This is a genomic window from Streptomyces sp. (assembly GCF_035563135.1).
Lineage (GTDB): Bacteria > Actinomycetota > Actinomycetes > Streptomycetales > Streptomycetaceae > Streptomyces.
Genome location: NZ_DATMVN010000193.1, coordinates 1 through 45346 on the forward strand (window position 1 = coordinate 1; position 45346 = coordinate 45346).

37 protein-coding genes, 1 tRNA gene and 1 pseudogene are annotated in these 45346 nt (G+C 69.1%); 22 read left to right on the forward strand and 17 right to left on the reverse strand.

The window, feature by feature from the left end; all coding sequences use genetic code 11:
- Positions 1-434: 434 nt before the first annotated feature.
- The 4 genes from fomD to VN520_RS08345 all read right to left on the reverse strand — a co-directional run bounded on the left by fomD (position 435) and on the right by VN520_RS08345 (position 5311).
- Entirely contained in the window at positions 435-1154 is a 720-nt protein-coding gene (fomD, locus tag VN520_RS08330; RefSeq protein ID WP_325746208.1) for a cytidylyl-2-hydroxypropylphosphonate hydrolase, read from the reverse strand.
- 44 nt (positions 1155-1198) lie between these two features.
- Positions 1199-2602: a class II fumarate hydratase gene (locus VN520_RS08335; protein WP_325746209.1), complete on the reverse strand. Its 1404-nt coding sequence runs from the start codon at positions 2600-2602 to the stop codon at positions 1199-1201.
- Positions 2603-2803: 201 nt separating this feature from the next.
- On the reverse strand, positions 2804-3319 hold the full coding sequence (locus tag VN520_RS08340; protein WP_325746210.1) for a hypothetical protein: 516 nt from the start codon (positions 3317-3319) through the stop codon (positions 2804-2806).
- 315 nt (positions 3320-3634) lie between these two features.
- Entirely contained in the window at positions 3635-5311 is a 1677-nt protein-coding gene (locus VN520_RS08345; protein ID WP_325746211.1) for a fumarate hydratase, read from the reverse strand.
- A 276-nt stretch (positions 5312-5587) separates the two neighbouring features.
- Here VN520_RS08345 and VN520_RS08350 point away from each other — a divergent pair, with 276 nt between their 5' ends.
- A complete protein-coding gene (locus tag VN520_RS08350) occupies positions 5588-6259 on the forward strand; it encodes a DUF1707 SHOCT-like domain-containing protein (RefSeq protein ID WP_325746212.1) in 672 nt (223 codons plus the stop codon).
- Between the two features lie 166 nt (positions 6260-6425).
- The gene (locus VN520_RS08355) at positions 6426-6797 is read left to right on the forward strand and encodes a WhiB family transcriptional regulator (protein WP_325746213.1); all 372 of its coding nucleotides are present in this window, start codon (positions 6426-6428) and stop codon (positions 6795-6797) included.
- Between the two features lie 64 nt (positions 6798-6861).
- Here VN520_RS08355 and glpX read toward each other — a convergent pair whose 3' ends face one another.
- The gene (gene glpX, locus VN520_RS08360) at positions 6862-7893 is read right to left on the reverse strand and encodes a class II fructose-bisphosphatase (protein WP_325746214.1); all 1032 of its coding nucleotides are present in this window, start codon (positions 7891-7893) and stop codon (positions 6862-6864) included.
- A 144-nt stretch (positions 7894-8037) separates the two neighbouring features.
- Between glpX and VN520_RS08365 the strand changes: the two genes are divergently transcribed.
- On the forward strand, positions 8038-8592 hold the full coding sequence (locus VN520_RS08365; RefSeq protein ID WP_414719794.1) for a DUF4245 domain-containing protein: 555 nt from the start codon (positions 8038-8040) through the stop codon (positions 8590-8592).
- Positions 8593-8777: 185 nt separating this feature from the next.
- Here the strand turns inward: VN520_RS08365 and VN520_RS08370 are convergent, their stop codons facing one another.
- The 4 genes from VN520_RS08370 to VN520_RS08385 all read right to left on the reverse strand — a co-directional run bounded on the left by VN520_RS08370 (position 8778) and on the right by VN520_RS08385 (position 12546).
- Positions 8778-9368 (reverse strand): malonic semialdehyde reductase, encoded by a 591-nt coding sequence (locus VN520_RS08370; protein WP_325746216.1) that lies wholly within the window; start codon positions 9366-9368, stop codon positions 8778-8780.
- Positions 9369-9560: 192 nt separating this feature from the next.
- On the reverse strand, positions 9561-9815 hold the full coding sequence (locus VN520_RS08375; RefSeq protein WP_325746217.1) for an exodeoxyribonuclease VII small subunit: 255 nt from the start codon (positions 9813-9815) through the stop codon (positions 9561-9563).
- Positions 9816-9855: 40 nt separating this feature from the next.
- Positions 9856-11067 carry an exodeoxyribonuclease VII large subunit gene (gene xseA / locus VN520_RS08380; protein ID WP_325746218.1) on the reverse strand — a complete coding sequence of 404 codons (1212 nt, stop codon included), beginning with the start codon at positions 11065-11067 and terminating at the stop codon, positions 9856-9858.
- 129 nt (positions 11068-11196) lie between these two features.
- Entirely contained in the window at positions 11197-12546 is a 1350-nt protein-coding gene (locus VN520_RS08385; RefSeq protein ID WP_325746219.1) for an APC family permease, read from the reverse strand.
- Positions 12547-12624: 78 nt separating this feature from the next.
- Here VN520_RS08385 and VN520_RS08390 point away from each other — a divergent pair, with 78 nt between their 5' ends.
- Together VN520_RS08390 and ppgK are read left to right on the forward strand one after the other, a co-directional pair.
- Positions 12625-13614 carry a 4-hydroxy-3-methylbut-2-enyl diphosphate reductase gene (locus VN520_RS08390; protein WP_325746220.1) on the forward strand — a complete coding sequence of 330 codons (990 nt, stop codon included), beginning with the start codon at positions 12625-12627 and terminating at the stop codon, positions 13612-13614.
- A 101-nt stretch (positions 13615-13715) separates the two neighbouring features.
- On the forward strand, positions 13716-14453 hold the full coding sequence (ppgK, locus tag VN520_RS08395; protein ID WP_325746221.1) for a polyphosphate--glucose phosphotransferase: 738 nt from the start codon (positions 13716-13718) through the stop codon (positions 14451-14453).
- A gap of 3 nt (positions 14454-14456) precedes the next feature.
- Here ppgK and VN520_RS08400 read toward each other — a convergent pair whose 3' ends face one another.
- Positions 14457-14963 carry a DUF6542 domain-containing protein gene (locus VN520_RS08400; protein ID WP_414719797.1) on the reverse strand — a complete coding sequence of 169 codons (507 nt, stop codon included), beginning with the start codon at positions 14961-14963 and terminating at the stop codon, positions 14457-14459.
- Positions 14964-15371: 408 nt separating this feature from the next.
- Between VN520_RS08400 and ychF the strand changes: the two genes are divergently transcribed.
- From ychF to VN520_RS08415, 3 genes are all read left to right on the forward strand, one after another.
- Positions 15372-16460 (forward strand): redox-regulated ATPase YchF, encoded by a 1089-nt coding sequence (gene ychF, locus VN520_RS08405; protein WP_325746223.1) that lies wholly within the window; start codon positions 15372-15374, stop codon positions 16458-16460.
- 281 nt (positions 16461-16741) lie between these two features.
- The gene (locus VN520_RS08410; protein ID WP_028438980.1) at positions 16742-17026 is read left to right on the forward strand and encodes a hypothetical protein; all 285 of its coding nucleotides are present in this window, start codon (positions 16742-16744) and stop codon (positions 17024-17026) included.
- Positions 17008-17421: a PIN domain-containing protein gene (locus VN520_RS08415; RefSeq protein ID WP_325746224.1), complete on the forward strand. Its 414-nt coding sequence runs from the start codon at positions 17008-17010 to the stop codon at positions 17419-17421. The genes VN520_RS08410 and VN520_RS08415 overlap by 19 nt, the downstream gene beginning before the upstream one ends.
- 16 nt (positions 17422-17437) lie before the next feature.
- Here VN520_RS08415 and VN520_RS08420 read toward each other — a convergent pair whose 3' ends face one another.
- A complete protein-coding gene (locus VN520_RS08420; RefSeq protein ID WP_325746225.1) occupies positions 17438-18829 on the reverse strand; it encodes a hypothetical protein in 1392 nt (463 codons plus the stop codon).
- Between the two features lie 139 nt (positions 18830-18968).
- Positions 18969-20717 (reverse strand): DUF6119 family protein, encoded by a 1749-nt coding sequence (locus VN520_RS08425; protein WP_325746226.1) that lies wholly within the window; start codon positions 20715-20717, stop codon positions 18969-18971.
- Positions 20718-21069: 352 nt separating this feature from the next.
- Between VN520_RS08425 and VN520_RS08430 the strand changes: the two genes are divergently transcribed.
- From VN520_RS08430 to VN520_RS08460, 7 genes are all read left to right on the forward strand, one after another.
- Positions 21070-23217 carry a hypothetical protein gene (locus VN520_RS08430; protein WP_325746227.1) on the forward strand — a complete coding sequence of 716 codons (2148 nt, stop codon included), beginning with the start codon at positions 21070-21072 and terminating at the stop codon, positions 23215-23217.
- Between the two features lie 36 nt (positions 23218-23253).
- Positions 23254-24888 carry a class I SAM-dependent DNA methyltransferase gene (locus tag VN520_RS08435; protein WP_325746228.1) on the forward strand — a complete coding sequence of 545 codons (1635 nt, stop codon included), beginning with the start codon at positions 23254-23256 and terminating at the stop codon, positions 24886-24888.
- Positions 24881-26074, forward strand: a complete 1194-nt coding sequence (locus tag VN520_RS08440) for a restriction endonuclease subunit S (RefSeq protein ID WP_325746229.1) — start codon at positions 24881-24883, stop codon at positions 26072-26074. Before VN520_RS08435 ends, VN520_RS08440 begins: the two co-directional genes overlap by 8 nt.
- Entirely contained in the window at positions 26071-29394 is a 3324-nt protein-coding gene (locus VN520_RS08445; RefSeq protein ID WP_325746230.1) for a type I restriction endonuclease subunit R, read from the forward strand. Before VN520_RS08440 ends, VN520_RS08445 begins: the two co-directional genes overlap by 4 nt.
- 227 nt (positions 29395-29621) lie before the next feature.
- Positions 29622-29807, forward strand: coding sequence for a hypothetical protein (locus VN520_RS08450; RefSeq protein ID WP_098019748.1), 186 nt, complete (start codon positions 29622-29624; stop codon positions 29805-29807).
- Complete coding sequence (locus tag VN520_RS08455; RefSeq protein WP_325746231.1) at positions 29804-31210, forward strand: N-6 DNA methylase; 1407 nt, start codon at positions 29804-29806, stop codon at positions 31208-31210. The genes VN520_RS08450 and VN520_RS08455 overlap by 4 nt, the downstream gene beginning before the upstream one ends.
- Entirely contained in the window at positions 31191-32369 is a 1179-nt protein-coding gene (locus VN520_RS08460; protein WP_325746232.1) for a hypothetical protein, read from the forward strand. The genes VN520_RS08455 and VN520_RS08460 overlap by 20 nt, the downstream gene beginning before the upstream one ends.
- Positions 32370-32506: 137 nt before the next feature.
- Here the strand turns inward: VN520_RS08460 and VN520_RS08465 are convergent.
- The 3 genes and pseudogenes from VN520_RS08465 to VN520_RS08475 all read right to left on the reverse strand — a co-directional run bounded on the left by VN520_RS08465 (position 32507) and on the right by VN520_RS08475 (position 34227).
- Positions 32507-32578: transfer RNA gene (locus tag VN520_RS08465), tRNA-Arg, on the reverse strand.
- Between the two features lie 524 nt (positions 32579-33102).
- Positions 33103-33310, reverse strand: a pseudogene (locus VN520_RS08470) (type II toxin-antitoxin system RelE family toxin).
- A 242-nt stretch (positions 33311-33552) separates the two neighbouring features.
- Positions 33553-34227: a lytic polysaccharide monooxygenase gene (locus VN520_RS08475; protein WP_325746233.1), complete on the reverse strand. Its 675-nt coding sequence runs from the start codon at positions 34225-34227 to the stop codon at positions 33553-33555.
- 867 nt (positions 34228-35094) lie between these two features.
- Between VN520_RS08475 and VN520_RS08480 the strand changes: the two genes are divergently transcribed.
- Complete coding sequence (locus VN520_RS08480; RefSeq protein WP_325746234.1) at positions 35095-35865, forward strand: calcium-binding protein; 771 nt, start codon at positions 35095-35097, stop codon at positions 35863-35865.
- Positions 35866-36344: 479 nt separating this feature from the next.
- Here the strand turns inward: VN520_RS08480 and VN520_RS08485 are convergent, their stop codons facing one another.
- Both VN520_RS08485 and VN520_RS08490 read right to left on the reverse strand, forming a co-directional pair.
- The gene (locus VN520_RS08485; RefSeq protein ID WP_325746235.1) at positions 36345-37088 is read right to left on the reverse strand and encodes a 3-keto-5-aminohexanoate cleavage protein; all 744 of its coding nucleotides are present in this window, start codon (positions 37086-37088) and stop codon (positions 36345-36347) included.
- A 92-nt stretch (positions 37089-37180) separates the two neighbouring features.
- Positions 37181-38230 carry a glucose 1-dehydrogenase gene (locus VN520_RS08490; protein WP_325746236.1) on the reverse strand — a complete coding sequence of 350 codons (1050 nt, stop codon included), beginning with the start codon at positions 38228-38230 and terminating at the stop codon, positions 37181-37183.
- Between VN520_RS08490 and VN520_RS08495 the strand changes: the two genes are divergently transcribed.
- From VN520_RS08495 to VN520_RS08520, 6 genes are all read left to right on the forward strand, one after another.
- The gene (locus VN520_RS08495) at positions 38217-38381 is read left to right on the forward strand and encodes a hypothetical protein (RefSeq protein WP_325746242.1); all 165 of its coding nucleotides are present in this window, start codon (positions 38217-38219) and stop codon (positions 38379-38381) included. The two genes, VN520_RS08490 and VN520_RS08495, sit on opposite strands and share 14 nt — an antisense overlap.
- Before the next feature lie 452 nt (positions 38382-38833).
- Positions 38834-39460 (forward strand): hypothetical protein, encoded by a 627-nt coding sequence (locus VN520_RS08500; RefSeq protein ID WP_325746237.1) that lies wholly within the window; start codon positions 38834-38836, stop codon positions 39458-39460.
- Positions 39461-39491: 31 nt separating this feature from the next.
- The gene (locus VN520_RS08505) at positions 39492-40697 is read left to right on the forward strand and encodes a sensor histidine kinase (RefSeq protein WP_325746238.1); all 1206 of its coding nucleotides are present in this window, start codon (positions 39492-39494) and stop codon (positions 40695-40697) included.
- Complete coding sequence (locus VN520_RS08510) at positions 40694-41476, forward strand: response regulator transcription factor (protein WP_325746239.1); 783 nt, start codon at positions 40694-40696, stop codon at positions 41474-41476. The genes VN520_RS08505 and VN520_RS08510 overlap by 4 nt, the downstream gene beginning before the upstream one ends.
- A 180-nt stretch (positions 41477-41656) precedes the next feature.
- Entirely contained in the window at positions 41657-42469 is an 813-nt protein-coding gene (locus VN520_RS08515; RefSeq protein WP_325746240.1) for a GTP pyrophosphokinase family protein, read from the forward strand.
- Positions 42470-42856: 387 nt separating this feature from the next.
- Positions 42857-45046, forward strand: a complete 2190-nt coding sequence (locus VN520_RS08520; RefSeq protein ID WP_325746241.1) for a DEAD/DEAH box helicase — start codon at positions 42857-42859, stop codon at positions 45044-45046.
- Positions 45047-45346: the final 300 nt, after the last annotated feature.

The window sequence follows — 45346 nt, forward strand, 5'->3', positions numbered from 1 at the left end:
GGCGAGCGGCTGCCGGCCTTCGTGTGAGGTGGAGTGCTCCGTCACGCGTGGGATTCCGTCCGTCCGGGCCGGTTGTATGAGGCAATCACAGTCACCTCGGGGCTTCGCGCCACTCTGCCCCGGCAGGAGCGGTGAGAACAACGGCTGTCACCGGATGCCCCGGGAAAGAGGGCCGAAACCGTACGGCCGTCGGAGGGACCGGTACGGAGTCCCCCGGCGGCCGGGCAGCGGACAGCGAGCACGTCTCCACCCCCTCGTAGTGGTTCTGTGACCGCACGGTCCACCCGGCTCCGTAAACCGGGTGACTCATGCGGTGCGCGCGGTGACTGGTGGTCAGGCCCCTGTCCGGTCTCGCCGGTTGTGGCCCATCGGTCCGGCGGAGCGGTTCATGGAGGGTGATCCTACGTTCGCCCCCCAGGGGTGCATCAAGGGTCTCACGGCGGTGTGGGAGCAGGGGGGCGGTCCCAGTCATCCGGCAGCGGGGGGATCGGCCACCGCGGGTCGGGCCTCCAGTGCTCCCAGCCGTCGCTGAACGGAGCGCCCCAGCGCTCGATCACCTCGACGGCCGCCAGGCCCGCCTCGCGCACCCGCCGCGCCGTGGCCCCGTCCATCAGCCCGACCTGCTGCGCCTGCGCGAACTCGTCCTCGTCGAGCCACTGCCAGCTGTGGTCGGGGCGCACCGAGATGTCGAGGAAGTGGTCCTGCGAATCGATCCCGCCGGTCCAGCGTGAGCGCGGCTCCTCAAGGTTGACGTACCAGTTGCGGAAGAGCCAGCCGCGGTCCCAGAACAGCCAGACCGACCAGGGATCGCCGGGGCGGGCGAGCTTCAGCACGCCCGAGCCGAACCAGCGGGAGCGCACGGTCGTGCGCGGGCGTGTGTAGCGGGTGGCGAGCGGCTCGGCGTGCACCTGGGTGCCGTCGGCGATCACCGGCCGCACGCACTCGGTGCCGGAGGCCATCCACACCGCCAGCAGGTCGTCGGTGTCCTGGACGACGGTGACCGGCCGGCAGATGTGAACCGCGTGGCCGTCACCGTCGCCGGGCCTCCCGTTGGCCCGGTAACGCCAGAGAATCCGGTCCCCCGGAGACCAGCGCACACCACCACCCGCACCCGTCCCGGTGCCTGCTCCCGTACCCGCTTCCGTCGCTGTCATGGAGAGATTTTAGGGACGCGCCCGCCGTCCCGGCGTGTTCCGTGTCACGGCCGGGTCATACGCAACACGTCCAGGGCCTCGTCGAGCTGTTCCGTTGTCAGGTCACCCCGCTCGACGTACCCTCCGGCCAGCACCGTCTCCCGGATCGTCGTGCCGTCGGCCAGGGACTTCTTGGCGACCTTCGCCGCCTCCTCGTAACCGATGTACTTGTTCAGCGGGGTCACGACCGACGGCGAGGACTCCGCGTAGCGCCGCGCCCGCTCCGCGTCGGCCGTGATGCCGTCGACCGTGCGGTCGGCGAGCAGCCGCGAGGCGTTGGTGAGCAGCCGCACCGACTCCAGCAGGTTCTTCGCGATCACCGGGAGCATCACGTTGAGCTCGAAGTTGCCGGCGGCTCCGGCGGCGGCGACCGTGGCGTCGTTGCCCGTCACCTGGGCCGCGACCATCAGCACGGCCTCCGGGATGACCGGATTGACCTTGCCCGGCATGATCGACGACCCGGGCTGCAGGTCGGGAAGGGTGATCTCGGCGAGCCCGGTGCGAGGGCCGGAGGCCATCCAGCGCAGGTCGTTCGAGATCTTGGTGAGCGACACGGCGACGGTCCGGAGCTGGCCCGACGCCTCGACGAGCCCGTCCCTGGCGCCCTGTGCCTCGAAGTGGTTCCGGGCCTCCGTGAGCGGCAGACCGGTCGTGCGGGCGACCTCCGCGATCACGGCGGCGGAGAAGCCGGGCGGGGTGTTGATCCCGGTGCCCACAGCCGTGCCGCCCAGGGGGAGTTCGGCGAGGCGGGGGAGCGAGGCGTGCAGCCGCTCGACGCCGTGGCGGATCTGCGCCGCGTAACCGCCGAACTCCTGGCCCAGGGTGACGGGGGTGGCGTCCATCAGGTGCGTACGGCCCGACTTCACGACCTCCGCGAATTCGGCCGATTTCCGCTCCAGGGCCGCAGCCAGGTGTTCGAGCGCCGGGATCAGGTCGGCGGTGACGGCCGCGGTCGCCGCGATGTGGATGGACGAGGGGAACACGTCGTTCGACGACTGGGAGGCGTTGACGTGGTCGTTGGGGTGCACCTCGCGCCCGAGGCGCTCGGTGGCGAGCGTGGCCACGACCTCGTTGGTGTTCATGTTGGACGACGTGCCGGAACCCGTCTGGAACACGTCCACGGGGAAGTGCTCGTCCCAGCACCCCGCCACCACCTCGGCGGCGGCCTCCTGGATCGCGTCCGCGATCTCCGGATCCAGCACCTTCAGCTCGGCGTTGACCTTGGCCGCCGCGGCCTTGATCCGGGCCAGGGCCTCGATGTGGGCCCGCTCCAGCCGTTGCCCCGAGACGGGGAAGTTCTCCACCGCGCGCTGGGTCTGGGCACGCCACTTGGCGTGCGCGGGCACCTTCACCTCTCCCATCGAGTCGTGCTCGATGCGGTACGCCGTTTCCTCTGCCGATCCGTCCATGGTCTGGAACCTCCTGATGCAGGTGAGCACGCGGAACGTTCCGCGTATTCCCCGGGGGCCGCCACCCGGAACTGTCCGGAGCCGCCCGGAACCGTCAGGAGAGGAACCGTCCGCCGGGCGCACACGGCGGAGCGGGCGTACACGGCGGAGCGGGCGCACCGTGAGGTACGCCCGCTCCCTTGCCGTCGCAGTGCCGGCCGGTCAGTTGCAGGCGAACAGATAGGAGGACGAGTAGTCGATGTAGAGACTGCTGGACGAGGTGCCCATCCTGGCCGTGACCTTGGCGCAGGCGATGCTCGACACGTAGACCGGGCCCGCGTACTGGGAGAAGTTGCCGGTGTCGGTGCCGCAGCCGGTTCCGTCGACCTTGCAGAGCTTCAGGTACATGTAACGCGAGGCACCCACGTTGTTGTCCATGATCGCGCACCCCTTGCCCCCGTTGGTGTAGGAGAAGAGGGTCGCCAGGCGCATGTCGGGGTCGGTCCCCACCGGCAGGGGGATCGCCTTGCTCAGGGCGTACCCGGTGCCGCACACCGTCGCGGCGGCTGCCGCCGTCTGCGGGTCCTCCTGGGCCAGGGCCCGTGTCATGGCGTCGGCCTCACTCGTGACGGACACCTCGGGCCGGTCCGCGGCGACGGCCTGGGGTGCGGTCAGGACGGCGGCGGCGAGGGCGGCCGCGGCGAGGCCGGCGCGCATGACGACTGCGAAACGAGACATGGCTGAGTCCATTTTCTGCCTGAGGCGGGGAGCTGCCCGGTGGCGGGCGCAACGGTCGGTACGCGCAGGGATGCCCACGAAGGCGCCCGGTGCTCGCCCAACTTAGATGTGGCCTGCAACCGAGGTCATGATCTGAACAGTTTCTGGCGTGAATATGCCAGGAGCGCCATGCCAGGACGGGCATCCGGGGGCAAAAGCTCTGGAGCACCGGGGCCGGGTGGCCGGTATATGCCGCCCCGGCCACCGCACGGACCGGAGCGGAACGCCCCAGGGGGTGCCCGGCCGACGGCCGGGCACCCCCTGGAAGCGGGAAGATCAGCCGAGGCCGGGGCCGCGGACCGGAATGCTCGTGAACGTCGGTGCCGGGGCGGGCTCGGTGAAGAAGTCGTTGCCCTTGTCGTCGACCACGATGAACGCGGGGAAGTCCTCGACCTCGATCCGCCAGACCGCCTCCATGCCGAGCTCCTCGTACTCGACGACCTCGACCTTCTTGATGCAGTCCTGCGCGAGACGTGCGGCGGGGCCGCCGATCGAGCCGAGGTAGAAGCCGCCGTGCGCGTCGCACGCGTCCGTGACCTGCCTGGACCGGTTGCCCTTGGCGAGCATCACCTTGGAGCCGCCCGCCGCCTGGAACTGTGCGACGTAGCTGTCCATGCGGCCGGCCGTCGTCGGGCCGAAGGAGCCGGACGCGTAGCCCTCGGGCGTCTTCGCCGGGCCTGCGTAGTACACCGGGTGGTCCTTGAGGTACTGCGGCATCTCCTCGCCCGCGTCGAGCCGCTCCTTGATCTTGGCGTGCGCGATGTCACGCGCCACGACCAGCGGGCCCGTCAGCGAGAGCCGGGTCTTGACCGGGTACTTGGTCAGCTCGGCGAGGATCTCGTCCATCGGCCGGTTGAGGTCGATCCGCACCACGTCACCGGACTCGTCCAGGTGCTCGTCCGTGGTGTCCGGGAGGAAGCGCGCCGGGTCCTTCTCCAGCTGCTCCAGGAACACACCCTCGGCGGTGATCTTCGCGGTCGCCTGGCGGTCGGCCGAGCAGGACACCGCGATCGCCACGGGCAGCGAGGCGCCGTGCCGGGGGAGGCGGACGACCCGGACGTCGTGGCAGAAGTACTTGCCGCCGAACTGGGCGCCGATGCCGATCTTCTGCGTCAGCTCGAAGACCTTCTCCTCCAGCTCCTTGTCCCGGAAGCCGTGACCGGTCGGGGAACCCTCGGCGGGCAGCTCGTCCAGGTAGTGGGCGGAGGCGTACTTCGCGGTCTTCAGCGCGAACTCGGCCGACGTACCGCCGACGACGATCGCCAGGTGGTAGGGCGGGCAGGCCGCCGTGCCCAGCGAACGGATCTTCTCCTCCAGGAACTTCATCATGGAGGCCTCGTTGAGGACGGCCTTGGTCTCCTGGAAGAGGAAGGACTTGTTGGCCGAGCCACCGCCCTTCGCCATGAAGAGGAACTTGTAGGCGCCGCCGTCCGTCGCGTACAGCTCGATCTGGGCCGGGAGGTTCGAGCCGGTGTTCTTCTCGTCCCACATGGTCAGCGGGGCCATCTGCGAGTACCGCAGGTTGAGCTTCGTGTACGCGTCGAAGATGCCGTGCGACAGGGCCTCCTCGTCACCGCCCTCGGTGAGCACGTTCTGGCCGCGCTTGCCCATCACGATGGCCGTACCGGTGTCCTGGCACATCGGCAGGACACCCGCGGCGGCGATGTTCGCGTTCTTCAGGAGGTCCAGCGCGACGAACTTGTCGTTGGACGAGGCCTCGGGGTCGTCCACGATCCGGCGCAGCTGTGCCAGGTGGGCCGGGCGCAGATAGTGCGAGATGTCGTGCATGGCCTCGGCCGCGAGGGTGCGCAGAGCCTCCGGAGCCACCTTGAGGAACGTACGGCCGTCGGCCTCGAAGGTCGAGACGCCCTCGGCGGTCACCAGCCGGTACGGCGTGGTGTCCTCTCCCAGCGGGAGCAGATCGGAGTACGCAAACTCTGGCATTACGGCCATTCCTCACTCGGCGACAGCGGCTGGCCACCCTTGGACAGCGCATCCACCAGGGTAGGACCCCCGGGGCGCGCCGGTCCTGTGAGGTAGGGCTCACCCGGATCGCACGCTCCGGCGGGGCGGGGCGGGTGCGGGGGTACGGCCGGGGTGGGAGGGAGCGCGGCCGGAGCCGGGGCGCGGTGGGAGCCGGGGTGCGGGAGGAGCCGGGGCGCGGCCGGATTTCGGGCAAGGCCGGTGAGGCACTGGTCGCGATCTATCGCGTCTGGGTAGGCTGGTTCGGTGGACCTCGAAAAGCAGCCCCAGCAGCCCGTCGCTCCGGCCGCTCCCGCGCCCGCCGGAATCCGCGCCTCCGACGCGGACCGCGACCGGATCGCGGACATCCTGCGGGAGGCCATGGCCGAGGGCCGGCTGACCGCCGACGAGCACGCCGAGCGGGTCGACCTGGTCTACCGGGCCAAGACCCTCGGCGAGCTCGAACCCCTGGTCCAGGACCTGCCGGCACCGAGCGGCACCGCCCGGCAGCCCGCCTCGTCCTACGGGTACGGACCCGAGGGGACGGCCGGGCCCGCCGAGAATCTGGTGGCGGTCTTCAGCAGCTCCACCCGCAAGGGCCGTTGGCGCGTCGGCGGCCGTACGAACGCCTTCTCGCTCTTCGGCAGCGTCGAGATCGACCTGACCGAGGCGCTGTTCGGCCAGCGGCTCACGGTCATCAACGCGACCTCCATCTTCGGCAGCGTCGAGATCAAGGTTCCCGAGAACATCTCGCTGCGCGGCAGCGGAACTGGTGTTTTCGGCAATTTCGAAGTCGACACGCTGGAATCCGCCGACCCGGAAGCGCCGGTGGTCGTCGTGAACGGCTACTCCGTGTTCGGGAACGTCGAGGCGAAACCCAAGCGCGGCAAGCTCATCGCCAACCTCCACAAGCACCTGCGCAAACACCTCGGCCACTGAGGCCGGGCGGCCGGACCACCGCGCATTTCAGGCCGGTCCGCGACGCGGCGGCACCGCGGGGAAGGGCGAAGACGACGCCACTCAGTGCATAGGCGTGCGCACAGCGGGTAGGGAGAGCTGCATCGCCTCTCGCTCGCGAAGCCCAAGCCGTCGTCAGGAGTGGACCGTGCTGGACATGCCGCATCAGCCCCTGCAGGTCGCCGCCGTGCCGTCCCAGCGCACATCCGCGCGGGAGGACCAGGCGGGGCCCTGGCATTCGGAGGCGGTGTGCCGCCGGGACGAAGCCGGGCTGTTCTTCGCCCCGTCGAAGGAGCCGACTGCTGCCCGGCTGGCCCGCGAGGAAGCCGCGAAACAGGTCTGTGCGAGGTGCCCGGTGATGGTGGAGTGCCGGGAGCACGCGCTCATCCAGCCCGAGCCCTACGGGGTGTGGGGCGGCCTCACCGCCGCCGAACGCCGCGTGGTGCTCACCCGGCGCCGGAGACGCGACATGGAGCTCAAGGCGGCGGCCCCGACAGGACGCATAGCCGCAGCGGGCTGAACCCCGCGCACGCGGAGGCGGACGGCGCTCTGCCCGGTCGCCGTCCGCCTCCGCGTGGCCAGGGCTACTTGGCGCGGTCGAAGTCGATCGCGCTGTAGGCACGCAGCTTCGAGAGCCGGTGCGTCGAGTCGATCCTGCGGATCGTGCCCGACTTGGACCGCATCACCAGGGACTCCGTGGTCGCGGTCTCCGCGCGGTACCGCACACCGCGCAGCAGTTCGCCGTCGGTGATCCCGGTGGCGACGAAGAACACGTTGTCCCCGCTGACGAGGTCGTCCGTCGACAGGACCCGGTCCAGGTCGTGACCGGCGTCCAGCGCACGCTGCCGCTCGGCCTCGTCCTTGGGCCAGAGCTTGCCCTGGATGACACCGCCGAGGCACTTTATGGCGCAGGCCGAGATGATGCCCTCGGGAGTGCCGCCGATACCCATGAGCAGGTCGACGCCGGTTCCCTCGCGGGCCGCCATGATCGACCCGGCGACATCGCCGTCGGAGATGAATTTGATCCGGGCGCCGGTCTCCCGGATCTCCCTGACGATGTCCTCGTGCCGGGGCCGGTCCAGGATGACGACCGTGACGTCCTCGGGCGCCGAGCTCTTGGCCTTCGCGACGCGCCGGATGTTCACGGACACGGGCGCGTTGATGTCGACGAAGTCGGCGGCTTCCGGGCCGGTGACCAGCTTGTCCATGTAGAAGACGGCGGACGGGTCGAACATCGCGCCCCGGTCCGCGGCGGCCAGTACGGCGATCGCGTTCGGCATGCCCTTCGCGTTGAGCGTGGTGCCGTCGATCGGGTCGACGGCGATGTCGACCTCGGCCCCGGTGCCGTCGCCGACGCGTTCGCCGTTGAACAGCATGGGGGCTTCGTCCTTCTCGCCCTCACCGATGACGACGATGCCGTTCATCGACACGGTGGAGACGAGCGTACGCATGGCTTTCACAGCGGCACCGTCGGCGCCGATCTTGTCGCCGCGGCCGACCCAGCGCCCGGCGGCCATGGCGGCGGCCTCGGTGACCCGCACCAGTTCCAGGGCCAGGTTGCGGTCGGGGGCCTCCGGGGAGACCTCGAGCGGGGACGGCAGATGATGCTCGGACATCGGAGCGCACCTTTCTGTACGACGACGACCGGAAAAGAGGGTGCTGTGACTCTATCGGTAGGTCGATAAAATGAGCAGATCGGGTCACTTATGAGCGGGTGCCCGATGGCTGTGCGCCCGGGGGCCCATGCCACCATGGGGACCGTGGCAAGCAAGCGAGGCAAGCAGACCGTCCGGGACATGATCCTGTCGATGCTCGTGATCACCGCGGTGGCGGGCGTCGTCTACATCTTCATTCCGCACGACGACAAGGCCGACCCGATCAAGGCGGTCGACTACCGGGTCGAGCTCGCGACGGCCCGGCGCGCCGCCCCGTACCCGGTGGCGGCCCCGGCGGGACTGGCGAAGGACTGGAAGCCGACCTCCGTCTCGTACGAGGGCCACAAGGGTGCGGGCTGGCACCTCGGTTACCTCGACCCGGACGACCGGTACGTGGCCGTCGAGCAGTCGACGACCCCGGCGAAGAAGTACGTGCCCCAGGTCAGCCAGAACGCCGAGAACACCGGGCGTACGCGTGAGGTCTCGGGCCGGGCCTGGCAGGTCTGGGAGGGCCCGAAGTACGACGCGCTGGTGCTGCAGGCCGAGGGTGTGACGACGGTGGTCACCGGCTCGGCCCCGGCGGAGCGGCTGGCGGAGATGGCTGCCGCTCTGAAGACGGCCTCCGTCGGCACCGCGTCCGGTACGCCTGCCGCTTCCTGACGGCGACCGGCCACCGGCTCCCTGTCTGCGGCCACCGGCCTCCGCCGGGACAGGGTGAAGCCGGGCGGGAACCGCGAGAGCCCCGCGACGCTCGGCGTTGCGGGGCTCTTCTGCCGGGCCGGATTCCAGGAGGGGAATCAGGCCCGGGACCAGGTCCCGGAGGGGGGCACAGGTCCCGGAGGGGGTCAGACGGTCGTGATGACCTCGTCGTAGGACAGGCGCGGCAGACGCGGGAGCCAGGCGTCCTCGCCGGGCTTGCCGATGTTGACGGCCATGAGCAGCTTGTGGTCGCCGTCCAGGAACTCCTTCTCGATGCCCTCGGCGTCGAAGCCGGTCATCGGGCCGGCGGCCAGGCCGGCGGCGCGGACGCCGATGATGAAGTAGGCCGCCTGCAGTGCGGCGTTCAGCGCGGCGGACTGCTCGCGGACCGGGCGCTCGGAGAAGAACGCGTCCTTGGCCTGCGGGAAGTGCGGAAGGAGCGCCGGGAGTTCCTCGTGGAACTCGTGGTCCGCGACGAGCAGCGCGACCAGCGGGGCGGCGGAGGTCTTCGGCCGGTTGCCCTCGGCCATGTGCTTCACGAGGCGCTCACGGCCCTCCGGCGTGCGGACCAGGACGACGCGCAGCGGCGACTGGTTGAAGGCGGTGGGGCCGTACTTGACCAGGTCGTAGATCGCCTGGACCTGCTCGTCGGTCACCGGCTCGTCGGTGAACGTGTTGGCAGTGCGGGCCTCACGGAAGAGGAGGTCCTGGGCGGCGGGGTCAAGAACGAGAGACATCTGGGGCGTTACCTTCCGGACGGATGCAGGGTCGAGCTGTGGGAGCATCGTAGCCGAAAAATAGATTAAAGTTCAACTAAATGGCTCCCGGGGTGATCCACCGCACAACCGTCTGATCCGGCGTGGCGTCTGAACCGGGCAGTTGTGCGTGATTCACGGCACGCGCCCGTCCGAAGCGCCTCCGCGTACCCCTCAGTCCGTGGCGCCGTCCGCATCCGAGGGCCCCTCGGGGCGCGCCAGTGCCGCGTCCAGCCGGGCCCGCGCGCCCTCCAGCCAGCGTCGGCACACCTTCGCCAGCTCCTCGCCGCGCTCCCACAGGGCCAGCGATTCCTCCAGCGTCGTGCCGCCCGCCTCCAGGCGGCGTACGACCTCGATCAGCTCGTCCCGTGCCTGCTCGTACCCGGGCGTGTCCGTCGTCGCAGCCGTCGTCGTCCCGTCGTCCGTCATACGGACCACCCTATGCGCGGGCTCCGACAAACCCGGCCGCTCACTCCGCGACCCGTACGGTGAACTCGCCCTCGGAGACGCGCGCCCGCAGCTCCTCGCCAGGCTCCCCCGCGTCCGCGGGGGAGCGCACCACGTGACCGTCCGGCCGCTGGAGCACCGCGTAACCCCGCTCCAGCGTCGCCGCGGGTGACAGCGCCACGACCCGGGCACGGGTGTGCGCGAGCTCCGAGTCGGCGCGGTCCAGCAGGTGCCCGAGCACCCTGCGGCTCCGCCCGGTCAGCGCGTCGATCTCCGCCTCCCGTTCGTCCACCATCCGCTCGGGCCGCTCCATGGAGGACCTGCCCAGCGCGTGCGCCAGCCCCCGCTCCTCCCGGTCGATGAGCCCCCGTACGGTCCGCAGCGCCCGGTCCCGGAGCTGCTGGACACGGTCGAGCTCCTCGCCCACGTCCGGCACGACCTTCTTCGCCGCGTCCGTCGGGGTCGACGCCCGCAGATCGGCCACCAGGTCCAGCAGCGGGGAATCAGGCTCGTGCCCGATGGCGGAGACCACGGGTGTGCGGCACGCGGCGACCGCCCTGATCAACGCCTCGTCGGAGAACGGCAGCAGGTCCTCGACGCTGCCGCCGCCACGGGCGACGACGATCACATCGACCTCCGGCAGTCCGTCCAGCTCCTGGACCGCCTGGACCACCTGATTCACCGCGTGCACGCCCTGCACCGCGGTGTTGCGCACCTCGAAGCGCACCGCGGGCCAGCGCCGCCTGGCGTTCTCCAGCACATCACGCTCCGCCGCCGACGCCCGCCCGGAGACCAGGCCGATCAGCTGCGGCAGGAACGGCAGCGGCTTCTTGCGGTCCAGCGCGAAGAGCCCCTCGGCCGCCAGCGACTTCTTCAGCTGTTCCAGCCGCACCAGCAGCTCGCCGATGCCCACCGGCCGGATCTCCGTGGCCCGCAGGGAGAGCTGCCCCCGCGGGGCGTACCACTCCGGCTTGGCGAGGACGACGACCCGCGCCCCCTCCGACACCACATCGGCGATCCGGTCGAAGACCTGCCGGAAGCAGGTCACACTCACCGAGATGTCGTGGGACGGGTCGCGCAGCGTCAGGAACACCACCCCGGCGCCCGGCCGGCGTGACAGCTGGGTGATCTGCCCCTCGACCCAGACCGCGCCGAGCCGGTCGATCCACCCACCGATCAGCCGTGACACGTCGCCGACGGGCAGCGGGGCTTCCGGGGACGTAGTGAGAGCCATACGGGCGAGCGTATCGGCCGATGCCGACAACCAGGGCCTTTCCCCTGGACCGTGCCGGGCTCGCGGCGCCTGGCCCCGCCCGGACGAAAACTCCTGGACGGCCCGCCGCCCCCGCCCGGACGAAAGCCCCTAGGCGGCCCGCCGCCCCCACTGCACCGCGAGCACCACCAGTCCGATGCCCAGCCAGCACAGCCCCACCAGCTGGGCGCTCGTCGTCGCCTCCAGGATCACCGCGACCAGGACGGCCGCGCCCACCACCGGCATCAGCACATGGCGCCACCAGCTCGGCGGTCCCTCCATCCGGCGTACGGCGAACCAGCCCACCACCGACGCGTGCAGCAGCACGAACGCGGTGAGCGCCCCGACGTCCACCACCGACACCAGATGGTCGAGTCCGTCGTCGCGCCGGGCCGCCCACACCGCCGCCACCAGGGTCACCACCGCGGCGCCGGTGATCGCCACGCGCGGCACCCCGGACCGGGCGTCGACCCGGGACAGGAACGAGGGGAGCCGCCGCTCCCTGGCCATCGCGAACACCAGCCGCCCGGCCGCCGCCTGCCCGGCCAGCGCCGCGAAGGCCGCGCCGATCGCCTTGCTGACGGCCACCAGGTCGTGCAGCCAGGTCCCGACCGAGGCATCCACCGCGTCGTAGAAGGCGGACCCCTGCTTCACCGGATCCGCCGCCAGCTCCGCCGAGCTCACCGGTTCCAGCAACGCCGCCAGATACGACTGGGCCACGAACAGCGTGCCGGCCAGCACCAGGCAGAACAGCACGGCCCGTGCCACCTTCGCCGAACCCCCCGTCACCTCCTCCGCGAACGAGGCGATCGCGTCGAAGCCCAGATAGGACAGCACGGCGATGGACACCGCCCCCAGCACCGCGGTCATGGAGAACCCGGAGTCCCCGGTGAGCGGCGTCAGCCAGCCACGCTGCGCCCCGTCCCGGACCAGCACCACCACCGCCGACACCACGAACACCAGCAGCACCACGATCTCCATGGCGAGCACAGCGAAGCCCACCCGGGCCGCGGCCCGTACGCCCCAGAGGTTGAGCGCGGTCGTCACGACCACCGCGATCGCCGTCCACACCCATCGCGACACCCCGGGGACCAGCGCGTTCATCGCGATCCCGGAGAAGAGGTAGGCGACCGCGGGGATGAGCAGGTAGTCGAGCATCGCCATCCAGCCGGCGATGAACCCGGGCCCTTCCCCGAGCCCCTTACGGGCGTACGCGAAGACCGATCCGGCGAGGGGGGCCACATGGACCATCTGGGCGTAACTGAACGCGGTGAAGGCCATCACCACGGTCGCCACGAGATACACCAGCGCCACAGCCCCGTCGGACTTGGCGTCCAGCGTCCCGAACACGCCGACCGGGGCCATGGGCGCGATGAACAGCAGCCCGTAGACCACCAGGTCCCGGAACCCGAGGGTGCGCCGCAGCTTCCCCTCTTCCGCGCTGCTGCCGCTGCCCGCCATGAAGCCTCCACCGCTTGATTGCGTACGCATCAGTCTCGCGACCCCGCCGACCCGGCGCCTGTTCGGTACGGCCTTACGATGGGACGCATGACTGCAACTCCTGCCCGCCGTGTCCTGCTCGCCGCGCCCCGTGGCTACTGCGCGGGTGTGGACCGCGCCGTGATCGCCGTCGAGAAGGCCCTGGAACAGTACGGTGCCCCGATCTACGTCCGTCACGAGATCGTGCACAACAAGTACGTCGTGCAAACGCTGGAGAAGAAGGGCGCGATCTTCGTCGACGTGACCGCGGAGGTGCCCGAGGGCTCCATCGTGATGTTCTCCGCGCACGGCGTCGCACCGACCGTCCACGCGGAGGCCGCCGAGCGCAAGCTCGCCACCATCGACGCGACCTGCCCGCTGGTCACCAAGGTCCACAAGGAAGCCGTCCGCTACGCCAAGGAGGACTACGACATCCTCCTGATCGGCCACGAGGGCCACGAGGAGGTCATCGGCACGAGCGGAGAGGCGCCCGACCACATCACGCTCGTCGACGGCCCCGAGGACGTCGCAAACGTCGAGGTCCGCGACGAGTCCAAAGTCGTCTGGCTCTCCCAGACCACGCTGTCGGTCGACGAGACGATGGAGACCGTCGGCGCCCTCAAGCAGAAGTTCCCCAACCTCCTCTCCCCGCCGAGCGACGACATCTGCTACGCCACGCAGAACCGCCAGGTCGCGGTGAAGAAGCTGGCCGAGGACGCCGAGCTGGTCATCGTGGTCGGCTCGAAGAACTCCTCCAACTCGATCCGCATGGTCGAGGTCGCCCTGGACGCCGGCGCGCCCGCCGCCCACCTGGTGGACTTCGCCGACGAGATCGACGAGGCGTGGCTGGAAGGCGTCACCACGGTCGGCCTCACCTCCGGTGCCTCGGTGCCCGACGTCCTGGTCGACGGCGTGCTGGAGTGGCTGGGCGAGCGGGGTTACGCGGACGTGGAGACGGTGAAGACCGCGGACGAGTCGATCACCTTCTCGCTGCCCAAGGAACTCCGGCGCGACCTGCGCGCCGAGGCCGCGGCACTCTCCGCCGAATAGCCCCGGCGCGCCCGCCTCTTCACCCGGCGCGCCCCCTGGCGCGCCCACCGGATCGCCCCTCCGGGGAGTGATACGAGCCACCTGCCCGTACGGTGGATCGCATGGAGATCTTCGGTGTGGACATCGGCGGTTCAGGGATCAAGGGTGCGCCCGTGGACCTGGACCGCGGAGAGCTGGCGCAGGAGCGCCACAAGGTATTGACCCCCCACCCGGCCACGCCCCGGAGCGTGGCCGACGGTGTGGCAGAGGTCGTCGGCCATTTCGACTGGCAGGGGCCGGTCGGCATCACGTTCCCCGGAGTCGTCACGGGCGGCATCACCAGGACCGCGGCCAATGTGGACAAGGGATGGATCGACACGGACGCCCGGGCGCTGCTCAGCGACCGGATCGGGCAGCCCGTCACGATCCTCAACGACGCCGACGCGGCCGGTGTCGCCGAGATGACCTTCGGGGCGGGCCGTGGCCGTAAGGGCACGGTGATCGTGCTCACGCTCGGCACGGGCATCGGAAGCGCGGTCTTCACCGGCGGGCAGCTGGTCCCCAACACCGAGCTCGGCCACCTGGAGCTGCACGGCCACGACGCGGAGAAGCGCGCCTCCACGAAGGCCAAGGAGGACGAGGACCTGAGCTGGCCGCACTGGGCCCACCGGGTGCAGAAATACCTGGCCCACGTGGAGATGCTGTTCTCGCCCGAGCTCTTCATCATCGGCGGCGGCGTCAGCCGCAAGGCGGAGAAGTTCCTGCCGCTCATCGAGCACGTACGGGCCGAGATGATCCCGGCCCAGCTGCAGAACAACGCCGGCATCGTCGGCGCGGCCATGGCGGCCGCCGGCAAGTAGGCCCTACGCGCGGGGGCGGCGTGCAGCCCGGTCGGCCCTGAGCAGGTGCCGCTGCCGCTCCCGCATCTGCCGGACCTTCCGTACGGTGGCGATGAGACCGGCGATGAGCGTGCCCCCGTACAGCCAGCCGGCCTGGACGGCGAGCGCGGTCACGACAGCCATCGCCTGCCCGCCGAAGCCGCCTGTGCCCCCGGCGACGGGGATCACGCCGACCGCGAAGGCGATGGGCACGATGATCGGGGCGGTCACCAGGTCGGCGGGCCGTACCCAGAGGGCGGTCAGGGCGCTGACGGGCAGGAACAGCAGCCCGTACACGAGCTCCGAACCGCCCAGGAGCAACCGGTCCAGACAGGCCAGCAGGAACATGGCCAGGGCCGCGAAGAGCCCGGCGCCGATGCCGGTCAGCCGGGGGTCGGGGAACCGGCGCAGCGCCAGGACCACGGGCGGGACGCCACCCCCGGGCCGGGGCTTGGGCGCCGCTCCTGCCGTCGGCGCGACCGTCACCGTCACCGGACAGGCGGCCGGGGCCGTGACCTCGCCGAGGCCACCGGGCGGGGCGGGCTGGGCCTGCGGGGGCTGCCTGCGCTGCGGGGTACGTGTCCTGTGCTGCTCCACCCCGACAACCTAGGGCGCCGGGTGCACTCTTTCGGGCGTTGGACACGCGCTTTGGCTGACCTTGGCGTTGCGTTCGATCCCACACGGCCGAAACACGACCGTTCGACTCGGGGCGGCTCCCCGCTTCCGCACCTGTTCCCACATCCGTCCCCGCCCCCGTTCCCCCGCCTGCTCCCGCCTCCGTTCCCCCGCCCGCTCCCGCACCCGTGACGGCCTGCCCGGCCCCGCCCGTAAACTGGAGAATCGGTCCCACTCCCGGCCCGCCCGGACAGCCCCTCTCCTCCACTTCAGGAAGTCGCCAAAGTGTCGCTCACGATCGGAATCGTCGGCCTGCCGAATGTCGGCAAGTCGACCCTGTTCAACGCCCTGACCAAGAACGACGTACTGGCGGCCAACTACCCGTTCGCCACCATCGAGCCGAACGTCGGCGTCGTGGGCGTCCCCGACCCCCGGCTGAACAAGCTCGCCGAGATCTTCAACTCGCAGAAGCTGCTCCCCGCAACCGTCGACTTCGTCGACATCGCGGGCATCGTGCGGGGCGCGAGCGAGGGTGAGGGCCTGGGCAACAAGTTCCTCGCGAACATCCGCGAGTCCGATGCGATCTGCCAGGTCATCCGCGCCTTCAAGGACGAGAACGTCGTCCACGTCGACGGCAAGGTCTCGCCCAAGGACGACATCGAGACGATCAACACCGAGCTGATCCTGGCCGACCTCCAGTCCGTCGAGAAGGCCGTCCCGCGCCTGACGAAGGAGTCCCGCCTCCAGAAGGACAAGGTCGCGGTACTCGCCGCCGTCGAGGAGGCCCAGAAGATCCTGGAGGCGGGCGACACGCTCTTCTCCCAGGGCATCACGGCCGGCACCGAGAAGGGACGGCTCCTCCACGAGCTGCACCTGCTCACGACGAAACCCTTCCTGTACGTGTTCAACGTGGACGAGGACGAGCTGGTCGACGAGGACTTCAAGGCCGAACAGCGCGCCCTGGTCGCTCCGGCGGAGGCCATCTTCCTCAACGCCAAGATCGAGTCCGAGCTGATCGAGCTCGATGACGAAGAGGCCCTCGAACTCCTCCAGTCCATGGGCCAGGAAGAGCCCGGCCTCGCCACCCTCGGCCGCGTCGGCTTCGACACCCTGGGCCTCCAGACCTACCTCACGGCAGGCCCGAAGGAGGCCCGCGCCTGGACGATCAAGAAGGGCGCCACGGCACCGGAGGCGGCCGGTGTGATCCACACCGACTTCGAGAAGGGCTTCATCAAGGCGGAGATCGTCTCCTTCGAGGACCTCGTGGAGACGGGCTCGGTCGCCGAGGCCCGCGCCAAGGGCAAGGCACGCATGGAGGGCAAGGACTACGTGATGCAGGACGGCGACGTGGTGGAGTTCCGCTTCAATGTGTAGCGGCTGACATAACACCACGTCGCTGATCTGGCAAACGTGCAGGTCGGATGGGGCCCGACTCTTCGGAGTCGGGCCCTTTGTTTTTTCCCGTGCTGGGATGGTGCTGGGATAGCTGATCCCTCGTCACCTGTCGTCATCCCTGTTCATCCGTACCGTGCTGGGATCGTGTTGGGATGAGTTGGGGGTGCCCGTGCTGGGATTTGTGTGAGCGGGGCGCTGACCGAGCTGTGAAGGTAGTGCGGACGTGGCGCTTTTCCTACTCGTTTGACACAATCGGGGGCATGGCTGAGGCGACGTACAGCATCGGGGAAGGGCCAGCGACGCGGGTGAGCTTGTCGCTGCCGGAGGGGACCGCGGAGGCGATCCGGGCTCGGGTGGGCAAGCGGGAGTTCTCCGCGTTCATCGCCGAGGCGGTCGAGCGTGAGCTGCGCGGGCAGGTCCTGGACGAGTACCTGGCGGACTACGAGAGCCGCAAGGGGCCGGTCTCCGAGCCGGCTCGTCAACGGGCGCGGCAGGTCTTCGACGAGGTGTTCGCCGAGGAGGCCGAGTGGCCCGCCGCAGGCTGAGTCACGAGGGGACGCTGGTCCTCGACAGCGAGGGACTCTCGAAGCTGCTCGCTGACGAAGAGCAGGTGGTGGCCCTGATCGCTGAGGCGCGGTCGCGCGGTATGGAGGTTGTGATCAGTGCGCTCACCGTCATCGAGGCCGTCCACGCGCGTACGAACAAGTCCCGCCTGAACTGGGTGCTTTCCGGGCTGCGGGTCGTCCCGGTCGGTGACGAAGAGGCAAGGGCGGCCTCGAAGCTGCTGATGAACGCCGGGTTGCACGGACACAAGTACGCGATCGATGCGGCCGTCGCCGAGGCCGCGCTGCGACAGCATCGCCCCGTGGTCATGCTGACTTCCGATATTGACGACATGGCCAAGCTGTGCGGGGAGCGGGTCCGGCTCGTGGCGGTGTGATTTCCCTCGGTCCGGCTCAGTAGGAGCGGGGTCCGTAGGGGCTCCAGTGACCGAGGAAGGGCTTGAGGTCGTCGCCGCTGGGTTTCGGCGGCGTGGGCAGTTTCGGCGCTGAGGCCGATTCGGTGAGGTTCTGGAGGTGCGCGTCCGCGAACGCGAGCCACGCCTCGACCTCGGTCCGCTCCTGCCCGGGCGGAAGTGATGTGGCATGGACGCCTACTGCTGCGACGTATTCAGTCAGGCGCCTGGCCTGGTACCAGGTGTCTGCCTGTTCTCCGAGCTGTTTGACGCGGTAGGCGTGGGTGTAGGAGGCGTGGGCTTCCTGCATGGCGGCTTCCCAGCGCTTTTGCTGTACCTCTCTGGCTTGCTGGTCTGCAAGGCGTTTGCGTTCTGCGGCCTCGCCGCGGAGTCCGACCTCCTGCACGATCTCGGCGAGTTGTTCTTCCAGAGGCCGGTCGGGGAGATCTGCCCATTCGCTTGCACGGTGCGGGCTGCCGCCGCGGAGTATGAAGCGTAGGCGGCTGGAGGGGGTGTAGTCGAAGCGGGGGATGCGCATCCATGAGTGCTTCTTGGCGTCGGCGAGTTCCTTGTCTGTGGGGACGTGTTCGCGGCGGTCCTGTTCTTGGAGGACGAGGAATCCGACACTTTCGCCTTGGGCGGTGATGGAGAAGTGCGGTGGTGCCTTGCGGCGCCGGTGGGGTGGGGGCGCGCCTTGTGTGGTTCCGAGCGATGCCTTGTGGCCTTGGGCTGTGGTGGCGGCGATGAGGGTTTGGATGATGCGCAGGGCTCGGCCCTGGAGGGGTTTGGTCAGGCCCATGGGCTGCGGCTGCTTTTGGAGGGCGGCGACGACGGCATGGGGTTTGGTGAGTCTGGCCGGCACAGGGAGCGGGGTGAGTTCCGCGAGGCGCCAGGCAGGGATGTCGACCAGCTTGATCTCGTAGCCGCGGTGGGTGCGGTATCCGTGGAGTTCCTGCGTGTGGGGGATCTTGCCGGACTTGCGGGCGGCGTTGACCCGTGACGCCCAATTCACCGCGTGCGGGCCGGATTCGATGGGCTTGATGAGACAGCCGTCGTTCGCAACCGCCAGTTCATCGAGTAGCTGGTCCGCGTAGTTCGCAAGGGCCTTCGGCACGGCTCGGGGGCGCGGCGGTGCCGGTTCTCGGGCGGGGCGCTCCGGCGGTCGGGTGCTCTGCTCCACGGGGCGGATGCCGCGTTCGATGAGATGCTGCCGCCCCTTCTCGGTGAGGTGAGCGCTCCAATGCCCGCGGCGTTTGGTGACCTTGATGAGCCCTCGGTTCTGCAGGGCTTGTCCGCTGGTCTTGTACGTGCTGTCCGGCCAGACTCCGTCGGGACACCCCTGGCCCACCCAGTCGAGCACGGCCTGCTGCCGTTTGTTGAGGGCCTGTTCCATGTAGCCTCCCGCCGTTCCCTGGGTGCCCCGCCCCCGGAGACGATGCCAGCTGCCCTTGCGGGAATTCTGGGTTGTTGAAAGGACTCCTCGTTCGGATGAGAGATATAGAGGGCGTGTTTACGGCGAGAGTCCCGGGCGGCTACGCAGCCTCGTCGCGCATGGCGGACTGGGCCGACTCGCTTTCGATGCCGATGACTTCGATGGTCACGCCGCGAGCGGCGAGGGCCTTCGCGGTCTGGGCCAGGGTGATGGCGGAGAACGGGAAGAGGGAGTCCGGCGTGAGCTTGGCTCCGTCCTTCAGAAGGATCGCGAAGACGACGCGGCGCGGGGTGAAGTCCTCGGGGATGCTGCGGGCCGGATCGCTGTTCACGTGTACGGACCGGGCGAACTCCGCGCGCACGGCCGCGTTCTCGAAGAGGAGCTCAACGGAGACGCGCGCCTGGCTGAACAGGTGACTCAGCGGGCTCGAGGAGTGCGCGGGCTTCACGAGGACAAGAGTGTCGTCCTCGGTGAACAGGTCGCAGATCTCGACGGAGTTGCTTGCCCGAAAGGGGTTGTGGACATTCTTCTTGTCCAGGCAGACCCAGCCGCGACGGGCCTGGGCGGCCAGCTTGTTGTAGTCGCCTTCGTCTGCGGGACGCATCACGCGCATACCCTTCCTGTTGAGCTTCTCGACGAGCGGCCAGCGGGGGAGATCGACTGAGGGCGCGTCGGGGAACAAGGGAGCCACGGTCTCGTTGACGTTGCGCAGGTAGCCCGCCCCGAGCTCGTACCACTCACCGTCGAGCAGACAGAACGTGCGGGAGCTGAGGGAGAAGGTGGCCTCGATCCACTTCATGGCGGTTTCCTTGGACAGGGCTTCCAGCGAGGCGGTGCGCGGGGCGAGCGCGGTCCGTGCGGAGAGCGTGTCACGAAACAGTTCGACGGTGCCCTGCCGGAGCGCCGTGACGCGGGCGCCTGCCTTGATCACACGGGCCCGCTCCAGGACGTAGTCGAGACTGAACTCGTCCCGGAGGTGGGGCGGGCAGGACCCGATCTTGATGGTGCAGGCGGTGGACCGGGGCAGGTCGGTGCTCTGGGAGAAGGGGACGGCGGTGATGATCCGGCCATCTGCGGGACGGCCGAGCGTGGCGTCCAGTTCCGCGTCGAGCGCGTCGATGAGGGAAGGGTCCTTGACCGCGGTGATGTGCTCGACGAAGGCCAGGTCGGGGTGGGGAACGACGTGCTCGCAGATCGCGGCGATGGCGCGGATGTCCTTGATCAGTGTGGCGGGGGTGGTGCCGAGTTTGATACGGAGACCGATGCCGCCCTCCGCGGTCATGGCCCCGTTCCTGGTGCCGCTCCCTGCGGTGAGGTCGACTTCGTCGAGGTAGCCGCCGAGGTGGCGGATGATCCGCCCGTGGTCCCGGAGTCCGAGTGCCGGTACGGAGGCGCCGGCATGGATCAGGGAACTGTCGATGCGCGCCTGGCCGAGGACGCTGGCGGTGAAGTCCCGCACCTGACGCGGGTTGATGGCGCGGATACCGAAGGACAGACCGAAGTGCGCGTCCTTGAGTTGGGCGGGGAGAAGCCGGTAGCCCTGGTCGAAGCCGATCGCGTACACCACGTCGTCGACGGCGAGCACGAGCAGTGCGCCGGTGCGCTGCTCGCTCTGCAGCAGGTCCGATTCGCCGGCGAGCCGGAGGACATCCTTGCCCCAGGCGGCTTCCTCCTTCGCTACGGCGAAGGACACCGCGAGGGCGGGAACTCCCATGTGATCGCTGACGTCGCGCACGACCGCGTCGAGGGTGTCGAGGGCGTCGACGTCGAGGGCTTCGAGCATCGACTCAGGGGTCGCCTTGACGTGGGTCAGGCGGTACAGGGTGCGCTTCGACGCGGTGCTGGACACAGAGGTCTCCTGGGGCGAGGTTGCGGTGCGGGTCGGTAACACGAGCGGCCTTACGGGACGGGTGGTGTCGAGGCGGACAGGGGTGAGTGCCCGGCAAGGGAGCAGAGGTGCGGCGATGAGGACGCCGGTGCGGTCAGACTCGTATGGGGCCGGCGTCCCGGCGGGTGGTGCCGGGGTGATGGTGACGAAGGTGCCAGAAGATCGGAGGTGAAATTGTTCGAGAACCTGATAACCCTGGTTATCAACTGCTGGTGAAGCTGAGAGCTCGACCGGCTGTAGCGTGTGAGGTGCACTGGGAGAAACGTTCTCGACCGAGAGCACGAGGCGGTCGTCACGAAGGGAGCGGAACCGCATGGCCGGCACACGTGAAGCAACCGCTCCCATCCTGCCGGAGGAGACCTCCTGGCGGATCAGTTACGCCGAAATCGGGAACTTGGCCCAGGTCCAACGGCCCGTCGTTACCACCTGGGTGCGCCGGCACGCGGACTTCCCTGAGCCCGTCGCATACGAGGGAGCCAGCCCGCTCTTCGACGGCGGCGAAGTCGCCGAATGGCTGCTGTCCACCGGCCGAGGCAATGCTGGCTCCGACCAGATCCAGGCGGAGTGGGTGCTGCACACCCTGTCCGCCTGGCGGCGCACGATCCCTGCCCGCACGCTGGTCGACACGGTGACCGCGCTGCTCTGCCTGCGCCAGCTCCTCGACGAACCGCTCTCCGAGCTGCCGTGGCGCACGATCCTGGAGCGCGCCTCGGAGACCGACTTCGAGGACACCTACCTCCACAAAGAACTACGCGACCTGCCGGATGCCGAACGTCAGGGCCCCCTGCTCGCTGTACTCGCCGACCACCTCACCGAGGCCGCCTACACCCCGGCCGACGCGCTCGAACGGGTCATGGACGCGCGCCGCCGCCTGGGCTGCGACGACCTCGCCGCCGACGAACCGATTCCGCTGGTGAGTCGGGCGATGGCCCATCTGTCCGGCATCGCGCGTCTGAACGAGCGCGAGCAAGGGGCGACGGCCGCCGTCCTGTACCCCAGGAGCGGAGATCTGCTGGTCGCCCTGCGCGAAGCAGTGTCCGACGCCGAGGGCATGCCCTTCTTCCTCTCCGCGGACCCGATGCCGGACCTAGCCCGGCTCGCCCGCCGCCGCCTCATGGCCCAAGGCGTCCAGGAGTACGAGATGGACCTCGTGGACGGCGAGGAACTGGCCACGGACGACTGGGGAGACCCGCACGTCGTCGTCTGTGCCCTCCCCTACGAGGCGGCCGAGACCCGCAGCTCGCTCGCCGTCCTGCAGAACCTGCAGGACCTCACCGACCTCCTCGCCGAGGACTGCACGGCCATCGTCCTGGGCCCCGCCGATGCGCTCGTCCGCCCCCTGCCCGCACGCGGGGAAGCAGACCGCCTGCGCCGGGGCTTCCTGGAACAGCACCTCCTAAAGGCCGCGATCAGCCTCCCCGAAGGCGTGCTCCCTTTCCGCCCGGCCCACCGCACCGCGGTCTGGGTCCTGCACCGCACCCCCGAAGGACAGCGCACCGGCCAGATCCTCCTCGCCGACCTCTCCTCACGCACCCTTACCGCGCAGGCTCTAGACGCGCTGGCCGAGGACATCGACATCTTCCGTGAGGCCGGCTGGCGGGCGGACAGCCGCCACGAACCGCGCAACGCCGCCGTCGTCCGGGCCACCGCGCTGACAAGCGCACCCGGTGCCGCGTTCACCCCGCAGCACCGCCCGCACGCCGACCGCTACACCCGCTCCGTCGTTGAACGCCCGGCCCGCATCTCCGAGATCGAACTCCGCCTCCAGCAGCTGATCGACGCCACCCGTAGCGCACTCGACCACGCGCCCACGATCCGCGCCAACGCCGTCCTGCGCCCCGACGACCAGCCGGCCCGCCGTACCACCGTGGCCCGCCTGCTCAAGGACCGCCGCCTGCGCCGACTGCCCGGCCACCGCATCGCCGCCGAACACCTCCTCACCGGAGGCAAGGGCCACTACACCGTCCTCACCGCGGCCGAGATCACCGGCAGCGCGCCGGTCGACAGTCACCGCATAGACCGCGCCGTGCTGCTCAACACCTACGAGCACGCCTGCTTCACCGAACCCGGCGACATCGTCGTCACCGCCACCCCGAGCTTCGGCGCGTACGTCGACGACGAGGGCCTGTCCGTGGTCGCCTTCCCCGCCCGCGTCCTGCGTGTACGAGCCGATGCTGAGCATCCCGTACGGCCCCGTGTCCTGGCAGCGCTCCTGCGCTCGGCGGCAGCCGAACATCGGCGGGTGAGTGGCGCGGTCCGCTCCGCCCGCCGCATAGAGGACCTCCTCATCCCCGACCTCCCCGGCGACGAGGCCGAGCGGTATGACGCGCTCTTGGCCGACATCGCCCGCCGTACGGCCCTGCTGCGCCAGCACGCGGCGGCCCTCGACGACTTGACTTCCCTGACCGCCGCCGGCCTCGTCGACGGCACGCTGACCCTCACCGAACCCCCTCTCGTCTGATCTCTCGTCCGACTCTTGAAGGAGACCCGAGCGCCCATGCCTCCCCGGAAGAAGAAGCCCGCCGACCAGGCGGAGTTGTTCACCGCCTCCACGCCCAAGGAGATCCAGGCCATCCTCTGGAAGGCCGCCGACAAGCTGCGCGGCTCCATGGACGCCAACCAGTACAAGGAGTTCGTCCTCGGCCTGATCTTCCTCAAGTACGTCTCCGACGCCTTCGAAGAGCGCCGTGAACAGCTCGCCAAGGAGCTCGCGGAGGAAGGCATCGCTGAGGACCGCCTGGAGGAGTTCCTGGAGGACCAGGACGAGTACACCGGGCACCACGTCTTCTGGGTCCCCGAGAGCGCCCGTTGGTCCTCGATCTCCGCCAACGCCAAGAGCGGCAACGTCGGCGAGGTGCTCGACCAGGCGATGGACGCCATCATGAAGGCCAACCCGTCACTGACCGGCGTCCTCCCCAAGATCTTCAACAAGGACAACGTCGACAAGAAGCGCCTGGCCGAACTCGTCGACCTCATCACCGACGCCCGTTTCGGCGGCAGCGACGACAAGCCCGCCCAAGACGTCCTCGGCGAGGTCTACGAGTACTTCCTCGGCAACTTCGCCCGCGCGGAAGGCAAGCGCGGCGGCGAGTTCTACACCCCGAGCAGCGTCGTCCGCCTCCTTGTGGAGGTCCTGGAACCGTACGAGGGCCGCGTGTACGACCCGGCCTGCGGCTCCGGCGGCATGTTCGTCCAGGCCGCCAAGTTCATCGAGGCCCACCGTGGCCGCGGCCACAAGGCCGACATCTCCGTCTACGGCCAGGAGCTCAACGAACGCACCTGGCGCCTGGCCAAGATGAACCTCGCCATCCACGGCATCGACGGCAACCTCGCCGCCCGCTGGGGCGACACCTTCGCAGACGACAAGCACCCCGATCTCAAGGCCGACTACGTCATGGCCAACCCGCCCTTCAACATCAAGGACTGGGCGCGGAACGAGTCGGATGCGCGGTGGAAGTACGGCGTCCCGCCGAAGTCCAACGCCAACTACGCCTGGCTCCAGCACATGATCAGCAAGCTGGGGGAGCGGGGAACGGCTGGCGTCGTCCTCGCCAACGGCTCGATGAGCAGCCAGCAGAGCGGCGAGGGTGAGATCCGGCAGGCGCTGGTGGACGGCGACATGGTGGCCTGCATGGTCGCGCTGCCGGCGCAGCTGTTCCGGACGACGGCGATCCCGGCCTGTCTGTGGTTCCTGGCGAAGGACAAGTCGCCGGGGGGCGTGAAGGGGCAGAAGGTCGCGGCTGCGGATCGCCGGGGCGAGATCCTGTTCATCGATGCCCGGGACATGGGCGAGATGGTTGACCGTACTGAGCGGGTGCTGACGGAGGTCGACCTCGCGAAGATCGCGGGGACTTACCACGCGTGGCGGGGGACGGCGAGCGCGAAGGACGCGGGGGAGTCGTACGCGGATATGCCGGGGTTCTGCGCCAGCGCAGACCTGAAGACGGTGCAGGAGCACGGGTACGTGCTGACGCCGGGGCGGTATGTCGGGGCGGCTGAGGCGGAGGAAGAGGACGCCGAGGCGGTTGCGGAGAAGATCGCGCGGCTGACAGGGGAGCTGTACGAACTCTTCGATCAGTCGGACGAGCTGGCGAAGACGGTGCGTGAGCAGCTGGGGAGGGCCAATGGCTAAATGGGAATTTGTGGCGTACGAGACGCTCGCCAGTGAAGAACGTTCGTCCTTCTCTATGGGCCCCTTCGGGTCAAAGATCACCAAGGAGAACTACGTCGCTGAAGGCGTCCCTGTGGTTAGAGGAGTGAACCTCGCGCGCGGGATCTTCGTAGACGACGACTTCGTGTTCATCACAGAAGACAAGGCCGACGAGATTTTGCCCGCCAACGTTGCGCCTGGCGACTTGATTTTCACTCACCGTGGAACAATCGGGCAGGTTTCCATGCTGCCTCGGAATCCTCGATTTGATCGATACGTCATCGGCTCCAGTCAGGTCAAGACTCGCCTATGCCTCAAGAAGGCGGTTCCTGAGTTCTACTTCTACTGGTTCCAATCTGAGGCTGGTCGACGGTCAATCTTGGAGAACGCCTCGACGGTCGGCGTACCTGGCATCGCCACGCCGCTGACTTCGATCCGAAATTTGAAGGTACCGCTTCCTGCCCTTGCTGAGCAGGAAGCGGTAGCCGATGTACTTGGGGCGCTGGACGACAAGATCGCCGTCAATGAGCGCATCGCGGCCACAGCTGATGCTCTTGCTTCCGCTCTATTTGAAGCGAGCGAGGCCAAAGAGCACTACAGGTTGTCGGATGTTGCCAGCATCGTCATGGGGCAGTCGCCACCTGGTGAAACCTACAACGAGACTGGGGACGGAATCCCCTTCTATCAAGGGGTTCGGGACTTCGGGATGCGGCATCCAGGGCATCGCGTGTGGTGCACGGAGGTTAGTCGGCATGCTGGAGCTGGTGATGTGCTGGTTAGCGTGAGGGCGCCAGTCGGAACCATCAACGTAGCCGAGGAGACATGCGGAATTGGTCGAGGTGTCGCAGCGGTTCGAGCAAGCCAGTACCCGCATGTCCTCCTTCAGGCGCTCTCTTCGGACGGTTCGGTATGGCGCCCTTACGAGGCTGAAGGAACCGTTTTTGGTTCAATCAACAAGAAGCAGCTTTCCCTTCTTGAAGTGAGCTGGCCGAACGAAAGTCAGATCGAGGCAGTAGAAGGTCAGCTCTCGGTGCTCGACCGGCAGGTGAGTCAAGTGCTCCATGAATCCCGCTCCTTGTCGATTCTCCGCGACACCCTCCTCCCCCAACTCATGTCCGGCCGCCTTCGCGTCAAGGATGCCGAGAAGATTGTCGAGGACCACGTATGACCACGCACGGGAACGACAACGGCAGCAGCGACACCCCCGACACCCCCACCCCCGACAACTTCCGCCCCCTCGAAATCGACTGGGAGTTCCTCGCCCTCGAAGAGCTCCTGGAGCTCGACTGGCCGAGGGCCGAGGGCAATGAGCTCGCCCCCGGTTCCGGTCACCGCCGGTCCTGGGACGACCTGATCCTCTACTCCGATCTCCGCGAGGCGATCGAGAGGCTCAACCCCGCCCTCCCCCCGGAGGCCGTCCGTGAGGCCCTAGCGACCGCCGCGACCCCGACCTCCCAGGACACGTACGAGGAGAACCGGACCGCGCACGGCTACCTGACCGACGGCGTCCACTCCGTCACGTACACCGACGCGCTCGGCGCCGAGCACACGCCGACCGTCCGGATCGTCGACCTGGAGCACGCGGACGCGAACACGTACCGCGCCGTCCGCCAGGTGACGGTGATCAACGGTGAGCGCAACCGTCGCTTCGACCTCGTTCTGTACGTCAACGGGCTTCCGCTCGCCGTCATCGAGCTCAAGCGGGCCGGCGACCCGAACGCCACTCTCGCCGCCGCGCACACCCAGATCCGGCACTACGTCGAGGAGTTCCCGACCGCCTTCCGCTACAACGCGGTCGTGCTGCTCTCCGACGGGATCACCGCGAAGTACGGCACCCCCTTCACCCCATATGAGCACTTCGCCCCGTGGAACACCGACGAGTTCGGCGCCCGCGTGGACACTGTGGACGCTGCCGCCGTCCACGCCGACGCCGATGCCGACATCCCGACCGGCCAGGACCTTGCCCTGCACGGCCTGTTCACCCAGCCTCGCTTCCTCGCCCTCGTCCGGTCCTTCATCAACTTCGTGCCGGCCAAGCGCATGAAGCGGATCGCGAAGCCGCACCAGTACTTCGCGGTAACCCGCGCCGCCGACGCCGTACGCCGCGCGGCCGCGACCGATGGCAAGGCTGGTGTGGTCTGGCACACCCAGGGTTCGGGCAAGTCCGAGGAGATGGTGCTGACCACCAACCTCGTCATGCGCGACCCCGCCCTGCACAACCCCACCGTCGTGGTCGTCACCGACCGCACCGACCTCGACGACCAGCTCTTCGACACGTTCAAGGAGAGCGAGGTCCTCCCGGAGCAGCCCCACCAGTTCCTCAACCGCGCCGAACTCCGCGAAGAACTCGCCGCGAAACGCACCGGCGGCATCCTCTTCACCACCCTGCAGAAGTTCGGCCGCACTAAGCAGGAGAAGGAATCCGGGACCGACCACCCGCTCCTCTCCGAGCGGCGCAACATCGTCGTCGTGGTCGACGAGGCCCACCGCAGTCACTACGACCATCTCGACGGCTACGCCCGCCACCTGCGCGACGCGCTCCCACACGCCACGTTGCTCGCCTTCACCGGCACCCCGATCTCCGAGGCCGACCGCAACACCCGCGAGGTCTTCGGCGACTACATCGACACTTACGACCTCAAGCGGGCCGCTGACGACGGCGCGACCGTGAAGGTCTACCACGAGAGCCGCGTCGTCCAGCTCGTCCTCGACCACGACGTCGACCCCACCACCATCGACACCGAGGCCGACCGCATCACCGACGGTCTGGACGACACCGAGCGCACCCGCGTCGAGCAGGCCGTCGCCACCATGAACGCCATGTACGGCGCCCCCGCCCGGATACGCGACCTGACCCAGGACCTGGTCGAGCACTGGGAAGCGCGCCGTGCGGCGATGCTGCCGTTCGTCGCGGACGCCGACGACGCACCCGGCGGAGCCCCCGGCAAGGCGATACTCGTCTGCGCCACCCGCGAGATCTGCGTCCACGTCTACGACGCCCTGAAGATCCTGCGCCCCGACTGGCACACGGACGACCCGACCACCGGTGCCATGAAGATCGTCTACTCCTCGGACTCCCGCAAGGACTCCAAGGAACTGCGCGCCCACGCCCTGCGCGACTCCCAGCGCAAGGCCGTCATCAACCGTGCCAAGGACCCCGAGGACGAACTCCAGCTCCTCATCGTCAACAACATGCTCCTGACCGGCTTCGACGCGCCGTCCATCCATACCATGTACCTGGACCGGCCGCTGCGCGGCGCCGGCCTGATGCAGGCCCTCGCCCGCGTCAACCGCCGCTTCCGCAAGAAGGAGGAGGGCCTCCTCGTCGGCTACGCCCCCCTCACCGAGAACCTCCAGAAGGCCATCGCCGAGTACTCCGCCGACGACCAGGCCGACCGGACCCTCGGCCAGGACATCGACCGCGCCCTGGACGAGCTCCGCAACGAGTACGACATCCTCGATCAGATGCTCCTCGGCTGGAACTGGCGCGAACGCCTCTCCCGCCCCGACCCCAAGGCTTTCATCAAGGCCGCATACACCACGGCCGAGTACCTCCGCAGCCCCGCCACCCCGGGCAACAACCCCGACCAGCTCGACGACCCGAACCAGACCCTCAGCCGCCGCTTCCGCGAACACGGCTACCGCCTGGAGCGCTTCTTCGCCCTCGCCGGCTCCTCCGCCGACATCTCCTCCCGGTTCACCGACCAGCCGTACTGGAAGCGCGACATCCAGTTCCTCGTCGAGGTCCGTACGTACATGGCGAAGCTCGACGCCATGGACCGCGAGGCCCAGGGCCTGCCCGTCGCCCGTGACGTCGCTCTCTACCTCTCCCAGCTCACCTCTGCCGTCGTGGAGACCGGCGGCGTCACCGACCTCTTCTCCGAGGCCGGACTGGACAAGGCCGACCTCACGCACCTCAACGACGCCCTTGTCGGCCGCCTGCAGAACAGCGAAACCCCACACCTGGCCGCCGAAGCCCTGCGCCGCCTCGTCGAGCAGAAGATGCGCGAGCAGACCCGGCACAACATCGTCCGCCAGACCGCGTTCTCGGAGCGCCTCCAGGACCTGATGACCCGCTACATGCGCCAGCAGCTCACCAGCGCCGAGATCATCGCCCAGCTGGTGGAACTGGCCAAGACGGTTGCGGAAGACGCCAGGCGAGGTGAGAAGTTCACCCCGCCGCTGGGGAACGACGAACTCGCCTTCTACGACGCGGTCGCCGACCTCGGCAGCGCCCGCGACCTCATGGGCGACGAGATCCTCTCGGGTATCGCCCGGGATCTCGTGGTCCAGGTCCGCAAGAACCTCAAGAAGGATTGGATCGCCCGCGAACCGGTCCGGGCCAGGCTTCGCGCCACCATCAGGCGCCTCCTGGCCCGCCACGGTTACCCGCCGGAGCAGTCCAAGGAAGCGATCGACCTGGTGATCCGCCAGATGGAACACTTCGCCGACAAGTGGTCCCAGGACGGCTCGGCCGCTGACGCATAGCCCTCGCCTATATCGCTCCTGGCCCCGGCAAGCGCCTGCTTGCCGGGGCCGTTCTCTGTCCGACCGGATGTCCTTCGCGGGGGCAGGCAGGGGGCTGCACCCAACCGCCTTACGGCAAAAGCAAATTCCCGTGCTGCGAGACGTGAGGTGCGTCAGGCCACTACTTTCAAGTCCGCGGAACGAACCGCAGAACTGCTAACTGCTGGTGGAACCGAGGGAGTTGTGGCATGTCGCAGCGAGCGCTGCTGTTGGTGGTGGTTGTCCTGGCGTCCGTGGTGGTGGGGCTCGTGGCCGGCATCCTCGAGTTCGTGGGCGCGGGAGAGGTCGTCACGGCCATCCAGAACGGTGGCGCCGCCTGCGGAGCCACTGTTCTCATCGGGCTGGCGGTCGTCTCCTGGCTGAGGTCGTTGTGACCCAGGAGGAATGGGCGAACGAAGAGGGGCGGCTGAAGTACCGGCGAGTGCTGCGGGCCGTCGAGAAGCTGCGCAGCGTCGCCGATGCCGCGACAACGTACCGGCTTGCCTTTCAAGTGGTCTACCTTCACTGCTCGTTCCAACACGTAACGGCGGTGGAGGTGGACCGGCTGTGGGGGCCGGGCTCGGAGTCAGCGGGGGCCAGGCTCGGTGCAATGTGGACGCATACGCCCGTTGCTCGCGCTCACGGCCTTCCCGCGTATCGCGACGAAGGTGCGAGCCGTCCCTTCGAGCTCATCGACCCGGCCCTCCATGAGCTGATCGCGGAAGTGCGGCAGCTGGATCCGGACGTGAAGCTCCTTGACACGCTCCTCGACATGTACTCGGCACGCTACGCGCGTGGCGATGACTACTTCACATCGAACGACCTGGCGTATCTTTTCGCGGGGCTGGCCGTTCCCCGAGGAGGCGAGGTTGTTCGGGACCCGGTGTGCGGCAGCGGGCGACTGCTGCGCGCAGCCGCACACCGGGCTCGGGCACAGGGGAGTGAAGTGCGCTTGTCCGGTGCGGATATCAACCGGACGGCGCGCTATGCCGCAGCCGTCAACCTTGCCCTGCACGGATTCCACGCCGACCTCGGCAAGGAAGGAGCTGACACCCTCAGGGCGGGCACTTCACCGATACCGGCCGACGTGATCGTCGCTAACCCTCCAGTGAACCAGCGGGACTGGGGGCACGGTGAACTGAAGGACGACTGGCGGTGGACCCTGGGGGTGCCACGTCCGGGTAACGCGAACTTCGCCTGGGTCCAGCACATCCTTGCCGATCTCACGCCACAAGGACGGGCCGTCGTTCTGCTGTCTTCCGGCGCGGCGCACAGCAGCAACAGCACCGACGGACTGATCCGCCGTGGGCTGCTGGAGAACGGTCTGGTCGTGGGGGTTGTGGCCTTGCCGACGTGGCTCTTTCCGCATACCAGTGCGAGCACGGCGCTGTGGCTGCTGGCCAAAGGGGAGCGGCCGCACTCAGATCAGGTCTTGTTCGCGGATGCAGGGAAACTGCCAGCAGCGAAGGAGGGGGCGCGGCGCCACTTCGTAAAGGATTCGGTCGAACGCCTGCTGAAGATCTTCGGTGAATGGCAGGGACTTCGACGCCGTGAAGGCGAGGGGGACCCTGAGTCCGTCCCATGGTGCCGTGCGGCGAGCCACGAGGAAATCGCTGAGGCGGGCTTCGATCTGACTCCCGCACGCTACGTGCGGCACCGGGAGGCCGTGCAGGAGAATTCAAGAGACGTAGAACGCAGCCGGAAAGCCGAGCTGTATGAGTGCTTGGACCGTAGCGCCACAGCCAGACGCCGAGTCCGCGATGCGTTGGAGGGCAGACATGACTACAGAGCCGGATGACCTCACCGCTCCGTGGTCCATCATCGAGTTGCGGGATTTCCCTGGGGTCGAGTACGCCGCTTACGGCATTACGCAACCGCAGAAGGCACCCGATGGAATCCCGATGATCGGCGCAAAGGAGATCATCGAAGGGGGGCTGCACGTCCAGGAGTTCACGTTCGTGCCTCCGGAGGTAGCCGAACGCCACCCCCGCAGCACCCTGAGAGCAGGGGACCTTCTTGTCGTGCTCGTAGGACGAGTGGGGGAGACGGCGGTAGCGACGGAAGAACATGGGGGATGGAATGCCGCCAGGTCGCTCGCAGTTGTCCACTGGACACCGGAGGGCCACGTGCAGCAGTGGGACCTGTGGCTTCGATGGTGGCTGAAAACATCGCAGAGTCGCAGCTATCTCACGGTGTCCTCTTCGAACTCCGAGCACATGACCTTGCCTTTGCAAGCGCTCAACCGACTTCCGGTGCCGAAGCCTCCGGACCGGGTGCGGGAGAGGCTGCTTGCGCTGATCTCCCTTGCCGAGCGCAAGAATGTGTTGAACAACCGGATCGCGACGTGTGCGACGGAACTCGCGGACGCGCACTATATAGAGACGCTGAGGGCATGCGGACAAGGTCCCACTGCCGAGCGCGCGATGGGCGAGGTGGCTCAGATCACGGCGGGTGTGGCGCAGCTCCCGCCGGACCGTGAGCAGCCGACCATGCCGTGGGTGTCTCCCCGGCAAGTACTGAACTGCAGGGAAGTGCATCTGGGGGCAGTGACGTCACGGACCGTGGCGCGCGGGGAGACTGTGTGTCCGGCCGGCAGCCTGTTGATCGCGCCCCGTCCCGGTGAGGTGCGGACCGTGCTCACCACGACTCCGCTAGTTCCGGGGCGGCGGACGCTTGCACTTCACACGGAGTCCGAGGCCGACCGAATGTGGTTGCTGCACACATTGCGTTACCAGCGGCGGGAGTTGATGTCCGTAACGCAAGGCGAGCAGGCTCGTGCGATGAGGCGCAAGGACTTCTCGCGTTACAAGATCCCCTGGCCGGCAGATGTGGTCAGGCAGGGTTTCGCCACGCGTGCCGCTGCCCTGCACGACCTCGCCTACGCCTCCGCCAGGGAGCGACACGTGATGGAGGAGCTGGTGGTGCACGAGCTGGAGAAGGGAGCCTGGCGCGTCTAACTTCGGCCAGCTGAATGCCGAGATGATCCACGTTTCCCCTCTCTGGAGCACGGAATCCAACGCGCTGAACGAACGGCGCAGTACCGCGCGCACCGCTTCTCCGCTAGTGGTCCGAGAGCGCCCTGACCAGACATGTTTGGGGCGCCCCGGCAGGACTCGAACCTGCGGCCAAGCGCTTAGAAGGCGCTTGCTCCACCCGCTGACCTATGCAGGCTGACCTGCGACAGCGCGGAAGCTTCTGACTATGCCCCGCCAAACCGGGGGGTATACGGGACCTGTGGATGCTCGCGCCGGCCCCGAGATCTGGACGTGCATTCTGGGCGGCGGCCAGGCGTCGGAACTGGCCGCTGGCGTCCATGGAGACCGCGAGTGAGCGCGAGCGCTGTGCTGCTCTGCGAGGTTCGGTGCGGTGGCACGAGCCTGATGTGGCGCTCGTACAAGTTCCGCAGACTTCAGGCATGTGCGGGCGCTTCCGGGTAGCGTTGGTGATCTTCGGTCTTCTTGTACTTTGTGGCGCATCCCGTGCTGGGATGGTGCTGGGATGCGCCCGTATTTCTGCAGGTCAAAGCCTTGTGGTGAAGTTCCGCTTCAACGTCTGAGCGGATGAAATAACACCACGTTGCTGACGCAGCAAACATGCAGGTCAGAAGGGGTCGGGCTCTGTCGAGTCCGGCCCCTTCGTCGTCACCGTGCTGGGCGGGTGCGGGATATTCTGACGTGGGGGCAGCGGCAATCAGGTCTCGTAAACAGTGGACCGGTGTTCCACGTGAACGACCCAGACCACCAACTCGCCGTTGTCGATCGTGTAGGCGACGCGTAAGACGGCGTCGTTCGGGCTGGGATACGAGCGCGGTGGTGTTGAAGCCGAAGGGGTCGGTCTCCAAGACGACACCGGGTTCCTCAAGGGCAGCAACGCTTCGGCGTGCGTCGAGGCAGTACACCGGCACCGCGGGCAAGGTCACCGTCTGCCAGGTGGGCGTCTCGCTGCTGGACCGGTGCCTGCCCCGCCTGCCGCCGCGGCGTACCCACCGACCCCCGCCTGACCAGGCACTGCCAGGAGCGCAGAAAGCCCCGTCGGGGCAGGGTGACCGAATGGGTCCCCTGCCCCGACGGAGCTCGGCCGGCCGGGCGGCGGGTTACCGGCGCCCGGTAGAGGCCGGTGTGGTGCGCGGTGCTCCCCGGCTCAGCCGAAGTTCACGTCGCTGCACCACATGTAGGCCTGGTCGAGGTGCGAGGCCTGCCAGATCACGAACACGGTGTGGTGTCCGGTGTAGCCGGAGGTCTGGACGGGGAACGTGATGTCCTGTGCCGGGGCGAAGCGGCCGGTCTGCGTGATGAAGTCGAGGTTGCCCCAGCCCAGGGTCTGGGTCTTGGGGTTGAAGCCCTGCTTGCTCACGTAGACCTTGAAGTAGTCGGCACCGTGGGACGCCTGGTCGTACAGGTGCACCGAGAAGTTGTTGCCGACGGAGGTGGTCTTCCACTCTCCCGGCTTGTTCAGACTGGCGTTCCTCGAGAGGTTGTTGCTGCAGAGCGTCCCGTCGGGGGTCCGCGCCTGGAACTGTCCGCCGAGGCCGTCGCGGAGCGCGCTCATCCAGTTCCACATGGTGTCCGGGTTGGCCTGGAAGGCCTGCCAGCACATGGGGTCTTCGGTCTGCATGGCCGGGTTCGTGTGGTTGCTGCCCCACGTCTTCCAGCACTGGTACGCACGGGAGGCGGGGCCGACGATGGTGCCGTGAGCCTGGGCGGGGGCCGACCAGGTCAGTGCGCCGACAACCACGGCGAACAGCGTGATGAGTACCTGGAGAGGCCGGCGGAGGGAAGACCGCGAACGCCCGGTTAACGGAGTCTGGTTACGCATGTGGGGGGAACCCCTTCCAGTTGCAAGGCTGTCATGGGAGCGCTCCCAACGGTACGACTTCCGAGTGAAATGTCAATGAAACAAACGGAGTTGATGCGGGAAGGGGTGGTGAGCAGGGAATCTGCTGGGAGCGGGAGCGGGAGCGGGAGCGGGAGCGGGAGCGGGAGCGGGAGCGCGAGCGCGAGCGCGAGCGGGAGCGGGAGCCGGAGCCGTCCCCGGAACCGGAAGGCGGGGATGCGGCCTGGGCCGGCGTGTGGGGCAATGCCGGGGAGGGGTGTTCGCGGTGTGGCAACGGGGCCCGGTTCCGGCGGGGGGCTGCCCGGTGCCGCCGCACGCGAGATCCCGATTCCCGGGGGTGCGCTTCCGTGCACCCGGGCCGGCCTCGCCGGGCAAGTGGCCTGGTAGGGGCTGGGGCTGTCCGGTGCATCGGGCGGGGGACGCGGCCGATGGCACGCAGCGGAAACGTGCGTCCTCCTCGGATCTGAACGGACAGTGCTGGAGTACCGACGCCGTAGCGAGGGAAGCCGTGGGCACCACGGATCGGCCTCGGTGCGCTCCAGCTCACCCGGGCAGCCGCCTTCTGCTCCTCCGGCAATCCCGGTTATCGACTGCGTCGGCCAACTACCTTTCACTGGACCCGAATTGAGCTATCCGGCCTTACCTCGGCGAGACCGGGAACATACCTGACCAAAGAAGCTCAACCATCACATCCGGAGAGAAACCGGTTTACCGTGACGCCGCGTCAACTCGCGGTCTTGCGGATCCGGACGAGCAGGGGAGACTGCCTTCACGACCGGGCCCGCCCGGTCCCCGGCAGCACCACGCCTGGCAGGTCACCCCACCGTCACTCCACCGAGATGAGGTCTCATGAACCGAAACCGAGCCGCCGTCAGCGCGGTCGCCGTGAGCCTGTTCACCGTCGGCCTCGCCGTCGGCCCGGCAGCCGCAGCCACCGCCACCGAGGCGAAGGCCCGCGTCGGAGCCGACTGGGCAACCCAGTCGATCGTCTTCACCGCCGCCGCAGGGCAGGCCAACAACCTCAACATATTCTCCATGTACACCAGCGACGGGATCCGGCGGATCGGCTTCAGCGACGTGGTCCCGCTCGAACCGGGCGACCACTGTGCGTATTCCAGAGCCGAGGACACCACCTCCGTCGTCTGCGAACTGCCCACCGACAGCCCCCGGCCCGACAGGATCGACGTCTTCCTCGGCGAAGGCGATGACACGATCGCCGCCTTCACCCCCGGGGTCGGCACCGTCAGCGGCGGCCCCGGTGACGACGAACTGCACGCCCACACCGCACGTACGGTGCTGGGCGGCGCGGGGAACGACATGGTCATGGGACCCGCCGCCCTGCACGGCGGCGACGGCATGGACCACCTGATGGGTGACAGCAGCAACCAGCAGATGTGGGGCGACCGGGGCGACGACATGATCGAGGGCTACGGCGGTGACGACCTCGTGCACGCCGGTCCCGGTGACGACCACGTCATGGGCGGGGACGGCCGCGACATCGTCCTCGGCGGCCCGGGCAACGACATGCTGCACGGCGAAGGCGGCGACGACCTCGTCTGCGGTGGCACCGGAAAGGACGCCCTCGAAGGCGGGCCCGGCCGTAACATCGTCCTCCCGTAAGCGTGCCTCCATGCCCGAAGGCCCCGGCCCGCGGCGCGAACAGCGTCGCGGGCACCGGGCCACCACCGTCGGCGACCCGCCGTCCGGGCTGTGTCAACCACGAACGCTGCAGACGGCAGGTCCCCGCGCGACACGAGGTGAGCCGGCGGAACCGGACCGTCGAACCTGTCGGTCGGCGCGGGCGCGCGTCTCCACGTCGCTCGGCCTGCCCGATCCTGTGGAGACCCTGGCAGGCCGACCAGCAGGAGATCACCGCGGTGGTGGTCCGGGGGAGATCGTGAACGCGATCTTCTGCCAGGACCGGACGGGTTGTCAGTGGTGCTGTCTGCCTCATGGCCTGCCGCGCTGGTCGGCGGTGTTCTTCCGTGATCATCGTCACCCGGTCCGTGCGCGCGGCCGCAGATGCCCCGAAGACCATGGCGGGACTTGACGCCCTCTCGGCGGTCGCGAACGCGAAGGGCGCAAGCGCTGATGTCGATTCAAGGCTTACGGGACAGGGCGATGCGGATCAAGGTGTCGTTGTCTGCCACTACGTCACCGGCGGGGTCGGTGAGGGTGTCCTCCAGCCCGATGCGTGTCTCGAGGCCCATGGAGAGGGCCTTGTCGAGGACCGGCCAGGTGGACGCCCCTTCTCCGTGCAGCAGGATCGGGGCGCTCACTTCGGCTTTCCGCAGCATGGCCACGATCCGGTCGGCGCTGAGCAGCGCCTGCGGTGCGGGCATGTCGATCAACTCCACGAGGATCCGGGTGCAGGAGTCCGCGGAGGAGCCGGCGAGCAGGCCGGCTGCGTCGTGTTCGGACCACACCCCCGCTTCGACGCCGACGCCCAGCTCCCTCAGAGTTTGCGTCAGGCCCTTGAAACCGGGCTCGCTGAGGTTGACAGATGCGAAGTCCGGCCGGTCCTCTGCTGCGGCCCAGTCCTGCACCGCGACCTGCCGGGCCGCGGCGTCCTCCCCGCACATCCACAGACCGGTCGACACTCCGACCGGCAGCCCGGGACAGGCCTGGCGCACTGCTCGCACCGCCGGCTCGACCCAGGCGATGACCAGGGTTTCCTGTCCCTCGTCGTCCCGGGGGTGCAGGTGCACGCTGTCGGCGCCGGCCGCCATCGCCGTGCGGGCGGCGGCGGCCAACTGCGCGGGCGTAAGAGGTACCGCGCCATGGTCTGCTGCCGTACGGCGACCATTGAGACAAGCCTGGATCACTCCATGAGCCTGCCACACCGGACGTTTTGCAGTCCCTCGATCGACAGGCAGCGTTCGCCCCGTGGCGCGACGCCCGGTAAGGCCGGAATCCCCGCAGTGAATCCGGCCGGTCACTCCAGATCGATGACGACCTTGATGTCGTCATCGCGTGAGGTGAACGCTTCGGCGGCGCGTTCCAGTGGCACCCGCCTGGTGATCATCCGTTCCAGCCAGGCCGGCTCCGCCCGGGCGAGTGCGTCTGCGCCCTGGCGGTAGTGGCGCAGGTTGGCGTTGACGGAACCCACCACGACGTCGTTCTCCAGCACCAGTTCCCGGTTGAGGGTGCCCGCTTCGACGGACAGTCGCTGGCCCCTGGGGGACACGCCGGTCAGGCAGACGATTCCGTACTGCGCGGTTCCCGCCATCACATCGAGGACCACCGTTCCGGCACCGGTGGCCTCGATCACCACATCGGGACGGATCGAGGGGGCGACCTGGTCGACGGACCCGCTGTGGTACGTCGCTCCCAGGCCGGCGACCAGGTCAGGCTTCGGACCTGAGGCGACCCGGTCCAGCACGTGCGTCTCCAGCCCGCGCTGCACGCCGAGCAACGCGGCGAGCAGCCCGATCGGCCCGGCCCCGGTGATCAGCACCCGGTGTGGTTCGAACCAGGAGCGGGCCCCGATCCGTTCCACCTGCTCCCAGGCCTTGGCCACCACCGAGGCCGGCTCCAGCAGCATCCCGACCCGCTCCAGGGCAGGAGCGAGCTTGACCGCGTAGTCGCTCTCCACGGTCCAGGACCGGCTGGCGTAGCCGTGCCGCTCCTTGATGCCGCGCTCGGTGTAGCGGCCGTTGCGGCACATGTCGAATTCGCCCCGCGCGCATGCGCCGCACGGCTCGGGGTCCGGGCGGCGCACCACACCCACCACCAGGTCCCCGGCCCCGAATCCGCTGCCCGCAGGGGCTTCACGCACCCGCCCCAGCGATTCGTGGCCGAGAACCAGCCGGTCCTCGCCCGGTGGCGCCCACCCGTATTCGCCTGCCGCGATCTCCTTGTCCGTGCCGCAGATTCCGACAGCCAGCCCGTCCACCAGCAGCTCGCCCTCACCTCGGACCGGTTCGGGAACGTCGCGCACCTCAAGGCTTCGGGCGGTTGAAGGATGGACGGTGACGGCACGCACAAGCACTCTCCCATCGGCTGCGCGGCTGCCGGCCGGACTCCGGCGCCGCATCGAGCGGGGCCGGCAGAGCGATCAACGCGTTCTCGTCTCCTTCTGCCCCCTGGGTGTCTACCCGGTCTTCGCCCGTCCTCCCATCCCGGTGAACTCGTGAGGCTCCGGGCCGGGCCGGACTCCGCACCCGGCATGCCGTGTGTGGACAAGCGCCCACCGCACGAGTGGGGCCGTCTTCGGCTTCACAGACTCGTGAGCACCTGGGAGGCGGGCTTTTGATCATCATGGTGCTGGTCCAGCGCACCTGCCGCAGGGGCCGGTACGCCGAGGGCACCGCGCTGGTCCGGAGGGGACCGCCCCGGACACGCCGGCCGGAGCGGTCACCGTCAGGAGGAGCAGGCCGGCCATTCCGTGTCGGCCCGGCCCTCTTCGTCACCAGCTTTCCGCAGGGCCGGTGGGAAGCCCCGTGGTGCGGCCGTATCCGCCGCGCGGCGGAGGGCGAAGACCCCTCGCTCCGGCGATCCGTCAGGAGGACGGGCGCTCCAGGATGAGTGGTGTTCCCGCCGGGCCCACCGAAGTCCCGGCGGTCATCCTGGGGTTGGGGATTTCATGATGAACCGTCGTACGGTCATGCTCGCGGTACCCGCACTCACCCTCACCTACGGCCTGTTCCGGATCGCGGACGGGCTGGACGGCGAGCGCGGCCCCGGGCCCGCCTGGACCCTCGGGCATCTGGCGTTCTGTGTGGCGCTGGTCCTGTTCGCTGTGGTGTTCCGCTGGCTGAGGGCGCTCGCCCCGTCGGGCGACCGCGTCGCGGCGGTGGCGCACCGGACGGCGACGGCCGGAGCCGCCGTCCTCCTGCTGCAGTTCGGGATCGACCTGGTGGCGGGGGCGGTGTCCGCGGACCACCTGGAGATGTCCCTGTTCACGGAACGGGTCTCGGACGTACCCGGTGTGGCACCGGTCGTCTACGACTTCGGCCCGTACCTCTTCTACGTGGGGATGCTCGCCCTCGTCGTACGGCTGGCTGCCGCCCGTGTGGTCAAGCCGTGGACGGTGCTCCTCGTCCTCGCCGACCTGGTGATGCCGCTGGCCGACAAGGACCTGATCCCGGTCGGGGCGCTGCTACTGTCCGTCTCCTTCGTGCAGATCGCGCGGGTGATGGAGTCGCGGCAGGCCGTCTCCGGTGCGGCGGACGACCGTGGCACGGGGCGCCCGGCGGTGGCCGGTGCGCGGTGACGCGTCAGGGGGAGCTGTGGCCGGGGGAGCTGTGATCTGGAGGGGGAGGGGCGCGCGGGCGGACCGGCTGCGGGGGTGGTTCAGCGCCCTGTCCCCGCGCGCGGTCGACACCGGACTCGCGGCCCTTGTCGCCGCCGCCCAGCTCTGGCCCTTCGCGGCGGCGGGCGGGGCCGGCGGGCCGTGGAGCGGGTGGGGCATCCTGGTCGTCCTGGGCTCGGCGGCGCCGCTGTACCGGCGGCGGAGCCACCCGGTGCTGGTACTGATGGTGAGCCTCGCCGCGACCGGTAGCTACGACTACGTCGGTGAGGTCCCGGCCCAACCGGTCTGGTACGCCGCCCTGGTGGCGACCCACTCGGTCGCCGAGCGGTCGGGGCGGTGGGCCCGGAACACGGTGCTCGCCGTGACCGTGCTCGGCAGCTTCGCGCTCGCCTCCTCCGAATCCGGACTGCGGATGAGCGTGCTGTGCGTCGCGGCCTACGCGCTCGGCAGGGCGGCCGCCGCCGGCCGGGCCCACGCCGAACGGCTGGAGCGCGAGCGTCGGGCGGAAGCAGAGAAGGCCGCACTCGCCGAACGCACCAGAATCGCCCGGGACATGCACGACATCCTGTCCCACGCGGTGAGCCTGATGGTCGTCCAGGCCGAGGCCGGACCCGTGGTCCTGGCCACGGACCCGGCCCGTGCCGAGCGCGCCTTCGACGCCATCGCGGGTGCGGGACGCGATGCGATGGTGCAGCTCAGAGGGATCCTTGAGGTGCTCGACCCGGGCCGGGCCCCCCAGCCCGAGCGCACCCCTCAGCCCACCCTCGCCGACCTGCCCGCCCTGACGGCCGGATCGGGCCTCACGGTCGAGTGCACGCAGACCGACGGTTCGGGAGCCACGGTCGTCCACCCGCAGCCCGGCGGGGCCGCCCGCCACCCGCTCGCCCCGCATGTGGAGACCGCTGCATTCCGCATCGTCCAGGAGGCGTTGACCAATATCGTCAGGCATGCGGGCACCGGCCGTGCCCAGCTCCACCTCCACTGGCAGGAAGACCGAGGCATCGTGCAGCTCGACATCACCGACGACGGCGCGGCCACCGGACAGCGGCCCGCCCGTTCCCTCCCCTCCGGCGGCCACGGCCTGATCAACATCCGGGAACGCGCACGTGCGTGCGGTGGAACCGCTGAATGCGGTCCCCGTACGGACGGTGCCGGATTCCGGGTCCGCGCCCGCCTCCCGCTCCTCCCCCCGTCATGAGCGGCGGTACGGCGGCCGGGCCGCTGCGCGTGGTCGTCGCCGACGACCAGGAACTGGTCCGGGCCGGGTTCGCGATGATCCTGGACGCCCAGCCGGACATCGAGGTCGTCGCGGAAGCCGCCGACGGTGCCGAGGCGATCGCGGCAGTACGGGCCCATGCCCCGGACGTCGCGCTGCTCGACATCCGTATGCCGGGCATGGACGGCCTCACCGCCACCGCCGAGATCTGCGCCGGCACCGCCACCCGCGTGATCATCCTGACCACCTTCGACCTCGACGCCTACGTGTTCGAGGCGCTGCGTGCGGGCGCGAGCGGCTTCCTCCTCAAGGACGTCCGGCGCGACGATCTCGCCCATGCGGTCCGGGTCGTCGCGGGTGGCGACTCCCTCCTTTCGCCTTCCGTCACCAGCAAGCTCATCGCCCACTGCACCAGCGCACCGGCCGGGGCGCCGCTGCTCCCCGACCCGCGACTCGACTCCCTCACCTCGCGTGAGACGGAGACGCTGCGCCTGCTCGCCCGCGGCTTCACCAATCCGGAGATCGCCGCGACCATGGTCATCAGCGAACACACCGTGAAGACCCACGTCAGCAACATTCTCGCCAAGCTCGGCCTCCGCGACCGCATCCAGGCGGTGATCACGGCCTACGAGGCAGGGCTGGCGGTACCGGGCCGCAGGGACCCGGTGAACTCCGTGGCCGGAGCGTCTTCTCCCGGTTCCGTCAGGGCTGCACCGGCAACTCCACTTCGCGGGACGCCCGGAGGTGCTGAAGGGCGGTAAGGGCGTGAGGTGCGCCCGGCGGCGATCACGGGGAGCCGGCGCAGCGCGGTGATCACCGCCTGATGACGCTGCCGGTAGCCGGGCCCTTCCACCGGTGCGGGCACGGGGCTGCCTCTGCGATCATGTGTCGTACCCGCCCATTCCGGACCATGCCTCCCGACCCGGGAGAGGAGCACCACCGTGGCCGACCCGACGCAGACACCCGCGCACCGTGCCGGCGGAGAGCCGGCCGAACCGGCGGACGTCGTGTTCGCGCGCCGGATGCGCAAGGACTTCCAGCGCATCCAGATGGAGCACGAGTTCGCCGTCGACGAGATGCTGACCAAGGTGTCGATCCTGCGCAGGGAGTTCCTGCACCTGCACCGGTACAACCCGATCGAGCACGTCGGTTCCCGGGTCAAGACCTCCGCGAGCATCCTGCAGAAGGTCGCACGCCTCGGCATCGACCCGACACCGGAGGCGATCCGGGCGGGCATCCATGACATCGCCGGCGTGCGCATCACGTGCAGTTTCATCGCCGACACCTACCGGGTCCTCGACGCACTCACCTCCCAGACCGACGTAGGGGTGCTCCGGGTCAAGGACTACATCGCACACCCCAAGCCCAACGGCTACAAGAGCCTGCACGCGCTGGTCGAGATCCCGGTGTTCCTCAGTACCGGCCCGGTTCCCGTGACCGTCGAGGTGCAGGTCCGGACGATCGCCATGGATTTCTGGGCCAGCCTGGAGCACAAGATCTACTACAAGTACGACGGTTCCGTGCCCGCCGGCATCGTCACCAGCCTGACCGAGGCGGCGGAACTCGCCGATCAGCTCGATCAGCGGATGGAGGAACTGCACACCGAGGTGCGCGGCGTCGGACGGGAGCGCGCCGAGGACACCACGCCGGACCTGGACGAGCGGATGCTGCTGCGGGTGTGGGACAGCGCTCGCGCAGACGCCAGGGCCGAGGGTGACGGAGACGGCGACAACGCGAGGGGGCCGGCGGACTGACCGCCTCGACGACGAGGCGACGGCCCTCGGCCGCACCCTCGGTCGGCAAGGACGGGCGATTCCCTCAGTCCCGGCGCGATCGCGGCTCCCGGGGGACAGCGGGAACCCGACGGTGAGAGCCGCCAGGCCGTGCGGGCCGTGAGCTCCGCGTCGGGGAGCGGCCGTGCGGGAACTCCCGGCGGCCTCCCCGGAGCTGCGGCATTCCCGCGCGGCCTCGGAGCGAGCTCCCCCCTGGCGACGACCTGCTCGTCGACGGCGGTGTCGTCACAGCCGTCCGCTCCGGTCGTCCGTTCCGGTCGTCCGTTCCGGCCGTCCGACGGCCGTCGCGGCCCGCGAGGAGGGCGGTGGCAGGATGTGCGGGAGGGCGGGAAGAGGGGCGGGGAAAGCGTGGGGCGTGGCGAGCGGGACACGGTCGCGGAGGGAGCGCGCCTGTACGAGGCGGCGCAGGCGGTGGTGGGGGACCACGGCAGGGCGGTCGAGGCGGTACGGGCGGCCTTGAAGCCGATCCATGACGCAGCGGTGAAGCGGGAACTCGACGCCATCCCCGTCGCCCGGCTCCAGGACGTCACCGAAGGACGGCTGCGGCTGGGGAGCGTCGAGAAGAGCGGACTGCGCACCCTGGGCAGTGTCCTCGACGCGGGCCCCTACCGGTTGCGGCAGATTCCCGGCGTCGGGCAGCGCACGGTCGACCAGATGCTCGCCGCCGCCCGCCGGCTCTCCGAGGCGGTGCGGGAGACCGTGGCCGTCCACATCGACGTGGACCGGCCGGAACCGGGCACCACCGCGCTCGTCACGGCCTTGCACGTACTGGTGGAGGCCGGCCCGGACGCGCGTCGCGCGGTCGACAAGGCCGTGGCCCTGTCCGGACGGCTCGGTCCGCTGCTCACCGACGCCAGGCCCGCCGCCGGGCGGTTCCGGATGCTCCTGGCGGGGCGGGAGAAGAGGACGCGCGCGTCGGCGGCGGTCACCGAGGTCCGGTCGGTGGTGGACGAGGGGGAGCGGTCCGGTCTGTCCGGGCTGTTCGCCCAGGCGTCGGTGGACCTGCTCCGAGGGGCGTCGTCCGACATCGCGGCCTGGGTCGATTTCGAGCTCCGTTCCGCCGAGTACTACAGCGTGCTCGCCGAGATCTCGGGGCGGTCGCCGGACGCGGCCGCCGTCGAGGGCTTCCTTCCGGACGAGGTCGCCGAACGGGTACGGACCCAGCGCCTCGACGACGCACACCGCCGGGTCTCCTTGCGCGGTTACCAGGCCTTCGGCGCGAGGTTCGCACTCGCGCAGCGCAAGGTGATACTCGGCGACGAGATGGGTCTGGGGAAGACCATCCAGGCCATCGCCGTGCTGGCGCACCTGGCCGCCGAGGGGCAGAGCCACTTCATGGTCGTCTGCCCGGCGAGCGTCCTCGTGAACTGGACACGGGAGGTCGAGGCCCGGAGCGCCCTGCGTGTCGTGGTGCTCCACGGCCCCGACCGGCACGACGCGTACGCCGACTGGAAGGAGCGGGGCGGGGTCGCGGTGACCACGTTCGACGGGCTGCGCGGTTTCCCCGTTCCGGACGCGGGCCAGGCCGGGCTGCTCGTGGTCGACGAAGCGCACTCCGTGAAGAACCCGAAGGCCAAGCGCTCCCAGGCGGTCGCCCTGTGGGCGGAACGCAGCGGGCGCACCCTCTTCATGACCGGAACCCCGATGGAGAACAGGGTCGCGGAATTCCGCAATCTGGTCCGGATGCTCGACGGTGATGTCGCCGATCTCCTCGGCGAGCGGGACGCGCTGGCCGGATCGGTCGCCTTCCGCAGGGCCGTGGCCCCGGTCTATCTGCGGCGCAACCAGGAAGACGTGCTGACGGAACTCCCGAGTCTCCAGCAGACCGACGAATGGGAGGAGCTCAGCGCATCGGACGAGGAGGCGTACCGCGAAGCCGTGCGCGCGGGGAACTTCATGGCGATGCGCAGGGCCGCGTACATGCACCCGGAGAAGTCGGCCAAGCTGGGCCGGCTCCGGGAGATCGTGCAGGAGGCCGGCGAGAACGACCAGAAGACGGTGGTCTTCTCCAACTTCAAGGACGTACTGAGGGTGGTGCAGGACGCCGTCACCACCGGGACCGCCGACTGTGCCCCGGTGTTCGGCCCGCTCACCGGAAGCGTCCCGGCCGCCCGTCGCCAGCAGACCGTCGACGACTTCGCCGGTGTCCAGGGCCCCGCGGTGCTCCTGGCGCAGATCCAGGCAGCGGGCGTCGGCCTCAACATGCAGGCCGCCTCCGTCGTGGTCATCTGCGAGCCCCAGATCAAGCCGACCATCGAGCACCAGGCGGTGGCCCGGGCCCACCGCATGGGGCAGGTCAGGCCGGTCCGCGTGCACCGCCTCCTCGCCACCGGCGGTGTGGACGAACGCATGGTGAAGATGCTGGAGGCCAAGACCCGGCTGTTCGACGCCTATGCCCGCCGCAGCGCCGTGGCCGAAGCCACCCCGGACGCGGTCGACGTCTCGGACACCGAGCTGGCACGCCGGATCGTCGAGGAGGAACAGGCACGCCTGGGAGTGACGGACGAAGGGCTCGCGGCCCCTCGTACCCCGGCCTGAGGCGCCCTACGGGGAGGCGGGACGGAGCGCGGCAGTGCGTCCCGGCCGCAGCAGAGGCCGAAGTGCGGCCGACGTGTCGGCGACGGTGCCGGAGACCACCGGAGGCCGCTTCGTGGCAGAGATGCCGGAGGTGCCCACGGGAAGGGACGGTACTGACGTGGGCACGGTCGGCGACGGCAGTTCCGGTGCCAGGACGACAGGGCCGATCCGTATCCTCACTGCTGCTGCGGCCTGCGGCTCGTACGCCGCGGGCGAGCCACCCGAACCAGGCCGGGGGGCGCCCTGGCCCGTACGGCCGAC

Coding starts and splice junctions, on each gene's coding strand:
- VN520_RS08335 (WP_325746209.1), bottom strand. CDS start 2,602: ATGGACGGATCGGCAGAGGAAACGGCGTACCGCATCGAGCACGACTCG.
- VN520_RS08480 (WP_325746234.1), top strand. CDS start 35,095: ATGAACCGAAACCGAGCCGCCGTCAGCGCGGTCGCCGTGAGCCTGTTC.
- VN520_RS08475 (WP_325746233.1), bottom strand. CDS start 34,227: ATGCGTAACCAGACTCCGTTAACCGGGCGTTCGCGGTCTTCCCTCCGC.
- VN520_RS08435 (WP_325746228.1), top strand. CDS start 23,254: ATGCCTCCCCGGAAGAAGAAGCCCGCCGACCAGGCGGAGTTGTTCACC.
- ppgK (WP_325746221.1), top strand. CDS start 13,716: ATGGAGATCTTCGGTGTGGACATCGGCGGTTCAGGGATCAAGGGTGCG.
- VN520_RS08340 (WP_325746210.1), bottom strand. CDS start 3,319: ATGTCTCGTTTCGCAGTCGTCATGCGCGCCGGCCTCGCCGCGGCCGCC.
- VN520_RS08510 (WP_325746239.1), top strand. CDS start 40,694: ATGAGCGGCGGTACGGCGGCCGGGCCGCTGCGCGTGGTCGTCGCCGAC.
- VN520_RS08375 (WP_325746217.1), bottom strand. CDS start 9,815: ATGACGGACGACGGGACGACGACGGCTGCGACGACGGACACGCCCGGG.
- xseA (WP_325746218.1), bottom strand. CDS start 11,067: ATGGCTCTCACTACGTCCCCGGAAGCCCCGCTGCCCGTCGGCGACGTG.
- fomD (WP_325746208.1), bottom strand. CDS start 1,154: ATGACAGCGACGGAAGCGGGTACGGGAGCAGGCACCGGGACGGGTGCG.
- VN520_RS08420 (WP_325746225.1), bottom strand. CDS start 18,829: ATGGAACAGGCCCTCAACAAACGGCAGCAGGCCGTGCTCGACTGGGTG.
- VN520_RS08450 (WP_098019748.1), top strand. CDS start 29,622: ATGTCGCAGCGAGCGCTGCTGTTGGTGGTGGTTGTCCTGGCGTCCGTG.
- VN520_RS08370 (WP_325746216.1), bottom strand. CDS start 9,368: ATGTCTCTCGTTCTTGACCCCGCCGCCCAGGACCTCCTCTTCCGTGAG.
- VN520_RS08390 (WP_325746220.1), top strand. CDS start 12,625: ATGGGACGCATGACTGCAACTCCTGCCCGCCGTGTCCTGCTCGCCGCG.
- VN520_RS08345 (WP_325746211.1), bottom strand. CDS start 5,311: ATGGCCGTAATGCCAGAGTTTGCGTACTCCGATCTGCTCCCGCTGGGA.
- VN520_RS08385 (WP_325746219.1), bottom strand. CDS start 12,546: ATGGCGGGCAGCGGCAGCAGCGCGGAAGAGGGGAAGCTGCGGCGCACC.
- VN520_RS08445 (WP_325746230.1), top strand. CDS start 26,071: ATGACCACGCACGGGAACGACAACGGCAGCAGCGACACCCCCGACACC.
- VN520_RS08500 (WP_325746237.1), top strand. CDS start 38,834: ATGAACCGTCGTACGGTCATGCTCGCGGTACCCGCACTCACCCTCACC.
- VN520_RS08410 (WP_028438980.1), top strand. CDS start 16,742: ATGGCTGAGGCGACGTACAGCATCGGGGAAGGGCCAGCGACGCGGGTG.
- VN520_RS08440 (WP_325746229.1), top strand. CDS start 24,881: ATGGCTAAATGGGAATTTGTGGCGTACGAGACGCTCGCCAGTGAAGAA.
- VN520_RS08430 (WP_325746227.1), top strand. CDS start 21,070: ATGGCCGGCACACGTGAAGCAACCGCTCCCATCCTGCCGGAGGAGACC.
- VN520_RS08460 (WP_325746232.1), top strand. CDS start 31,191: ATGACTACAGAGCCGGATGACCTCACCGCTCCGTGGTCCATCATCGAG.
- glpX (WP_325746214.1), bottom strand. CDS start 7,893: ATGTCCGAGCATCATCTGCCGTCCCCGCTCGAGGTCTCCCCGGAGGCC.